We start from the raw sequence: 57,671 nt of genomic DNA on the forward strand, positions 1-57,671 counted from the left end.
CCAGACCAGCTCGACGTGGAACCCGTGCCGCCAACACACCACCGACGTGATCGTGGCGACCTGGACGAAATCGACCTGCGGCCCCTGCCCGGTCCGGGACCTGTGCACGAAAGGCCAACAGCGCCACATCACCCTCCGGGACCGTGCCCTCCACGAAGCCACCATCACCGCGAGGGCCGAACAGACGACCGACGAGTGGAAACGCCGCTACGCCGCCCGGTCCGGGATCGAGGGCACCATCCGCCAGACCACCCACGTCACGGGCATCCGGACCGCCCGCTACCGCGGCCTGCCCAAGACCAGCCTTGAACACAACATCGCCGCAGCCGCGATCAACATGATCCGGCTCGATGCCTACTGGACCGGCAAGCCCCTCGACCGGACCCGCGCCACCCACCTCACCCGGCTCGACCTCACCCACGCAGCCTGAATAAACCAGCAGGGTCGTTTCAGCAGCCAAAATCCTTACTTCTTGCTCGGCAGCGGCAGCGGCAGCGGCAGCGGCAGCGGCGGCGGCAGCGGTAGCGGCGGCGGTAGCGGTAGCGGCGGCGGTAGCGGCGGTGGCGGTGGTGATGGCGGCGGTGGAAGCTCGGAGCTCTGGATTCGGCGACGGACCCAGGCTGCCACCGCCGGACCGGCGGGAGACCCGGAAATGATTGATACGAATTAGTGGCTGGGTGACGCGCCGATTGTCCTGTGCTCGCCCGGGCAACGCTCACGTTAGTGTTTCGACACAGCAGGGATCGCCCGAGCGCCCTGAATCCGTCCCCTCCCGTCCAAGGCGGACTATGCACAACTTTCTGGCAGTCGTTGTTTCTTATGGTGGATCGCCGCAGCTGCACTGTCTGCTGACGGCACTGGCCGGTGTCGCGGGATGCCGGGTAACCCTGGTGGAGAACCGGGGCGGAACGGAGCACGAGGGCCTGCCGGCCGGCGTCGAAGTATACGACGGGCACGGGAATGTCGGATATGGCACGGCTGTGAACATCGCCGTGCGGGGATCGCTGGCAGCGGACGGATCGCTCCGGCCGACGGGCGACCCCGCCCCCGAGCGACCCGAGTGGATTCTTGTCGTCAACAGCGATGTGACCGTTCCGGCCCGGACCTGCGAGCAGTTGCCCGAGCTGCTTGCATCGGTACCGGCGGGGACGGATGCCCTGGGATTTCCGCTGCGTGCCGAGAACGGGGGACCCGGCCGGGGGACGGCAGTCCTGCCGAACGCCCGAACGAACGCGTACGTCGCGGTGCGAGGTGAGGCCGCGGCCGTGGCCCGCTGGCCCGATCTCCGCTACCCGGTGGGTGCGTTCTTCGCGATCCGTACCAGTGCCTTCCTGCGGCTGGGAGGATTTGATCCGTCCTACTGGATGTACTACGAGGAGACGGATCTTTTCGCCCGGCTGCACGCGGCGGGGGGCAGGGTCGGCTGGGCCGACGACCGATGCCAGGTGGCCCATGTGGGCGGCGGGACCGTCGGCCGGGCCGGTTTGTTGTATGCCGAACTGGGCCGTTCCGCCGCGATCTACGCTCGCCGGCACCGTGCGACGCTGGGGCGCGGCTGGCTTGCCGTGCACGTCGGGCAGCTTGTCGTGCTCGCCCTGCGCAAGCTCGCCGCCGGCCGGACGCACGACGCGCGTCGCGCCATGCGGATCCTCGGCGGCCTCGCCGTCGGCATCGCCCAACCAGGCCGGGAGCCCGCCACCACGTCCCGGTGGCGCGCGGTGCCGTCGGCGCGACGTCGCGAGCTGGGTCGTATCGACCCCGAGACGTTGGGGGCGGGTGCCGCGGTGTGGCTTCCCCGGCCCCGGTCGGCCGTCTCGCCCACGTCGTGGGTGACAGCCGACCGCTGAGCCCGGTCACCAGCGTCCGGTCACCAGCCGCGGGCGCGCCATTCGGCCAGGTGCGGGCGCTCGACACCGAGCGTCGTGTCCTTTCCGTGGCCTGGATAGATCCACGTCGTGTCCGGGAGTGGGCGGAAGATCTTGGCTTCCAGGTCGCCCATCAACGTGCTGAAGGCCTTCGCGTCGCCGAAGGTGTTCCCGGGGCCGCCGGGGAACAGGCAGTCACCGGTGAACAGGTGCGGGGCACCGTCGCCCTGGTCGTAGAGCAGCGCGACCGAGCCGGGCGTGTGCCCGACCAGGTGCACGACCCGCAGGGTGACCTCACCGACCCGCACCTCGTCGCCGTCCTGGACCGGGTCGGTCGTCGGAACGGGGATCTCGGGCGCGTCCAGCGGATGCGCGATGGTCCGGGCGCCGGTGGCGGCCACGACGTCCACCAGCGCCTGGACGTGGTCACCGTGGCGGTGGGTCGTCACCACGGTGCTCAGCCCGGTGTCCCCGATGAGGCGCAGCAGGGTGCCCGTCTCGTTCGCCGCGTCGATGAGGAGCTGCTCGCCGGTGGCGGCGCAGCGCAGCAGGTAACAGTTGTTGTCGAAGGGGCCGACGGCCACCTTGGTGATCGTGAGGTCCGGCAGTTCCCGCACGTCGGCGGGCCCGCCGACGATGACGTCGCCCGTGTAGCCGGCGCCGATGTTCATACGGTTCTCCTCGATCTTCTCCGTGGCCCCGGGCCGGCAGACCATGGCCGGGGACCGTCGCGGCCGCGACGGGATGGGCCGGGAATGACTCGCGGGTTCCCTTCATTCTCATCGGTGTGTCTGCTGGCTGTCTCCGTCCGGGGGGCGGTCGGGCGTGGCCCGTCGGTCCGGCGTCGGTGGGCTTGTGGCCTGGTTGTCGCCGTCCGTCCGGGGCGGCAGTGCTGTTGCGAGCAACTTCGGCGGGGCGTGTAGCGTCGTCGGTGTTCGAACGCGCGTTTGGTCGCGATCGGTAGCCGGCCAGGTTCGGGCAACCCCGACCGGCGGCACCGGCGGCACCGCCGGCGCCAGCGCGACCAGCACCGACAGCGTCACCAGCACCGACAGCGCAACCACCGACAGCGAAGTCCAGCAACCGACCGAGGACGACGAGGGACCTGACGATGGCCGACCGTCTTGTCGTGCGCGGAGCACGCGAGCACAACCTTCGTGATGTCGATCTCGACCTGCCCAGAGATGCTCTGGTGGTCTTCACCGGCCTGTCCGGCTCGGGCAAGTCCAGCCTCGCCTTCGACACGATCTTCGCGGAGGGTCAGCGCCGGTACGTCGAGTCCCTGTCCGCCTACGCGCGCCAGTTTCTCGGCCAGATGGACAAGCCCGATGTCGACTTCATCGAGGGGCTGTCGCCGGCGGTGTCCATCGACCAGAAGTCGACGTCGCGCAACCCGCGATCGACGGTTGGCACGATCACCGAGGTATACGACTACCTGCGGCTGCTGTACGCACGAGTCGGCCATCCCCACTGCCCCCGGTGCGGTCGCCCGATCGCGCGCCAGACCCCGCAGCAGATCGTCGACCGGCTGCTGGAACTGCCCGAGGGCACCCGCTTCCAGGTGCTCGCGCCGGTCGTGCGCGGGCGCAAGGGCGAGTACGCGGATCTTTTCGCCGAGCTGCAGAGCTCCGGGTTCGCCCGGGTGCGCGTCGACGGCACCGTCGTGCCGCTGACCGAGCGTCCCAAGCTGGAGAAGCAGCGCAAGCACACGATCGAGGTCGTGGTCGACCGGCTCGCGGCGAAGGAGTCGGCCAAGCGCCGCCTCACCGACTCGATCGAGACGGCCCTGCGGCTGGGCAACGGTCTGGTGCTGCTCGACTTCGTCGACCGGGATCCGGCCGACCCCGACCGCGAGCGGATGTACTCCGAGCACCTCGCCTGCATGTACGACGACCTGTCGTTCGAGGAGATGGAGCCGAGGTCCTTCTCGTTCAACTCGCCGTTCGGTGCCTGCCAGGAGTGCTCCGGGCTGGGCACGCGCAAGGAGGTGGACCCCGAGCTGATCGTGCCCGACCCGACGCTCTCGCTGGCCGAGGGCGCCATCCAGCCGTGGTCCGGCGGGCACAGCAAGGAGTACTTCCAGCGGTTGCTGACGGCGCTGGCCGAGGACCTGAGCTTCCGGATGGACACGCCCTGGGAGGGGCTGCCGGAGCGGGCCCGCAAGGCCATCCTGCACGGCAGCGGCGAGACCGAGATCCACGTCGGCTACACGAACCGCTACGGGCGCAAGCGCTCCTACTACACCTCGTTCGAGGGCGTGCTGGCATTCCTGCGGCGCCGACACGCCGACGCGGAGTCCGACAGCAGCCGTGAGCGCTACGAGGGCTACATGCGTGACGTGCCCTGCACGGCCTGCCGAGGCTCCCGGCTCAAGCCGGAGTCACTGGCGGTCACCCTCGCCGGGCGCTCCATCGCCGAGGTGTCCGCCATGTCGATCCAGGAATGCGCGGAGTTCCTGCGGCACGTCGAGCTCAGCGAGCGGGAACAGGCCATCGCCGGGCAGGTTCTCAAGGAGATCGACGCCCGGCTGGTCTTTCTCCTGGATGTCGGCCTCGACTACCTCTCCCTGAACCGCGCCGCGGGCACACTCGCGGGCGGCGAGGCGCAGCGCATCCGGCTGGCGACCCAGATCGGCTCCGGGCTGGTGGGTGTGCTCTACGTGCTCGACGAGCCGTCCATCGGCCTGCACCAGCGGGACAACCGCCGCCTGATCCAGACCCTCATCCGGCTGCGGGATCTGGGCAACACCCTGATCGTGGTGGAGCACGACGAGGACACCATCCGCGCCGCCGACTGGGTGGTCGACATCGGCCCGGGCGCGGGGGAGCACGGTGGTCGGGTGGTCGTCTCCGGATCGGTCGACGACCTGTTGAGCAGTGCGGAGTCGGCGACCGGGGCGTATCTCTCCGGCCGGCGGGAGATTCCCGTCCCGGCAGTCCGCCGGGCGCCGACCAAGGGCCGTGCGCTGACCGTGCACGCCGCGCGTGAGCACAACCTGCGTGACGTGACGGTGTCCTTCCCGCTCGGCTGTTTCGTGGCGGTCACCGGGGTGTCAGGGTCGGGCAAGTCGACGCTGGTCAACGACATTCTCGCCTGCGTGCTCGCCAACCACCTCAACGGCGCCCGCGAGGTACCGGGCCGGCACCGCACGGTGAGCGGGCTCGACCACCTCGACAAGGCGGTGCGGGTCGACCAGTCACCGATCGGCCGGACTCCGCGTTCCAACCCGGCGACCTACACCGGCGTGTTCGACCACATCCGCCGGCTGTTCGCGGAGACGACCGAGGCGAAGGTCCGCGGCTACCTGCCCGGCCGGTTCTCGTTCAACGTCAAGGGCGGCCGCTGTGAGGCCTGCTCCGGTGACGGCACGATCAAGATCGAGATGAACTTCCTTCCGGATGTCTACGTGCCCTGCGAGGTCTGCGGGGGCGCCCGGTACAACCGCGAGACCCTCGAGGTGCACTACAAGGGGAAGAACATCTCCGAGGTTCTCGACATGCCGATCGAGGAGGGCGCGGAGTTCTTCGCCGCCGTCCCGGCGATCGCGCGCCACCTGCGCACGCTCAACGACGTCGGGCTGGGGTACGTCCGGCTCGGCCAGCCCGCGCCCACCCTCTCCGGTGGCGAGGCGCAGCGGGTGAAGCTGGCGGCCGAGCTGCAGCGCCGTTCGACCGGCCGCACCGTCTACGTGCTGGACGAGCCGACCACCGGCCTGCACTTCGAGGACATCCGCAAGCTGCTGGGTGTCCTCGGGAGGCTGGTCGACGCGGGCAACACGGTGATCGTTATCGAACACAACCTGGACGTCATCAAGACCGCCGACTGGATCATCGACATGGGGCCGGAGGGCGGCACCGGCGGTGGTCGGGTCGTCGCCGAGGGCACCCCCGAGGCGATCGCCGCCGTGTCCGCGAGCCACACGGGCGCATTCCTGCGCGAGATCCTGGGTGGCCGTGGCGCGACCGCAGGCGCGGCCCCGGTGGCCGACGGTCAGGTGGTGGCAGAGCAGGTGGTGGCAGCGCAGGAGGCGGGTGCTGCCGCCCCTGATGGGGCGGGCCCGGCGGCGAAGGGTGCCGCCGTCAGGAGTGCGAGGGCCTCCAAGGGCCGTGACCGGTTGGCCGGTACCGCGTCGGTGACCAGCTGAGAGCCTGGCGGGCTGGCAACGGCGGGCGGCGGGGGCCGGCTGCCCCGGGGCCGCCTGGAACGGCTGGCTCGCCGCTGTCAGCTCTGGAAAAGGTCGTCGAGGACGGCGTCCAGGGCGACCTCGGGGTGTTCCTCGCCGGCGGGCACGACCCGCTCCGTGCGGTCCAGGAAGCGGCGGACCGGTGCGGCGTCGAGGACGACCACCGACCGCCGATCGCCGTCAGCCAGTTCCAGGCGGATCCCGCCCCGGGTCGGCTCGGGGGTGATCCGAACATCGCCGTCGCCGACCGGAGCCGGGCCGTCGAGGCCGGCCCGCAGCGCGTCCCGTGGGGTTACCCAGTGGCCCTGCGGGAGCGCGGGATGGTCCGGCCGGGAGACGAGTACCAGGGCGACGGCCAGTGGGTCACAGCTCCGCCAGGTGACCTGGAGAACGGTGATTCTTCCGCGCCCGGGTGCGTCGTCGACGACGAACTCCGTCGTGACGTCATCCACCTGCACCCGTCGGCCCCCTTGGTCCCAGTCCGCCGGCTCCGTCGTGTCGAACGGCTGCGTGTCGCCCGTCTGCTGCGTCTGCGCCGATCGGCCGCTGTGACGACCGTCCGCTGTGTTTACAACAGTGTCCCCTGCAGAGTCGACCGTCTTCGGTCGCATGGCACCTGCAGTGTGACCTGCGGTGCCGACTGGTCAACAGCAGTGTCGGCCAGTCGAGGATCAACGGCTGTGACGGTCAGTCAGCGGCCGTGTCGACCAGCCACGGCCGCCTGTCGGCTGCCGCGCCGGTTGGCGTCGAGCCGCCGACCGTCCTACAGCATACGGCGATGCGGCCTCAGCCGAGGCCTGATGGGAGATCATCCGCCTGGCAACTCGTGGACGCGGGCCGGGGGAGTGGCTTTTCGCGGGCCGTTGACCGGCGTCCAGGGGCGTGCTCGCGGGCCTGTCGGCCGCGGCTCGACGCGGGGAGCTTCGGGGGTCCTCGACGACATGGAAGCTGAGCGTGATGAAATGGATACGTGCAGGCACCGTTCAGGTCGGAGGATGACGGCCGTAGGCTCGGTTCATGGCTGATCCGGCGACCTACCGGCCCCCGCCGCGCTCGATCCCCGAGACCCCGGGCGTGTACCGCTTCCGTGACGAGCATGGCCGGGTCATCTACGTGGGCAAGGCCAAGAACCTGCGTGCCCGGCTCGCCAACTACTTCGCCGACGTCCATACCCTGCACCCGCGTACCCAGCACATGGTCACCACGGCGAGCTCCGTGGAGTGGACCATCGTGTCCACCGAGGTCGAGGCGCTTCAGCTCGAGTACACCTGGATCAAGGAGTTCGATCCGCGTTTCAACGTCCGCTACCGCGACGACAAGAGCTACCCGAGTCTCGCCGTGACGTTGTACGAGGAGTTTCCGCGGCTGCAGGTGATGCGTGGGCCCAAGCGCCGTGGTGTGCGGTACTTCGGCCCCTACGCGCACGCGTGGGCCATCAGGGAGACGCTGGATCTGCTGCTGCGTGTCTTCCCGGCCCGGACCTGCAGCTCGGGTGTCTTCAAACGAGCGGGCCAGGTGGGGCGTCCCTGCCTGCTCGGGTACATCGACCGGTGCTCCGCGCCGTGCGTGGGCCGGGTCGACGCGGCCACCCACCGGGAGATCGTCGAGGACTTCTGCGACTTCATGTCGGGGCAGACGGGCCGCTACCTGCGCCGGCTCGAACGCGAGATGCAGGCCGCCGCCGACGCCCAGGAATACGAACGCGCCGCCCGGCTGCGGGACGATATCGGCGCGCTGCGCCGCGCGGTCGAGAAGCAGGCTGTCGTGCTGCCCGACGGGACCGACGCCGACGTGATCGCCTTCGCGCAGGACGAGCTCGAGGCCGCGGTCCAGATCTTCTACGTGCGGGCCGGTCGGGTCCGTGGCCAGCGTGGCTGGGTCGTAGACAAGCTCGACGACGTCACCACGGGGGACCTCGTCGAGAAGTTCCTGACCCAGGAGTACCTGGACGGGGCCGGTGGGTCGGCGGCCGGTTCCAGCGGCACGGGTTCCAGCGGCACGGGTTCCAGCGACACGGGTGCCGGTGGCACAGGTGCCGACACCGGGTACGCCGGGGAGATTCCACGCGAGATCCTCGTCCCCGAGCTGCCGCCGGACGCCGAGGCCGTCACCGAGCTGCTCAGTCAGGCCCGCGGCTCGCGGGTCGACCTGCGCGTGCCGCGCCGGGGCGACAAGCGCAACCTGATGGAGACCGTGGAACGCAACGCCAAACAGGCGTTCACGCTCCACCGGACGAAGCGCGCCGGTGATCTCACCGCCCGCAGCCGCGCCCTGGCCGATCTGCAGGAGGCTCTGGAGCTGCCCGACGCCCCGCTGCGCATCGAGTGTTTCGACGTGTCGAACATGCAGGGCACGAATGTCGTCGCGAGCATGGTCGTGTTCGAGGACGGGCTGCCGCGCAAGTCGGAGTACCGGCGGTTCGCGATCCGTGGCGTCGACGGGCAGGACGACGTCGCCAGCATGCACGAGACCATTCACCGCAGGTTCTCGCGTTACCTGGCCGAGCGCGCGCGGACGGGAGAGCTCGCGGGTTACCCGGGTGCCGAAGTCGCTGACGGTGGGGAGGCCGAAGCGGCCGGAATGGCTGCAATGGCCGAGGACGTGGGGGGGCCGTCCCTCCGGGATCCGGAGACCGGACGGCCCCGCCGGTTCGCCTACCCCCCGAACCTCGTGGTGGTCGACGGCGGTCCTCCGCAGGTCGCGGCCGCCGCGCGGGCCCTCGACGAGCTCGATGTCGAGTCCGGTCCGGGTGGCGTGGCCCTGTGCGGGCTGGCGAAACGCCTGGAGGAGATCTGGCTGCCGGACCAGGACGAGCCGGTCATCCTGCCGCGCACCAGCGAGGCGCTCTACCTGTTGCAGCGCGTGCGCGACGAGGCCCACCGCTTCGCGATCACCTATCACCGGCAGAAGCGGTCGGCCTCGATGGTCGTCTCGGCGCTGGACGGGGTGCCGGGCCTGGGCGATACCCGGCGCAAGGCCCTGCTACGACAGTTCGGCTCGGTGGCGAAGGTCCGCGCCGCGACGGCCGAGGAGATCGCCCAGGTACCGGGCATCGGGCCGCGGACGGCCGAGGCGATCGTGGCCGCGCTGGCCCGATCGGCTCCCGGAGAGGCCCAGGCGCCCCCGCCCGCCGTCAACCCGCTCACCGGCGAGATCATAGGGACCGGGACCACAGGTACCGAGACCACAGGGGCGATGTCCGATCCGGTGGCGGCGCCGAGCCCGGTCGACGATTCGGCCGGGCACGCCGAGCCCGCCGCCGCGCAGGGCACTATCCGGGGGGTGGCTGGATGACCACCGCAACTCTTGACCTCGCGATCATCACCGGGTTGTCCGGTGCTGGTCGCAGCACGGCGGCGAAGTGCCTGGAGGACCTGGGCTGGTTCGTCGTCGACAATCTGCCGCCGGCGCTGCTGTCGACCATGGCTGAGCTGGGCCATCGTTCCGGCGGGGCGGTGAGCCGGATCGCGGTGGTCGTCGACGTCCGGGGCCGGGCGTTCTTCTCCGACCTGCGGGCCGCGGTCGAGGCGTTGGACTCGCGGGGCATGCATCCGCGGATGTTGTTCCTGGAGGCCTCCGACGACGCGCTGGTCCGCCGGTTCGACCACGTCCGGCGCCCGCATCCGCTGCAGGGCGACGAGCGGGTCGTCGACGGGATCAGTCGGGAACGGGCCCTGCTCGCCGAGCTGCGCGGCGAAGCCGACCTCGTGCTGGACACGACCGACCTCAACGTGCACGAGCTGCGAGCGAAGATCGATGTGGCGTTCGGCCAGCCACGCGCCAATCGGCTGAACGCGACTGTGGTCTCCTTCGGCTACAAGTACGGTCTTCCGCTCGACGCCGACTTCGTCGCCGACTGCCGTTTCCTCCCGAACCCGCACTGGGTCGAGGCACTGCGCCCCTACACGGGGCGTGATCCGCAGGTGCGCGACTACGTGCTCGCCCAGCCGGGCGCGGAGGAGTTCGTCGACCAGTACACGGCGCTGTTGCACCTGGTCGGCGAGGGCTACGTGCGGGAGGGGAAGCGCTACCTCACGCTGGCGGTGGGCTGCACCGGTGGCAAGCACCGCAGCGTCGCCGTGGCCGAGCAGCTGGGGGCACGGCTCGCTGCCGACGGCATCGGGGTGCGGGTGGTGCACCGGGATCTGGGCCGCGAGTGACCGGCGACGCTCTCGCGATCACCGCGTTCGGTGGCGGGCATGGACTGGCGGCGTCGTTGTCGGCGTTGCGGCGGATCACCGCACACCTGACCGCTGTCGTCACCGTGGGTGATGACGGTGGGTCGTCCGGCCGGCTGCGGGCCGAGCTCGGTGCGTTGCCCATGGGCGATCTGCGGATGGCGCTGGCCGCTCTCGCCGGCACCGACGGCTGGTCCACCACGTGGGCCGACCTCTTCCAGTACCGCTTCGGGGGCGACGGGCCGCTCGCCGGCCACGCCGTCGGGAACCTCGTCCTGACCGCGCTGGCCGAGCATGCGGGTTCGCCGGTCGCCGCGCTTGACCTGGCTGCGTCCCTGCTCGGTGTCGACGGCCGGGTCCTGCCACTGTCCTGCGACGGCATCGACATTGTCGCGGACGTGACGGGCCTCGACGCCGGCTCGGGCGCCACCGCCGGCGCCGGCACGGATCGGCCGGTGGAGTCGGGGGAAGCGGTGGAGGTTCGCGGTCAGGCCGCGGTCGCCACGACTCCGGGCCGGGTCGAGGGCGTGCGGCTGGTGCCCGCGGCGCCCGCGGCGTGCGGCGCCGCGCTGGCCGCCGCCGAGGCCGCGGACTGGATCGTCCTGGGGCCCGGTTCGCTCTACACGAGTGTGCTTCCGCACCTGCTCGTGCCGGACATGCGCGCGGCGATCACGGGTTCCCGAGCCCGCCGCGTCATGGTCCTCAATCTCGTGGCGCAGCCCGGTGAGACCGCCGGGTACACGCCCGAGGCACATCTGCACGCGCTGGCCACCCATGTCCCCGGTCTTCGCCTGGACGTCGTGATCGCGGATCCCGCCGCGGTCGATGATCCGGAACCGCTGGCCCGTGCGGCCGCGGATCTGGGCGGCAGGCTTCACCTTTCGCCCGTGCGGGCCGCCGACGAGCCGGCCCTGCACGATCCCGAGCGTCTCGCGGCCGCGTTCCGTGCCGTGTTCGCACCCGGCAGCCAGGCCGAAGTGGGCCGGGCGGCGGTGCCGGTGCCCCCACGTCCCGTGGACGAGCGGTCCTGGCGGGACCAGGGTTCGGCGTGCGTCGACCCCTCGGGCGTCGGGTGCTCAACGACCGGTGGCCGAGGCCATCGGATCCCCTCCGGTGAATGCAAGGAGTGATCGGTGTGGCGGCGATGACGGCCACCGTCAAGGACGAACTGAGCAGGCTGCGAGTGGCCAAGCCCTGCTGCCGGCGGGCTGAGATGGCGGCGCTGCTGCGGTTCGCCGGCGGCCTGCACATCGTCGGCGGGCGCATCGTGGTGGAGGCCGAGCTGGACACCGGCTCCACCGCGCGTCGACTGCGGCGTGAGATCGCCGAGGTCTTCGGCTTCCCGTCGTCAGTCGCCGTGCTCGCCGCCGGTGGACTACGGCGGTCGGTGCGCTACATCGTCCGCGTGGAGCGCGACGGTGAGCAGCTCGCCCGCTCGACCGGCCTGCTGGACCAGCGCGGCCGCCCGGTGCGTGGCCTGCCGCCGCAGGTGGTCACCGGGTCTGCCTGCGACGCGGCGGCGGCCTGGCGAGGTGCGTTCCTCGCGCATGGCTCGCTCACCGAGCCGGGGCGGTCATGCTCGATGGAGGTCACCGCGCCCGGCCCGGAAGCGGCGCTGGCGCTGGTCGGCGCGGCCCGGCGGATGGGCGTGCAGGCCAAGAGCCGGGATGTGCGCGGAGTTGACCGGGTGGTGGTCCGCGACGGCGACGCGATCGGCGCGCTGCTGACCAAGATCGGTGCGCATGACAGCCTGATGGCCTGGGAGGAGCGGCGGATGCGCCGCGAGGTCCGGGCGACGGCGAACCGGCTCGCGAACTTCGATGACGCCAACCTGCGCCGGTCCGCACGGGCCGCGGTGGCGGCCGGCGCCCGGGTGCAGGCGGCGATGCGCATTCTCGGTGACGACGCGCCGGAGCACCTGCTCGCCGCCGGACGGTTGCGACTCGAACACGCACAGGCGTCACTGGAGGAGCTCGGTGCGCTCGCCGACCCACCGCTGACCAAGGACGCCGTAGCCGGGCGAATCCGTCGACTGCTGGCGCTGGCGGACAAACGGGCCAACGCTCTCGGTATCCCGAACACCGAGGCCAGTGTCTCTCCGGAACTCTTTGAGAACGCCTGAGCACGCAATCAGGCGCCTGGGCGAGGTGCGTCGAGTGCGCGGACACGCGCCGTGTTCGCCGAGGCCCATGGGATAGGGTGTTTGTCGAAAGGCGCTGCATTCAACCAATTGCTGAGGGTGCTGGGTCCCCCGATGTGAGGAGACCGACATGTATCGGTTCGGATTCCCGCCGATGATGTCCGGACTCGCTAGGCTCCTGGCACACGACGGCACACGAGCATAGGGAGTCCTGGACGTGGCTACGCGGGTGGGTGTCAACGGCTTCGGGCGAATCGGTCGTAACTTCTGGCGGGCCCTTGCGGCAAGCCGGCGGAGCGATCTGGAGATCGTCGCCGTCAACGACCTGACGGACAACAAGACCCTCGCGCACCTGCTGAAGTACGACACGACCCTCGGCACGCTCGCCGAGCCGGTCTCCGTCGCCGACGACGGCATCCGGGTCGGCGACACCACGATCAAGGTGCTCGCCGAGCGGGACCCGGCGGCGCTGCCGTGGGGTGACCTGGGCGTCGACATCGTGATCGAGTCGACGGGCCGCTTCACGACCGCGGAGACCGCCGGCAAGCACCGGGAGGCCGGCGCCAAGAAGGTCATCATCTCCGCCCCCGCCAAGGGCGAGGACCTGACGGTCGTCATGGGCGTGAACGACGATGTGTACGACCCGGCGAACCACCACATCCTCTCGAATGCCTCCTGCACGACGAACTGTGTCGCGCCATTGGCGAAGGTGCTCGACGAGGCGTTCGGTATCGAACGTGGTCTGATGACCACCATCCACGCATACACGAATGACCAGGTCATCCTTGACTTCCCGCATTCCGATCTGCGTCGTGCGCGTGCGGCCGCGCAGAACATCATTCCCACCACCACCGGGGCGGCGAAGGCGACCGCGCTTGTTCTTCCGCATCTGAAGGGCAAGCTCGACGGTCTCGCCATGCGTGTTCCGGTACTTGACGGTTCGGTGACCGACCTTGTCGTGAATCTCGCCCGCGAGGCGTCGAAGGACGAGATCAACGCCGCCTACAAGGCCGCGTCCGAAGGACCGCTGAAGGGTTACCTCGTCTACACCGAGGACCCGATCGTGTCCTCCGACATCGTGGGCACCCCGGCTTCCTGCACCTTCGACTCGCAGCTGACGATGTCCTTCGGCAGCCAGGTCAAGGTCGTCGGCTGGTACGACAACGAGTGGGGCTACTCCAACCGTCTCGTCGACCTGACCGGGCTCGTCGCCGGCCGGCTCTGACAACACCAGGTCATCCGAGACAACACCAGGTCATCCGACCAACCTGACCACCTGACCTTCGCCTACACCGGAGTAGCCAGCGTGAGGACGATCGACGACCTGCAGGTCACCGGTCACCGTGTACTTGTCCGTAGCGATCTCAACGTCCCTCTGGACCACTCGGGGGCCACGCCCCGCATCACCGACGACGGTCGGGTGCGGGCCAGCGTGCCGACAATCCAGGCGCTGCTCGACCGGCAGGCGAAAGTGGTGGTCTGCTCGCACCTCGGCCGCCCCAAGGGTGAGCCGGAGGCGAAGTACTCGCTAGCGCCGGTCGCCGAGCGGCTGGCCGAGCTGCTGGGAGTCCCGGTCTCCTTCGCCGGGGACGGCGGCGGCGACATCGCCGGTGACCGGGCCCGCGAGGTGGTCGGGCAGCTGGGCGAGGGGCAGGTGGCCCTGCTGGAGAACCTCCGCTTCCATCCGGGGGAGACCAGCAAGGACGCCGCCACCCGGGCCGCGTTCGCGGATGAGCTGTCGGCGCTCGCCGAGTTCTACGTGGGTGACGCGTTCGGCGCCGTGCACCGGGCACACGCGAGCGTGTCCGAGGTGCCCAAGCGGCTGCCGCACGCGGCGGGCCGGCTGGTGCTGACCGAGCTGGACGTGCTGCGCAGGCTCACCGCGGCTCCGGAGCGGCCCTACTCGGTGGTGCTCGGCGGCTCGAAGGTGTCGGACAAGCTCGGCGTCATCCGGGCCCTGCTACCGAAGGTCGACTCGCTCCTGGTCGGCGGCGGGATGTGCTTCACCTTCCTGGCCGCGCTCGGGTATCCGGTCGGCGCGTCGCTCCTGGAGAGCGAGATGATCGATACCTGCAAGGGGCTGCTGGCCGAGGCCGGCGACCGGCTCGTGCTCCCCACGGACATCGTGGTCGCGGACCGCTTCGCGGCGGACGCCGAGACCGCGGTCGTCGCCGCGGACGCGATTCCGGACGGCTGGCTGGGCCTCGACATCGGGCCGGCCTCGACCGCGGCGTTCGCCGACGTCGTCGGCGGTGCGGCCACGATCTTCTGGAACGGCCCGATGGGGGTCTTCGAGTTCGCGCCGTTCGCCGCGGGAACCCGGGGTGTCGCCGAGGCGGTCGCCGCCGGCGGCGGCTTCTCCGTCGTGGGCGGCGGGGACTCGGCTGCCGCCGTCCGCGCGCTCGGCATCCCGGACAGCGACTTCAGCCACATCTCCACCGGCGGTGGCGCCAGCCTGGAGTACCTGGAGGGCAAGACCCTTCCCGGGCTCGCCGCGCTCGACGTCTGAGCCCCGCCCGGGGCACGGGCGCCGTTCGAGGCATCACCATCCGAAGCATCATCACTGAGCCTTTTCCATCGTCGACACCGACCTGCGGCTGCAGCACTTGACAAACGTGAGATGGAAAAGGCTCACCGACGAAGGGAAGCAGGGACGTGGCGAAGGGGGCACCCGCCCGCGGATCGGCCGGTTCCGGTCGGCGGACGTTGGTCGCCGGCAACTGGAAGATGAACCTCAACCATCTCGAGGCCATCGCGCTGGTTCAGAAGGTCGCCTTCGACCTGAAGCCGGCCGAGCTGGAGAAGGTCGAGGTCGTGTTCCTGCCGCCGTTCACCGACCTGCGCAGCGTCCAGACCCTGGTCGACGGCGACAAGCTCGCCGTCGGCTACGGGGGTCAGGACCTGTCGCCGCACGGCTCCGGGGCCTACACCGGTGACATCAGCGGAACCATGCTGGCGAGGCTTGGCTGCTCGTATGTCGTCGTCGGGCACTCCGAGCGGCGCACCTACCATCACGAGGACGACGCGCTGGTCGCCTCCAAGGTCCTCGCGGCCTACAAGCACGGCATCACACCGATCCTCTGCGTCGGCGAGCACGAGGACGTCCGCGCGGCGGGCAACCACGTCGAGCATGTGCTGACCCAGCTGGAGGGTTCGCTCGCCGGCGTCAGCGCCGAGCAGGCCGCGACACTCGTCGTCGCCTACGAGCCGGTGTGGGCGATCGGAACCGGTCGGACCGCCTCGGCCCAGGACGCCCAGGACATGTGTTCGGCGGTTCGTGGCCAGCTCTCGAAGCTGTTCGGGGATTCCGTCGCGGGCGGAATCCGGGTTCTCTACGGGGGCTCGGTAAAGGCCGCGAACGCCGCCGAACTGTTCACCATGCCCGACATCGACGGTGGTCTCGTCGGCGGCGCGAGCCTTGTCGCAGAGGAGTTCGTGGGGATCGTCCGCGCTTCGCCGGCGGCCTGAGGCACCTGCGCGGGCACCGGGGCGGCGTGATGTACGTTGGCACGATCGTCGAGCCTGATCGGGTACGACGTTCGGGCCCTAACGACAGCGGGAGCTGGTCCAGATGACGGTCGGCCTGTCGATCGCACTCATCGTCACGAGCGTGCTGCTCATCTTGCTGGTGCTGCTGCACCGGGCCAAGGGCGGTGGTCTTTCGACCCTCTTCGGCGGAGGGGTGTCGTCGTCGCTGGGCGGCTCCTCGGTCGTCGAGAAGAACCTCGACCGCCTCACCATCGCGGTGGCCCTGTTGTGGGCCACCTGCATCATCGGCCTCGGTCTGCTGTTGAAGAGCTGAATTTTGAGCAGCAGATCCCGGTGGTCGGGCACCCTTCGTGCGCTGGTCGCCCTCCTCGCGGCCGCGATGTTCGCGGCCGCGGGGTGCAGCGGTGAGCCCGATCCGGCACCGGGCCCGATGGCGGCGAGCCCGTCCAGCGCGCCGACGACCGCCGCGCCCGTCGAGAAACCCGGCGGCACCCTGCGCCTGCTCACCGGGCAGATGCCCAGCGGCGATCCAGGCTGGGCCGACGAGCCGGGGGAGCGGGCGTTCGCCCGGCTCGTGACCCGGCAGCTCTACAGCTACCCCTCGGACCCGGATGTCACCGGTTCGACGATTCCGCGGCCGGATCTCGCGGTCGGCGCCCCCGTGGTGTCCGAGGACCGCCTGGCCTACACGGTGCGCCTGCGTTCGGCGGCCCGCTGGAACACGCCGAGCCAGCGCCGGATCACCGCGACCGACGTGGCGCGGGGCTTCAAGCGGCTGTGCTCACCCCCGACACCCTCGCCGCTGCGCGGTTACTACGCCGCGACCATCCGCGGCTTCGCCGAGTTCTGCACCCAGCTCGCCGCCGCACCGGTAGCCGACGCGCCGGCCCTGATCGAGAGCGGGTCGATCCCCGGTGTCGAGGTCGTCGGCGACGACACGATCGTGTTTCACCTGCTCAAGGCGTCCAACGACTTCGTCGACCTGCTGGCGTTGCCGGCCAGCTCCCCGGTTCCCCTGGAGGCGTTGGCCTATCCGGCGGACTCCCCGGAGTACCTCGACAACCTGATCTCCGCCGGCCCGTACCGCTTCGTGCCCGCGCCCGACGGCAGCTACCTGCTTTCCCGTAACCCGTCCTGGAGCGGCTCGTCCGACGGCATCAGGCGGGCGCTGCCCGACCACATCACCGTCACGGACGGCCTCACGCCGGAGACCATCGCCGCCCGCATCGAGGCCGGAGAAGGCGACATGGCCCTCGACGGGGAGGTTCCCGCGGACGTGCTGAGTGACCTGACCGGCGACGGGGGCGACCGGCTGGCGGTCTCCTCGACCGGGCCGGTGACCGCGCTCGTCGTCGGGTTGAACGGGCCGTCCGCGGCCGCGCTGCGCGAGCAGCAGGTGCGCGCCGCACTGGCGTACTGCGTCGACCGGGCGGCGGTCGTCGACGCGCTCGGCGGGCCGACGCTCGCCGGTGAGACGTCCCAGCTGCTGCAGGCGCCGATGACCGGCTACGAGCAGTACGACCCCTACGCGGCGGGGGAGGACACCGGCGACCCCGTGCGCTGCGGCGAGGGCCTGGCGAACAACCCCGGCGGGAAGGTGACCGCGCTGTCGCTGCTGACGACGGACAGTGCCACCGACGCCGCCGTCGCCCAGGCCCTGCGGACCGCGTTCGCTCGCGCCGGCATCCGGCTGGACGTGCGGATCCGCAACGCGGAGCAGTACCAGCAGGCGGTGAGCAACCCGCAGGCCCAGTTCTGGGACCTGGCGCTGACCACCATCGACCCGGACTGGTTCGGCGATGCCGGGCGCACCGTCTACCAGCCGCTGCTGGACGAGACCTGGGCCGGCGCACGCCCAGCGGACGGCGGCTACCGGCTTGGGGACCTGCAGACACGCCTGGACGGCGCCCTCGCGACCCTGGGGAAGGACCAGGCGGCGGCGGACTGGTCGGCATTGGAACGCGCGGTTGTCAGCGACGCCGCGGTCGTGCCGCTCGCGGTCAGGTACTCGGCCCGCCTCCACAGCGCGGCCGTCGTGACCTTCACGATCGTCCCGTCGCTGGGAACCGCCGACCCCACCGCGGTCGCACTGGCACCCTGAGTGGCACCGGGCTTCCCGGAGTGCACCGAGGTCCTCACAGCGAGCAGGAACACACCCGGGTGAGGGCCCCAACGGGCCCTCCTGAACCGGTAGAAGCCCCGGTGGGGGTGGTCGGTGTAACCCGTGGTGGGCCTGGCGTCCTACACTCCGAAAAGACGTCCTCGGCGAGCCTTTCGGTAGGCGCCGGCACGTCAACGGTGGCGGTGCGGGCGTGGGTGGTCCGACCGCGGGGGGCCGACCGCCGAGCTACCACCCATGGGACGAGACGAAGGAGCACGCGGGCCGTGGCAGGTGGCAACGCCATCCGGGGGAGCCGGGTCGGGGCAGGGCCAATGGGGGAGGCCGAGCGGGGCGACACCGCGCCGCGGCAACGGATCTCCTTCTGGTGCGCCAACGAGCACGAGACGAAGCCGGCTTTCGCCGCCGACGCTTCCATACCGGACACCTGGGACTGTCCGAGCTGTGGCTTTCCCGCCGGCAGGGACCGTGACAACACGCCCGCGCCGCCGAAGACCGAGCCGTACAAGACGCACCTCGCCTACGTGCGGGAGCGTCGCAACGAGAAGGACGGTGAAGCGATCCTCGCGGAGGCCCTGGCGAAGCTGCGGGGCGCGCCGGTCACCTGAACCTGAGCATCACCGCGGAACCGTCAGCTGTGCGAGTTGGAGGCCGGCCACGTTGAGGCCGGCCACGTTGAGAGCGATCGCACGGTGGCCGATCGCACCGAGGCCGATCGCACCGAGGCCGGCCGGGTTGTGACCGGCCACGAGGAGGTCGGCCGCAGTGCGGCCGGCCGCATGGTGGCCGGCCGGGTTCAGGCCGGTCACGTTGTGGCCGGCCGGTACCGCCTGCTGGAAACAATCGGCGCCGGCTCCATGGGCGTCGTGTGGCGTGCCTCGGACCTGCTGCTGCGGGTCGAGGTGGCGGCCAAGGCCATCTGGGTCGGTGGACGTCCGAGCGCGGCCGGTCCGGTCGACCCGGACCGGGCCCGGGTCGCCGCCGCGGTACGGGAGGCCCGCAACGCCGCCCGGCTGCGGGGTAACCCGCACGTCGTCTCCGTGACCGACGTCCTCGAGGACGTCGGCATCCCGTGGATCATCATGGAGCTGATCGCCGCCACGTCACTGGACGCGGCGGTTCGGTCGGCCGGCCCGCTGCCGAACACCCGGGTCGCGCAGGTGGGCCTGGCAGTGCTGGACGCCCTGATGGCCGGGCAGCGCATCGGGCTGCTGCACCGGGACGTCAAACCGGCGAACATCCTGCTGGCCGACGACGGCCGTGTCCTGCTCACCGACTTCGGTATCGCGACCCACGTCGAGGACACGACCTCCCCGGGTTCCGATGGCAGCGCGGGTACCCCCGCCTACCTGGCGCCGGAGCGCATCACGCAGCGTCCGGCCTCCGTGGCCGCGGACCTGTTCTCACTCGGTGCCACGCTTTACTTCGCCGTCGACGGGGAGCCGCCGTTCGCGCGGGAGACCGTCGTGATGACCCTCGGCGCGGTGATGCACGTGGATCCACCGCCGCTGGCGCGGGCGGACACCCTGTGGCCGGTCATCGGTGGTCTGCTCATCAAGAACCCGGAGAACCGCCTGGGGGCGGAAGCGGCCCGTGCCCTGCTCCTGCGGGCACTGCGCCTGTCCGCCCCCGCGACGACTGGCGCCGCTCGGAGTCCCCTGCCCTTTCCGGTCTCTCCAGCCGTTCCGGCTCCGCCAGCCGTTCCGGCTCCGCCAGCGGTTCCGGCTCCGCCAGCGGTTCCGGCTCCGCCAGCGGTTCCGGCTCCGCCAGCGGTTCCGGCCATGCCAGCCGTGCCGGTCTCTCCAACCGTTCTTGCCCCGCCAACCGCTCCGAGTCCCCCGCCCGCGGCTGATCCGGGCCGTGCGGCGACTTCCCCGCTCCCGCGGGACTCGGCGCCCGTGCCATCGGTACAGGGCTTGGATCAGGTTGACCGGATGGATCAGGTGGAACGGGCGAGCCCGATTCGGCGAGCGGCCTGGATGGGCCGGGCGTTACGGAGCCGTCCGTGGCTTGCCGGGGGGATCGCGGGTCTGGCGGTCATCGGGCTCGTCACCGTCGCACTGTGGATCATGATGGGTGGTGCCGCTCCGCGCGGTGCTGGTTCGGCCGTACCCGCCGGAATGGTCGGTTCCTGGAGCGGTTGGGTGGTCCAGGGGCCGATCGGGTTCGGAGTCGAGATCGCGCTCACCGACGGCGCGGTAGACGACACCGTCGGCCGCAGCTTGTATCCGACCGAGGGGTGCAGCGCGGACCTGCGCCTGCTGGAGGCCGGTCCGAACACCATCACGGTTCAGGAGCGGCTCGACGAGAAGGGGTCTCTGTGCCAGGGCGCCGACCGGCTGGTCCTGACGCTACGTCCCGATGGCCGGCTGAGGTACATGTTCCCGGCGACGTCGATCAACTCGATGGGCAGCGCCGATCTCACCCGGACCTGAGCTGACGGCCTGAGCTGCCGTGGCCTGAGCCGATCGGCGTGGTGCGTTCGCCGATTCACCCGCGCCGGGTGAGCGCTGGGCGCGGCGTGGCGCGGCGAAGCGGGTATGAGTCGGTCCTGCTGGTAGCTGACGGTGAGAGGAGGCAAGGTGGATTCCGACTTCCCGCTCCTCAGCGTGTTCCTCTACATGCTGTGGTTCTTCTGTTTCGTGTTGTGGATCTTTCTGCTCTTTACTGTGGTGACGGACGTCTTCCGCAGCCAGGACCTGTCCGGTTGGGGGAAGGCAGGCTGGACCGCGGCGATTCTGATCCTGCCGCTGATCGGCGTGCTGGCCTATCTGATTGTTCGGGGCCACAGCATGCACGAGCGGCAGAACCGCGACGCCGCGGCCGCGGCCGACCTCTGGCGTGCCCAGGTCCGCGCGGCGGCCGGGCGGCCCAGCACCGCTGACGAGCTCAGCAGGCTGGCCGACCTGCGTGACCACGGGGTCATCAGCAGCAACGAGTTCGAACGGGAGAAGACGAAGATCCTGGCCTGAACCCGCCGGCCGCCCCACGGGCCGGGCTCCGTCAGCGGACCCCGGCCTGTGAGGTGTGAAGGCGGGACGCGGCCGCCCGGTCGACGAGCCACAGGGTGGCCTCACGCCCGACAGCCCCGGCGGCGGGCCATTTCACCGGATCCGCGCCGGGGCGCAGCGCGGTCGCGACCGCCTCCGCCTTCTCCTCGCCCGCGACGACCACCCACACCTGACGCGCTGACCGCAGCGTCGGCGGGGTCAGCGTCACCCGGGTCGGTGGCGGCTTCGGGCAGTCCCGCACCGCGGCCACCGGTTCGGTCGCCACGGACGCGGGGGAGTCGGGGAAGATCGAGGCGACGTGCGTCTCCGGCCCGAGCCCGAGCAACAGCACGTCGAAGACAGGCACCGGCGAACCGGGCTCCGCTCGGGCGGCCAGCTCGGCCGCGTACGCCACGGCCGCGGTCTCGGGCTCCTCGACCCCGGCTGGCCGGATCGACGCCAGCCGGGCCGCGTTGCCGGCCCCCTCGGCGGGGCGCTGTCCGAAGCGGACTCGACGTCGCCGGCCGCCCGCGCCGGAGTGAAGGGCGCCATCGGGAAGACCCGGCTCGGGTCCAGCGGGATGTGTTCCAGCAACGCCTCCCAGGCCTGCCGGTCGTTGCGGTCGGGGGAGTCCGCCGGCACGAACCGGTCGTCCCCCACCAGACGTCCACGCGGGACCAGTCGACCGCATCCAGCGCCGGGCTTCCCCGCAGCGCTCGCAGCAGCGCGATGCCGATGCCGCCGCCGGTGAGGACGACCGACGCCACCGAGCGCTCGGCCTGTGCATCGACCAGTGCGGTGACGAGCCGGGCCGCCGCCGCGCGGACGAGCACGCCGGCATCGGCGTGGACGACCACTCTGGCCGGGGCGGAGGCCGCCGCGGCCAGAGTGGTCGTCACGGTCAGGCTGGTCGCTGTGGTCGCTGTGGTCGCTGTGGTCGGGCTGGTCGGGGTGGCTGGCACGGGTTCGACCTCCGGGCCGGGTCTCCCCGCGGTCACGACGCCGCGGGCGGGGTTGTCGGGTTCGGGGCCGGAGCCGCGGGTGTGACCGGAGCCGCGGGTGTGACCGGAGCCGCGGGTGTGGCCGGGGGTGCGGCCGCCGGCGTGGTGGTGATGGCCGCCATGGCGGCAGCGGGCTGCTCCAGCGCGGGGTCGCGCCAGATGTGGTCGCGATGCCGCGGCCGGCGGTTCAGGTGGGGAACGCCGCTCCAGGCCGAGAGCGCCTCCGCGTAGACGTAGTCGTCGTCGAGGCGGCGCAGTTCCTCGGCGAGCAGGTCACCGAGGCCTCGTTCCGGCAGCGGGAGGACCCTGGTGGGGTAGCCCGTGCGGGTGATGCCGGCGGAGCGGCTGTCCGTTCGGGCCAGGGTGACCTCACCGTCGCCGACGGCGACCTGCACGCTCTGGATCCCCTTGCGGCCAGGTGCGTCCGTGATCGTGACCGGGACCCGCAGCTTGGCCTGCAGCCACCCGGCGAACAGGCGTGCGCTGGGATTGTTGGGCTCGCTCACCACCGTCGCCGGACCGGCGGGTTCGGTGACCTGGTCGAAGGCGGCGGCCAGCAGGGTGCGCCAGCCCGAGATGCGGGTCCAGGCGAGGTCCGTGTCACCGGGGACGAAGTCCTCGGCCCGCTGCAGCAGCGCGGCGAGCGGGTCGGGCGCCGCGTAGGTGCCGGTGACCCGGCGGTCGGCGAAGACCCCGAGCGGGTCGTGGGCGATCTTCTCGGGCGGCGCGTCGTACCACCAGGTGACCACAGGTGCGTCCGGAGCGAGCAGCGGCAGGACGACCGACTCGGAGTGCAGCGCCAGGCGACCCGACATCCGCATCACGACCGCCTCGCCGGGCCCCAGCCGCCCACCGATCGACACCTCGGCATCAAGACGCGGATGCGGAGCGTCGATCTGGCGGCGCACCACGATCAGCAGCCGGCAGGGGTGCGCCGCCGACGCAGCCATCGCCGCGCTTTCGGCCTGACTGACATGCTGTTCGTCGACGACCACGACGAGTGTCAGCGCCAGGCCGAACGCGAGCGCGCCCGCGGCCCGCCGCTCGGCGGAAAGAGCCTTGACCACCGCTGATCCGGTGGTGTCCCACAGCGTGGTCATTCGAGGGTCCCCTCGACGTGGCGGTCACAGGTCATGGCCGGCGCCACCTTCGGCCGTCACGGCTGAGCATGTCGTCGGCGGCCGCCGGTCCCCAGGTGCCCGCCCGGTAGGCGTGCGGGGTGGTGCTCTGCCAGAAGTCCTCCAGCGGGTCGATGATCCGCCAGGACTCCTCGACCTCGGCGTTGTTCGGGAACAGCGTCGCGTCGCCGAGCAGGACGTCCAGGATCAGGCGCTCGTAGGCCTCGGGCAGCGCCTCGGTGAACGCCTCCCCGAACAGGAAGTCCATGGCGACGTCCCGGACCTCCATCGACGATCCGGGCACCTTGGACCCGAAGCGCAGCGTGACGCCCTCGTCCGGCTGCACCCGGATCACCAGCTGGTTGTTGCCCAGCTCGGTCGTGTCGGTCGCATCGAAGGGCAGGTGCGGGGCCTTGGTGAAGGTGATCGCGATCTCGGTGACCCGCCGCGGCAGGCGCTTGCCCGTCCGCAGGTAGAAGGGCACCCCGGCCCAGCGCCGGGTCTGCACGCCGAGCCTGACGGCGACGAAGGTCTCGGTGGCCGACGCCGCGGGGATGTCGGCCTCCTCCAGGTAGCCGCGTACCCGCTCGCCGGCGAGCCAGCCCTGCGAGTACTGCCCGCGCACGGCGTAGGTCGCGAAGTCCTCGGGCAGCGACACGGCGCGCAGGACCTTCAGCTTCTCGGTCCGGATCGCCTCGGCGCCGAGGCTGACCGGCTCCTCCATGGCGGTGAGCGCGAGCAGCTGCAGGAGGTGGTTCTGCAGGACGTCCCGGGCCGCGCCGGTCTCGTCGTAGAAGCCGGCACGGGTGCCGATGCCGACGTCCTCGGCCATCGTGATCTGCACCGAGTCGACGAAGTGCGAGTTCCAGATCGGCTCGAACAGCATGTTCGCGAAACGCAGCGCGAAAAGGTTCTGAACCGTCTCCTTGCCGAGGTAGTGGTCGATGCGGAAGACGTCGTCCGGGGTGAAGACGTCGTCTACGAGCGAGTTGAGCTGGCGCGCGGTCTCCAGATCGTTGCCGAAGGGCTTTTCGATCACCACACGGCGCCAGCCGCCCGCGGCCTCGTTGGAGGCCAGGCCCGTCCGCTGCATCTGCTTGAGGACCACCGGGAACGCCGGCGGTGGAATAGACAGGTAGAAGGCCGCGTTCCCGGGCACGCCGTGGCTGGACTCCAGATCGGCGAGCAGCTTCACGAGGCCGTCGAACGCGGCGTCGTCGGAGAACGAACCCGACCGGAAACGCACCGAGCTCGCCAGCCTTTCCCAGGTGTCCTCCCGGAACGGCGTGCGGGCACCGCGTTCCGCGGCCTCCCGGGCGAACGCGGCGAAATCCTCGTCGCTCCAGTCCCGGCGGGCGAAACCGACCAGAACGAATCCCGGGGGCAGGAGCCCCCGGTTCGCCAGGTCGTAGACGGCCGGGATGAGTTTCTTGCGGGCCAGGTCACCGGTCGCGCCGAAGACCACCAGAGCACTGTTGTCCGGCAGCCGTGGCAGCCTCCGATCCCGTGGATCCCGCAGTGGGTTGCCACTAGCGGTGGACGCCACCCGTTCCCCCTTCACAGTTCGTGGTGCTCGCGAGGTCCGCCTGACCGATCCTGCCGCCCGCGCGCTGGATCCGCCTGGGCTGGCGGCCCGTTGGCGGCTTCCGGGGCGGGGCGTCGGAGTGCGGCGTCAGGACGCGGCGGACCCGAGCTGATCGCGGATCGTGTCGAGCAGCTGGTTCCAGGAGTCCTCGAACTTGCGGACGCCGTCGACCTCCAGCACGTCGACGACGTCGGCCATGTCCACCCCCAGATCGGCCAGCTGGGACATGACTGAGTGCGCCTCCTCGTAGTGCGGCGTGATCGTGTCGCCGGGGACGACCCCGTGATCGGCGAACGCTTCCAGTGTCGCCTCCGGCATCGTGTTCACCGTGCCGGGCGCGATCAGTTCCGCCACGTAAAGGGTGTCCGGCAACGACGGGTCCTTCGTCGACGTCGATGCCCACAGCGGCCGCTGCGGCTTCGCGCCGGCCGCGGCCAGCCGCTCCCACCGGGCGGTGCCGAACACCTTCTGATGCAGCTCGTAGGCGAGCCGGGCGTTGGCGATCGCGGCCTTGGACCGCAGTGCGTCCGCCTGGGGCGTGCCGATCTTTCCCAGTCGACGGTCCACCTCGCCGTCGACCCGGCTCACGAAGAAGGACGCCACCGAGGCCAGGTCCGAGATGTCACGACCAGCGGCCAGGGCCTGCTCCAGGCCGGTCATGAACGCATCCATGACCGCCTCGTACCGCTCCAGCGCGAAGATCAGCGTCACGTTGACGCTGATGCCCTCGGCCAGGGTCGCGGTGATGGCCGGCAGGCCGGCCAGGGTCGCCGGGATCTTGATGAACAGGTTGGGCCGGTCGACCAGCCACCACAGGGCACGCGCCTCGGCGACGGTGCGCTCGGTCTCGTGGGAGAGCCGCGGGTCGACCTCGAGGGAGACCCGGCCGTCCACCCCGCCGCTCGCGTCGTACGCGGGGCGCAGGATGTCACAGGCGGCCCGGATGTCGTGCGCGGTGATCGCCCGGACCGCCTCGCCCACGTCGACCCCGCGGACGGCCAGGTCGCGCAGCTGCGCGTCATAGGTCTCGCCGCCACCGATCGCCTTCTGGAAGATCGTCGGGTTGCTGGTCACCCCGACGACGCTGCGGGTGCGGGCGAGCTCGGCCAGGTTGCCGGTTCGGATCCGCTCCCGGCTGATGTCGTCCAGCCAGACCGCGACACCCGCGGCCGACAGGTCGGACAGTGGCTTGCTCATCGGACGTCCTCCTCTGCGCGGCCGTGTCGTCGCGCCGCAGTGGTCCGTGGTTGCGGTGGTTCGAGGCGATGGGTAGCCGAGGTGCTGGGGTAGCCAAGGTGCTGCGGAGCCGAGGTGCTGGGGGAGCCGAGATTGCTGGGCATGCCGAGATGCTTGCGGGAGCTCCGGGTGCTGCGGGAGCCTGAGGTGCTGCGGAGCCGAGGTGCCGGGTCGTCGGGTGCACGCGGGACGGGAGTCCTGCCCCACAATGATCGCATCTCGGCGGACGGCCTCCCGCCGCCGTGACACGCGCGGACACTGTGAGGCGACGGACGTACGGTGCCCCTGGCCGAGTTCGTCACTGCCTTCGTGCCGCCTTCCTTACTGCTTACGGCGACCGTGCCGGATGTCCCTGTCCTCCGCCCTACCCTGTCGCGTGATCCTCACCCCAGTGTCCGTGCCCTGCCGGCAGGGAGGGAACGTGCCGAAGAACACTGGACTCGCTACCCGGGCCGGCCGGCGACCGACGTCACGCGCATATCGTCGCGCAGCGTGGCGGGTCTGACAGTCCGGACGCACCGCCAGCCCGAAGCCCCCGACGGACGTCGCCCACAGGCGGGTTCGGAGCACTGTCGGGACGCAGCCCACGCGCACTCCCCGCCTCGCGGCGGCTAGACTCCGACACGTCGTAGAACCCACCCCACGCCCTACTCCGGGCACCGTCCCGCGCGGTTCGCTGGATGACCGCGCCGATCGCGAGGTCGTTCTGTCTCCCGAGGCCGTTGTTCGCCACCGGCAGGGCCTGCGCCGCCGTCCGGTGACGTCGAGCGGTGGCCGTTCGGCCACGGCGGGATCCGCGCTGCGCGGCTCCGTGCCGGGCGCGGTCCAGCCGACGAGCTCCGCTGTGACCTCTGCCGTCGTCCCGACGCCCGCCGTGGCCGGTCTGCCCGCTGCCGGCGCCATGGGCGCTGTCGGCGCGGTGTCACCCGTCCCGGCGGGGCCCTCCGACCTTGATCTCGCCGGCCCCCGAAGCCGTTGGGCCCGGGCCGCCGGCCGGACCCGCTCGTACATCGCGCTGATGAAGCTGCGGGTCGTCGAGCTTCTCCTGGTCTCCACCGTTCCGGTCATGCTCCTCGCCGAGCGCGGCATGCCGTCCTGGTGGCTGATCGTGGTGACGCTCGTCGCCGGCACCCTGTCGGCGGGCAGTGCCAACACCATCAACTGCTACGTCGACCGTGACATCGACCAGCTCATGGGCCGCACCAAGCGCCGTCCGCTGGTCCGCGAGACGGTCGAGCCGGCGCAGGCGCTCAGGTTCGGCATCGTGCTGGGCATCGTCTCCACCCTGATGTTCGGCCTGCTGGTCAACTGGATCTCCGCCGCACTGTCCGTGGGCGCGATCGCGTTCTACGTCTTCGTCTACACGCTGGGCCTCAAGCGGCGCTCGCCGTCGAACATCGTGATCGGCGGCGCGGCCGGGTGCTTTCCGGTACTGATCGGCTGGTCCGCGGTGACCGGAACCGTCGGCTGGGCCGCGGTGCTGCTCTTCGCGGTCATCTTCTTCTGGACACCGCCGCACTTCTGGGCGCTGGCCATCCGCTACAAGGACGACTACGCCGCGGCCGGGGTGCCGATGCTCCCGGTGGTGGCCACAACGGAGGTCGTCACCCGCCGCATCCTGCTCTACTCGTACGTGATGGTCGCGGTCTCGCTCGCCGTCGGCCCGGTCGCCGACATCGGGCTGGTGTACACGGTGCCGGCCGCGTTGCTCGGGGCCTGGTTCGTCGCGGAGGCACACCGGATGGTCGCCCGCGCCCACCGCGGTGAGGACATCCGGCCGATGCGCCTGTTCCACATGTCGATCTCGTACCTCACGCTGCTCTTCGCCGCCCTGGCCGCGGCAGCGCTGGTCTGACGGCCCTGCGCCGGACGGCCGTGGCCTGCCGGGCCACGGCCGTCCGGTCGCGACGGCGGGCCGCGGTGGTGAGGCTCGCGTTTCACCAACGCGGCGGGCCCCCTGATCCCGACGGGACGAGTCCGAAGATCTGAGGATTTCGGTCGCTGGAACGACGACGATCCTCGACTCTTCGAGTGGCGGCTTCGAGTCGTGGTCGAGGCTGGCGTTTGCCGCCGGGCAAGACCTGAGCCTTTGGTCGCCGGAACGACCAAAGGCCTCCACTCTTCGAGCGGTGGCTTTGAGCTGCCGCCGGTTCGCCGGCCAACCCGGTTCGCCCCGTTATCGATCTTGGCTGCATTCTCCACCGTGTCGCTGGATGCGATCCGCCGACGGGCTGGATCTGGCCGGCTGCCAGCCAGCTCCTGCGGGCTGCCAACCGGCCCCCTGACCGGGTCTTGTCTTCGGCGCCGTCCTGGTGGCGCTCGCCCGCCTGAGTGGCCGGCGGGCTTCGGTTGTCGGAACGGTCGAGGTGGCCAAATCAGTCGACGGAATTTCGGTGGCGGCCTCCCCTGCGCGGCCAAGAATGACACGTAGGCGCATCCGTGCAGGTCAGAGCGTCGGCTATGGGTATTGAAAACGGCTCGCGACGATGCTGGACGCACGGCCCGCCGGAGCGCATCCGCAGCTGGTAGCCGTGTTGCAGGTCACACCGCGCGCCGTTTCGTGCGGCTTGCGGGGAACACTGTGCGCATTCCCCGAATTCACGGCGGCCTTTCCGGTCGTCGCTGGATTCGCCGGTGGCCAGGCCGCCGTGCCAGGGTGATCGGCGGACGGAAGGATTTCCAATGGGCGGTACCGCGGCCGCGAACGTGAAAGCGACTTCGCCTTCGGCAATCGAGGACGTGATCGACACGGATCGCTATCCGGTGTGCTCGTGGCCCGACGGGGCCGCGGGTGAGCTTGTCGGGGACGTCCGCCGGCAGCTCGCGGATACCGGGTGCTGCGTGCTGCCGGATTTCGTCCGACCCAGCCTGCACGCCCGGCTGCGCGACGAGTGCGCGACGCTCGCGCCGTCGGCGCACTACGACGCCGAGACCGTCAACGTGTACAACATCGACGCCGACGCGGAGCTGCCGCCGGGGCATCCCGGCCGGGTCGGAATGCTGCGCGGCAACGCCTTCGTGGCTCGCGACCGGATCCCCTCCGACCACGTCATCCACCGGCTCTACGTCAGCACCGCGTTCCAGTCGTTCGTCGCGGCCTGCTTCGGGCTACCGGCCGTGCACGAGCTCGCCGACCCGCTTTCGGGCCTGTGCCTGAACGTCGTCGTGCCTGGTCAGGAACACCCCTGGCACTTCGACACGAACGAGTTCACCGTCAGCCTGCTCACCCAGGGCGCGGACGCCGGTGGTGTGTTCGAGTACTGCCCGGGAATCCGATCCGCCGAGGCGGAGAACTTCGACGACGTGTCCGCCGTTCTCGCCGGCGGAACCGAAGGGGAGCGTTTCGTCCACCGGCTGGACCTGCGGCCCGGTGATCTCCAGCTCTTCCTCGGGCGCTACTCGCTGCACCGGGTGAGCCGGGTCGGCGGCGCCACCCAGCGGCACAGCGCGATCTTCGCCTACAGCGAGCGACCCGGGGTGGTGGGCAGCGTGTCGCGCACGCGGCAGCTGTTCGGCCGGGTCCTGCCGGAGCACCTGGCGGCGGCACGCCGCGCCGTGCGGGTGGACGGACTGCTCGACTGAGTTCTCCGCGCGGTCGGTCCGCGCATTCACCTCGCATCTCGGCCAGGTACCCGGCGGATCATCCAGCTTTCGCCGAGCGGATGGATCCGCTGAGCGGAAGGAGAGGAGCGCCAGCCATGGAATTCGACGCGACTGGAAAGGTCTCGCTCGAACACATCTACACGCAGCCGGATCCGCGGGCCTATTTCCGTACGCTGCGGGTGCTGGATTATCACATTCCGCAGCTTGCCAAGCCGTACTTCTCGAAGGTCGCCGACGAGTGCCGGGAGACTCGCCCCGGCCGGCCCCTGCGGGTGCTCGACGTCGGCTGCTCCTACGGGATCAACGCGGCGCTGCTGAAGCTCGACGTCTCCATGGACGAGCTGTACGACCGGTACGACGGAACCGACGTCGGGCGGTCCCGGGCGGAGCTGGTCGCCCGCGACCGGGCGCTGGCCCGCGACCGCGGCGGGCTGCACGACGTCGAGGTGATCGGCCTCGACACGTCCCAGCCGGCGCTCGCCTACGCGTACGAGGCAGGCTTTCTCGACGGTGCCGTGCACGCCGACCTGGAGACCCGGGACCTGACCGAGCCTGAGCGTGCCCTGCTCGCCGACGTCGATCTGGTCGTCTCCACCGGCTGCCTCGGCTATGTCACCGATCGCACGCTCGCCCGGATCGTCGCGGCTGTCCGTGACGGCGGCCGGCGCCCGTTGCCGTGGATGGCGCATTTCGCGCTGCGGATGTTCCCGTTCGACCCGATCGCCGAGCTCCTCGCCGGGTACGGGTACCAGACGGAGGCGGTGGGCCGGCTGTTCGAGCAGCGACGGTTCGTCTCCCCGCGGGAGCAGGAGCAGGTGCTGGCGACGCTCGCCGGGGTCGGGGTGGACCCGGCTGGCCTGGAGGCTGATGGCTGGCTGTACGCCCGCCTGTTCGTCTCACGTCCACCCGAACCGGACCCGGGCGTGGCCACGCTGTGAGAGCGTTTCGGGGATTACTCCCGGTATCTGATTGTTTCGCAACAGCCTGACCTGCCTGGCGCGACCAGAACCGCGACCGGACACCGCGCAAGCGAGCCACCGCACGACCAGAGCCACCACGCAACCAGAGACACCACGCAACCAGAGACACCATGCAACCGAGATGAGGATGACGCTGCGCATGACCGTCCAGACGAGCCAGGGACCGGCCGCGAACAGCGCCGCCACAGCGGCCGCCGCCGCTGCCGCTGGCACCTTCGACCATGAGGACGACCTGCCGCGCGTTCCGCTGCCCACCCTGGAGGACAGCTGCGCGCGGTTTCTCCAGTGGTGCGCCCCGCTGCTGTCCCCTGAGCAGCTCGCCGCGACCGAGGCCGAGGTGGCACGCTTCCGCGCGCCGGACGGCCCGGGCCCCCGGCTGCACGCCGAGCTCGCCCGCTACGACGTGAGCGACGGCGTGCACAGCTGGCTGGACGAGTTCTGGCCGGCCCGCTACCTCGGTCGCCGCGACCGGATCGCACTCAACGCCAACTTCATCTTCCTGTTCCGCACTGCCGCCGAGGCCGAGACCGGGGCCGCCACCGAGGTCGCCGGCGACGGCGACGGCTCGACCCCCTCCACCGCCGCGGGGCCGCAGCTGGGACGTGCCGCCGGCCTGATCGCGGCCGCGCTGGACTACAAGGTGCGCCTGGACGCGGAGCGGATCCCGCCGTTGCTGCGCCGCGGCCAGCCGCAGTCGATGGTGCAGAACCGGTACCTCTTCTCCACCACCCGCATCCCCGGCCTGGTGCAGGACACCGTCCGGGTGCCCTACAGCGCCGAGTGGCCGGGGCCGTCCGACGCCCGCCACATCCTGGTCTTCCACGGCGGCCGCATGTTCCGGCTCGACGTCCTCGGCCCGGACGGGTCGCCGCACACGCTCGACGAGCTGACCGCCGGCCTCGCCGCGGTGCGGGCGGCCGCCCCGGCGCCGGCGCCGGACGAGACCGCCGTCGGCCATCTGACGACCAAGGCCCGGGCCGACTGGGCGGAAAGCCGCGCCGCGCTGCTCGCGCTCGACCCGGCGAACCAGGCCGCGCTCGACGAGGTCGAGACGGCGCTGTTCTGCGTGTGCCTCGAGGCCGTGGCCCCGTCCGATGAGCTCGCCGCCTGCGATCAGCTGCTTCATGGCAGCGCCGCCGGCCGCTGGTATGACAAGGCCGTGTCGCTGATCGTTTTCCCCGACGGCCAGGCCGGCATCAACGTCGAGCACTGCGGGCTCGACGGCACCACCATCCTGAGTTTCGTCGACGAGCTGCTCGCCGCGCCCGCCGCCGAGCTGTCGGCCCGCTCCGGGGCCCGCCCGCAGGGGCAGCCGGCGGTGCGTCCGGTCGAGTTCGTGCTCGACGACGCGCTGCGCGCGGACATCCGGGCGGCGGCGGAGTCGTTCGCCGCGTTCGGCGCCGGCACCGACTCGGTGACGCTGTCGTTCCCCGACCACGGCGCGAGTCGGGCCAAGGCTTTGCGGATCTCCCCGGACGCGTTCGTGCAGATGGCCTACCAGCTCGCCCACCACCGGGCGAAGGGGTTCGCCGGAGCGACCTACGAGTCGATCGCGACCAGGCAGTGGCGGTACGGACGCACCGAGGCGATGCGCGTTGTCACGCCGGAGGTCCTGACCTTCGTCACGACGATGAACGACCCGGCGGCCGACGCGGACGCCCGCCGCGCCGCGCTGCGCGACGCGGCGGCCGCGCATGTGCGCCGCGCCGGCGAGTGCCAGCGCGGCGAGGCGCCCGAGCAGCATCTGTGGGAGCTGGCGTTCATCCAGCGCCGGGCCGGTGCCGAGCTGGGCGTGCCCGAGCCGTCGCCGCTGTACGAGACGCCCGGCTGGCTGGTGACGCGGGACGACTACCTGAGCACCAGCTCCGCGCCGTCGGAGAGCATCCGGTACTTCGGTTTCGGCTCGACCAGCGGCCACTGCATCGGCGTTGCCTATGTGCTGCTGCCCGACACGCTGAACATCTACCTGAGCACGCCGCGGCCGGCCGCCGCCGGGATGCACGCGTTCGCCGATCGGCTCCGCGAGGCCCTGCGCGAGCTCGACGAGCTGCTCGCCGGTGACCCCGCGGCAACCGGTTGATCCGGGGCGACGTGATCCGTGCCGACAGCGACTCTCCCAGTCGCTGTAGGGCCCCAGCCGCTGTCGCCCCAGTCGCTGTCGCCCCAGTCGCTGTCGGCCTAGTCGCTGTCGGCGCGGGGGTGCTCGGCGAGCAGGGCGGTGAGGGCGTCGAACAGCGGCGGGGGAGCGGCGACGACCAGGTCCTCGCCCGGCGCGCGCCCGTCGAGCCCACCGACCCGCAGGCCCGCCTCGGACGCGACCAGCGCCCCCGCGGCGTGGTCCCAGGGATGCAGGCCACGTTCGTAGTAGGCGTCGACGGTGCCGGCCGCGGCGGCGCAGAGGTCCAGCGCTGCCGCGCCCATCCGGCGGATGTCGCGCACCCTGGGCACCACCCGGGTCAGCACCGCGACCTGCGCGGTGCGGCGCTGTTCGGTGTAGCCGAAACCGGTCGCGACCAGCGCGCCGCGCAGGTCCGTCACCGGGGAGCCGGTGAGCTTCTCGGGATCGGCCTCCCCGGGCGTGCCCGCCGTGCCCGCGCCCAGGCCCGAACCCGCGCTGGTGCGAGCGGTGGCGGCGGCGGTGGTCCAGCGCAGGGCTCCGCCACCGCGGACGGCGGTGTAGGTGAGCCCGAGCGCCGGGGCGTGCACCACGCCCGCCACCACCTCGCCCGCGACCTCGGCGGCGATCGACACCGCCCAGTTGGGCAGCCGATAGAGGAAGTTCACCGTCCCGTCGAGGGGGTCCACGATCCAGCGGACGCCGCTCGTGCCGGGCGTGTCCGAGCCTTCCTCACCGAGCAGCCCGTCCTGCGGGCGCGCCTCGCGCAGCCGGCGGGCGACGAGGGCCTCGGACGCCCGGTCCAGCGCGGTCACGATGTCGGTCGGGGAGGACTTCGTCGCCTCGGCCTCGACAGTTCCTTCTCGGCCGGCCAGCAGCAGCGCGCCGGCCTCACGGGCGACGTCCAGGCCTAGGCCGAGCAGCTCGGCCGCGGCCGGCGGTGTGGTGATGTCGGGGGATGAGTCCACGGGCCCCATCCTGTCAAGGCGTCGGCCCGCCGCGGGGTCCGCCCGTGTCCGCCGCCCACCGTGCCGCCGCCGCCGTCGGGAGGGCGATCGTGCGCCCCGTAGGATTGGGCGCGTGGTGGCAACGGACAGTACAGAACGGCCGACCCGTGCGGTCCCCGCGAAGCCGACCCTGGATGGGCTCGAAGCGCGCTGGGCGCAGGAGTGGCAGGAGCGCGGAACCTATTCGTTCGATCGATCGGTTCCCCGGGAGCGCGTCTACTCGGTGGACACCCCGCCACCGACCGTAAGCGGCTCCCTGCACGTCGGCCACGTGTTCTCGTACACCCACACCGACCTGATCGCGCGCTTCCAGCGGATGCGCGGCCGTGAGGTCTTCTACCCGATGGGGTTCGACGACAACGGCCTGCCGACCGAGCGGCGGGTGCAGAACTACTACGGCGTGCGCTGCGACCCGTCGCTGCCGTACGACCCCGACTTCGCCCCGCCGGCCAAGCCCGGCAAGGACCAGGTCCCGATCTCGCGGCGCAACTTCGTCGAGCTGTGCGAGAAGCTCACGATCGAGGACGAGAAGGGCTTCGAGGAGCTCTGGCGCCGGCTCGGCGTGTCGGTGGACTGGTCGTACACCTACGCGACGATCGACGCCCGGTCGCGGGCCGTCGCGCAGCGCGCGTTCCTGCGCAACCTGGCCCGCGGCGAGGCCTACCTGGCCGAGGCCCCGACGCTGTGGGACGTCACCTTCCGCACCGCGGTCGCGCAGGCGGAGCTGGAGGACAGAGAGCGTCCCGGCGCGTACCACACCATCGCGTTCCCACGGCCCGGCGGTGAGCCGGTGGTGATCGAGACGACCCGTCCGGAGCTGCTGCCGGCCTGCGTGGCGCTGGTTGCCCATCCCGAGGACGAGCGCTACCAGCCGCTGTTCGGGCAGACGGTCCGCACGCCGCTGTTCGACGTCGAGGTGCCGGTGGTGGCACACCGGCTGGCGGATCCGGAGAAGGGCTCCGGTATCGCCATGATCTGTACTTTCGGTGACCTGACCGACGTCACCTGGTGGCGGGAGCTGCGGCTGCCCGCGCGCGCGGTGATCGGCCGCGACGGGCGGCTCATCGCCGAGGCACCGGATGCGATCACCTCGCCTGCGGGCCGCGAGTACTACGCCCAGGTCGCCGGCAAGACGATCGCCTCGGGCCGGGTGGCCATCGTCGAGGCGCTGCGGGAGTCCGGTGCCCTGCTCGGTGAGCCGCGGGCGATCAGCCACCCGGTCAAGTTCTACGAGAAGGGCGACCGGCCGCTGGAGATCGTCTCCACCCGCCAGTGGTACATCCGCAACGGCGGCCGGGACGATCAGCTGCGTGAGCAGCTGCGGGCGCGCGGCGGCGAGCTGCGCTGGCACCCGGACTACATGCGGGTGCGGTACGAGAACTGGGTCGACGGGCTCAACGGTGACTGGCTGATCAGCCGGCAGCGTTTCTTCGGTGTGCCCTTCCCGGTCTGGTACCCGTTGGACGAGGCGGGCGACCCGCGCTACGACGAGCCGATCGTGGCGGCCGAGTCCGCGCTGCCGGTGGACCCGTCCAGCGACGTCCCGCCCGGGTACACCGCCGAGCAGCGTGGGGTGCCGGGTGGCTTCATGGCCGACCCCGACGTCATGGACACCTGGGCCACGTCGTCGCTGACCCCGCTCATCGCCAGCGGCTGGGAGAGCGACGACGCCCTGTTCAACCAGGTGTTCCCGATGAACCTGCGGCCGCAGGCACACGAGATCATCCGAACCTGGCTGTTCTCGACCGTGCTGCGCAGCCACGCCGAGTTCGGCGCGCTGCCGTGGTCGGACGCCGCGATCTCAGGCTGGATCCTCGACCCGGACCGCAAGAAGATGTCGAAGTCCAAGGGCAACGTCGTCACCCCGATGGGCCTGCTGGAACAGCACGGTTCGGATGCCGTCCGGTACTGGGCGGCGTCGGGTCGGCCCGGCACGGACACGGCCTTCGACGTGGGCCAGATGAAGACCGGCCGACGCCTCGCCATCAAGATTCTCAACGCGAGCCGGTTCGTCCTGGGGCTGGCCGAGGCCGGGGAGGCCGATGGCGCGGCTGGTTCGGGCGAGCTGCCCGCCCCGCGGGAGATGAGCGGCGCGGGTGTGGCCGCCGGCGGCACTCCCGGCGTGGAGGCGATCACCGAGGCGCTGGACCGGGCGCTGCTCGCCGAGCTGGCGAAGGTCGTCGCGACGGCGACCGAGTCCTTCGACGGCTACGACTACACCCGGGCCCTCGAGGTCACCGAGACGTTCTTCTGGCGTTTCTGTGACGACTACGTCGAGCTGGTGAAGGGCCGGGCCTACGGCGCGCACGGGCCGGCCGGCGCCGCCTCCGCGCAGGCCACGCTTTCGCTCGCGCTGGCGACGCTGCTCACACTGTTCGCGCCCTTCCTGCCGTTCGTCACCGAAGAGGTGTGGTCCTGGTGGCAGGAGGGTTCGGTGCACCGGGCCCGGTGGCCCGAGGCGGAGCGGATCCGCGCGGCGGCCGCTGACGGCCGTCCCGAGCTGCTGGACGCCGTCGGTGCGGCGCTGTCCGCGGTGCGCCGGGCCAAGTCCGAGGCGAAGGTTTCGATGAAGGCCGAGGTCGCGACCGCCCGGGTCGGCGGCCCAGCGCAGACCGTCGCACTGGTCGAGCAGGCGGCCGCGGACCTGCGCAGCGCCGGCGGCATCTGGGAGCTCACCCTGGACGCGACCGACGGTGAGCTGACCGTCGACGTCGTCCTGGTACCGACCAGCTGATGGCGGCGCGACCGCCGGCCGGCTGACGCCAGCAGGCCGGCGGTCTCCTGGGCGGTCGTGTCGCTGGGCGGCGATGTTTCCTGGGCGGTGGCGTTTCCTGAGTGGCAGTGGTCGCGGGCCGGGGGCGGGTGCCGGGGCCATCGGGCAGGATGGAAGCGTGGCCATCTACGCTTTGGGGGATCTCGTCCCCTCCATCGACCCGTCCGCCTACGTCCACCCCGACGCCACGATCATCGGGAATGTCTCGATCGGGCCGGAGTCGACCGTGTGGCCGGGTGTCGTGATGCGTGGCGACCATGGCCGGATCATCGTCGGGGCACGGACGTCCATCCAGGACGGCACGGTCATCCACACGACCGCCCTGCACCCCACGACCGTCGGCGACGACTGCGTGATCGGGCACATCGTGCATCTCGAGGGCTGTGTGATCGAGGACGGCTCGCTGGTCGGCTCGGGCTCGATCGTTCTGCACGACGCACGGGTCCGCAAGGGTGCGCTGGTCGGTGCGGGCGCGGTGGTCGGCAACCGGGTCGAGGTCCCGGAGGGGGCCATGGCGCTCGGCGTCCCGGCGAAGATCCGGGAGGGCGCCGCCTCCCAGGAGATGATCCGGATGGCGGCCGAGTCCTACGTCGAGAACGGGCGGCGCTTCCGCAAGGAGCTGCGCCGCATCGACTGACGCCGCGGCCGCGGTACCGGATCTCGCCGGGGGCGCTGCACGTCGCCGGGGCACAATCCGAAGCGCTGAGGATCGTGGTCGTCGCAACGCCCACGATCCTCAGGTCCTGCTCGGTATCAGCGGTACTGAGGCGTACCACCAGGCCACATTCGGGGCACCAGACCACATCGAGGCACCGAGCCCGCGCAGGGTAGGCCGGGTGCCCCGACGAGTACCGCTTCGGGACGAGTGCCGCCCCGGGTCAGACGTCCGTCTTCGGGCTTGTCGACGCCGGGCGCATGCCGGGTGGCAACGAGCCCGTCGCCCGGACCCAGCCACGTGCCGCCGTCCGCTCGGCGGCCAGCCGGCCAAGCCCCACAGCGAGCCCGGACACCGCCGCCCAGACGATCGCCTCGGACCAGGCGGTCTCCGGGTCGGCCGGGTTCTTCGGCGGGTCGGCTTTGCGCACCCTGCGGTACGCGACGCTGACCCCTCGGCTCGCCGCGGTGCCGGCGAGTGCGGTCGCCGCCCCGCCAACGACCTTCCATCCCATCTTCGACGCCGGTCCGGCCACCCCACACCTCTCGTCAGTCCGCCCCGGGACGCGGTCTCCGGGGCGCGTTGCCTGTCCGTCCTGGTAGTTCAAGCACTGCGTGTTCCGAGCACTGCGTGTTCCAGGCACTGCGTGTTCCGAGTGCTGCCCGAGCACTACCCGCCAGGGCGCGAATACCCCGCTCGGCCGGCTCCCGACCCCCGCTCGTGCCACTCGCGCACGCCTCGCTGTGGTGTCTGAAGTGTCGTGGCCCCGGGCCACCGGCCAGGCGCCGACTGCTGCCAGACGGCGAGTCGTTAGTGTCGCGGACAGCCCACCCGGGTGAGAACAATCCAGGAGAATGATGACCGCGACCACCCCAATGCCGCCGACCGCCCCACGCTCGGGTGAGTGGCCGACCGGCGAGCCGCCTCCCTCGTCGCCAGCGTCCCTGGAGGTGCTGGTGCACAGGCTGGATCCGGGCCTGCCGCTCCCCACCTACGCCCAGCCGTCCGATGCCGGTGCCGACCTGGCGACCACGCAGGACGTCACGCTGGCGCCGGGAGAGCGGGCCATCGTCGGGACGGGGCTGTCGATCGCGCTGCCTGCGGGTTATGCGGCCTTCGTGCATCCCCGTAGCGGACTTGCCGCGCGTCATGGACTCACTGTGGTCAACGCCCCCGGTACTGTCGACGCCGGTTACCGTGGAGAAATCAAGGTGAATCTCATAAACACCGATCGGAGTGAGTCGATCACTCTGCGTAGGGGTGATCGGGTGGCCCAGCTGGTGATCCAACGAGTGGAGCACGCGGTCTTCCGGGAGGTCGCCTACCTGCCCGAATCCGTGCGCGGCACGGGCGGCTTCGGGTCGACCGGCGGGTTCGGCCACTCCTCCGACGGTGGACCGCGAAGGGAGGACCATGGTGTTCGGTCGCGGTCGTAAGGCTTCGGTCGAGGCCTCGGCGGATGCGGATGCGGCCCGCGGCACCAGCCAGGACGTCGATCGGGTCGGGCCCTTCGACGCCGCTGACGCGCCGCAGGACGACGTCCACCGCCTGGATCTCGGCGCGTTGCGGATACCGACGCTGCGCGGCGTGCAGATGCAGTTCCAGGTGGAGGAGGCGACCGGCCGGCCGGTGACGATCATCATCACGGACGGGCGCAGCGCGATGGAGGTGGCGGTGTTCGCCGCCCCCAAGACGACGCCCCTGTGGGACGAGGTCCGCGCGGAGATCCTGGAGACGCTGCAGGCGGTCGGTGGCGCGGAGGGGGAGGGCCCCTTCGGTCCGGAGCTGCGGATGCGCCTGCCTACGAACCGGCCCGGTGAGACCATCCCCGGGCGCATGATCGGTATCGACGGTCCCCGCTGGTTCCTCCGTGCGGTGGTGACCGGCCCCGCCGGGCAGGATCTCAGTGCGGGTCCCCTGCTGGACGAGACTCTCCGGCGAACTGTGGTGGTACGGGGCGACGAGGCCATGCCGGTCCGTGACCCGCTGCCGCTGCGGTTGCCGAAGGAGGTCGCGGAATCCGACGGCGAGCCCCAGGAGACGAAGCAGGGCGCGACTGCCCGGCCCGAGATGCCGGGCCCCGGCGTGCGGATCAGCGAGACACGCTGATCCGAGGTGCGCTGATCAGCGAGCCTCTTCCCGCTCACGGTCCGCGGTCTGACAGGCCGCGGGTCCGAGTCGACGGTGGAAAGGGCTCAGCGGTGTGGCCGAGCGCGGAACAGTCCGGTAACGGCGCTGGAACGCTCGGCCATCCACCGGTGGCGCTCCGCGAGTTGTCCCATCCTGGGCGGGATCAGTGGTGGCGGGGGTCCGTCCACCGCATAATCCCGGTTCAGGGCGCTGACGCATGGCCACCGGGTGGGACCTTCCTCACCCGTTGGCCCGGTGACGTCCCGAGGTTCGGATTCCGTCGCCCGGCTACGGGAACGGTCGATGATCGGAGGAGCCGTGGGCGAAGGGCGCGGCTGGTTGGGACGGCGGTTCCACCGGCTGACAGCGGACAATCAGGAGTTGGAGGATGAGGATCTGCGGCGGGCCTCGGTTGCCGCGGGAGCGGAGCCGGTGCTGGCCTGCCGGGATCGGGAGGAGGCCTGCGTCGCCGGGTCGATACGCTCGGTCACCGTTCGGGCGCGTTCCGGGGGCCAAGTCTGGAGGTCGACCTCTATGATGGATCCGGAACCGTGACCCTCGTGTTTCTCGGCCGCAAACATATCGCGGGCATCGAGGCCGGCCGGTCGGTCAAGGCATCCGGTCGAGTGGTCGTCCGCGACGAGCGGACCACGATCTTCAATCCGCGATACGAGTTGCTGCCGGTCTCGTCGACCAGCGCCTGAGCGGCGCCCGGAGGACAGGACGTCTTCACCTATGCCACCAGCTCTCCCGTCGGATCCCTCTCAGCCGCGCCCGGAGCCGGAGCAGGCTGACCTCGGTGTGGCGGCGAGGGGCCCGCTCGCGGGCTCCACGGAGCTGACGGGCGGTCCGATCGCCCGGGTCGCCCGTGCGGGGGACCGGAGCCGGGCCAGGGGCGGCGACAGGGCCAGGGGCGGCGACAGGGACGACGCTGCCGACGGCGCGGAGCCGGTTCTGAGCCTCGCCGACGCCATCGGTGGGCCGCGCGGGATCATCGACAGCGCGATTCCGACGGTTGCCTTCGTGACGGTCAACGCCGAGAGCGGGCTGACCGCGGGGATCATCGTCGCCATCGCGGCCGCCGTGGGGCTGGTCGTCCTGCGCCTGGTTCGGCACGAGCCGCTTCAGCAGGCGTTCTCCGGGCTCTTCGCGGTCGGGTTCGCCGCCTTCATCGCCTCCCGGACAGGGCACGCGGAGGGGTTCTTCCTCCCCTCGATCTTCAAGAACGCCGTCTGCTCCGTCGCCGGGGGTGTCTCCGTGCTGGTGGGCCGGCCCATCGGCGGGTATGTGATGGCCGGGTTCGACAAGCGTTACGCGGACTGGCGGGAGAATCCGGCCGTCCGCCGAGCGGCGGTGTGGGCCACCCTGGTCTGGATCGCCGTGTTCGGGGTGCGGTTCGTCGTACAGGGCCTGCTGTACCTCGCCGGCGAGACGGGGTGGCTCGCGGCGGCGAACATCGCGCTGGGGCTGCCGCTGTTCGGAGTCGCCGTGCTGGCGACCTTCGCGATCGTGCGGCGGCTCGTGCCGGCGAACGAGATCCCTGCGGGGGACGGGGTTCCCGTGGCGGACGAGCCGGCCACCGCCTCTCGACCGGACTGAACCGCCAGGCAGCCCACCGCGAGACCTGGCCGGCGAGTTCAGAGCCAGCCCGGGCTCAGACCGCCGGCCAGAACACAGGCGAGTTCAGAGCAGGCCGGCGGCGTCCCGGGTGCGTTCCCCGGCCGGAACCGCGCCGAGCAGCTCGGCGAGGCTCTCCTCGGCCTCACTGGTAGTCGCGACGGCCAGCACCTCGTCACCCGGCTCCAGTGCGCAGTCCGCGGACGGAACGATGGCGTGCCCGTCGCGCAGGATGACGACCAGCGCCGAGTCGGGCGGAAGGTCGACGTCGCCGACGCGCCGGCCGACGACCGGGGCTGTCGCGGTCAGGGTGAGCTCGACCAGCGACGCGTCGCCCTGGCGGAACTTCATCAGTCGCACCAGGTCACCGACACTCACCGCCTCCTCCACCAGCGCGGTGAGCATGCGGGGGGCGGAGACGGCGACATCCACCCCCCACGAGTCGGTGAACAGCCACTCGTTCTTGGGATGGTTGACCCGCGCCACGACGCGTGGAACGCCGAACTCGGTCTTCGCGAGCAGCGACACCACCAGGTTGACCTTGTCGTCGCCGGTGGCGGCGACCATCACGGCGCAGTCGTCCAGACCGGCGCCGTCGAGCGAGGACAGCTCACAGGCGTCGGCGAGCAGCCACTGTGCCGCCGGCAGCGCGTCCCGGCGGATCTTGACGGGATCCCGCTCGATGATCAGTACCTCGGTGCCGTTCTCCAACAGCTCAGCGGCGATCGAGCGACCGACCTTGCCTGCGCCGGCGATCGCGATCCGGCGCGCGCCGCGTGCCTTCGTGATGGTCTGCCCGTCCGCTTCCAGCGTCATCGCGCAGTCTCCCGTCCCTTGTCGCTCAGTCGTGCCCGGGGCCGGCGTGGATGATGGCGTCGGCCTCGACCGCCCGCGCCTTCACCACCGCGATGTGCAGGACGTCCCCGTCCTGGACCACGGTGCGCGCGTCGGGGAGCAGGCCGTCACCGAACCGGGTCACGCAGACGACCCGCACCTCGGCCCGCGCCTCCAGGTCGGCCAGCCGCTTCCCCACCCAGCCCCGGGCCGGGGTGACCGCGGTGACCATCACCGACCCGGACGTGTCCGTCCACTCGGGGGCGACGGCGTCCGGAACGAGGCGACCGAGGATCTGGTCCCTGGTCCAGCGGACCGTGGCGACGGTGGGGATCCCCAGCCGCTCGTACACCTCGGCGCGCCGGGGATCATAGATCCGGGCGACGACACGTTCGACGCCGAACATCTCCCGGGCGACCCGGGCGGAGATGATGTTCGAGTTGTCGCCGCTGGACACGGCGGCGAACGCGGCCGCCTCCGCGATGCCGGCTTCGATCAGGGTGTCCCGGTCGAAGCCGACGCCGGTCACCCGCCGGCCGCCGAAGCCGGGGGACAGCCGGTTGAAGGCAGCCGGGTTCTGGTCGATGACGGCCACCGAATGGCCGAGCCGCTCGACAGCACCGGCGAGGGACGAGCCGACCCGGCCGCAACCGAGGATCACGACGTGCACGGGAAGTGAGCGTAGTCCGGTCGGGGTTGTCCGGTCGATGCCCAGGCCGTGGCCGTTCCGGGCGCCTGGCCTCGCGACGGCCCGCGGACGGAGGAATGCGTGTTCCGCGTAGTGCCCCACGTCACACCGTTGAAGGCGCTGTGACGACGGTCGGTAGCATCGCCGCGTGGCGCTCACAGACCGACTGAAGCGCGGATTCGTCGGTCGTCCCATCGGTAGTGATCGGCTCGGGGAAACCTTGCTGCCGAAGCGGGTCGCGCTTCCCGTCTTCGCCAGCGACGCGCTCTCCTCCGTCTCGTACGCGTCGGAGGAGATCCTTCTCGTCCTCGCGCTCGGCGGGATCACGCTGCTGCACTACACACCGTGGATCGCGGCCGCGGTCGTGATCCTCATGTTGACGGTGGTGGCCTCCTACCGGCAGAACGTGCACGCCTACCCCAGCGGCGGCGGCGACTACGAGGTGGCGTCGGTCAACCTGGGGCCGCGGGCCGGTCTGATGGTCGGCAGCGCACTGCTCGTCGACTACGTCCTGACCGTCGCCGTGTCGGTGTCGGCCGGTGTCGCGAACCTGACATCCGCCGCGACCGGGCTCGCCGAGCACAAGGTGCTGCTGGCCTCACTCCTGGTCGTGCTGCTGACGCTGGTCAACCTGCGCGGCGTGCGGGAGTCCGGCACGGCCTTCGCGGTTCCGTCCTACGCCTTCATCGTCGGCGTGCTGGTCATGATCGTCACCGGGCTGGTCAAGACCGCCCTCGGTGACGCTCCGCGTGCCGAGAGCGCCGAGTACCACATCCATCCGGAACAGAGCTTCACGGGCCTGTTCCTGATCTTCCTCATCCTGCGCGCGTTCGCCTCGGGCTGCACGGCGCTGACCGGGGTCGAGGCGATCAGCAACGGTGTGCCGGCCTTCCGGCGGCCCAAGAGCCGCAACGCCGCGACGACCCTGTTCCTGATGGGCGCCATCGCCGTGACGATGTTCGCGGGCGTGACGGCGCTCGCGCTCATCTCGGACGTGCACGTCGCCGAGAACCCCGCCGACCTCATCGGCAGCAACGGCGAGGAGCAGCGGACGGTCATCGCCCAGATCGCGGCCGCCGTGTTCGGCGACGGCTCGCCGGGTTTCGTCTACGTCGCGGCGGTCACCACGCTGATCCTCATCCTGGCGGCGAACACGGCGTTCAACGGCTTCCCGGTCCTCGGCTCGATCCTCGCCCGGGACGGATACCTGCCGCGCCAGCTGCACACCAGAGGCGACAGGCTCGCCTACTCCAACGGGATCATCCTGCTGGCCGGGTTCGCGATCCTGCTCATCGTCGTGTTCGACGCGCAGGTCACCGCGCTGATCCAGCTGTACATCCTGGGCGTGTTCATCTCCTTCACCCTGAGCCAGACCGGAATGGTCCGGCACTGGGCACGTCTGCTGCGTGGCTCGGCGGACGCGGACGCGACCGCGACCGCGACCGGGGCTGGTGCCGCGGCCGGTGCTTCGGCCGGCTCCGGTGACAGCGGGGAGAAGCTGGACGACCAGCTGACCGGGCGGGTGCCGCTGGAGGCCCGCATGCGTGGCCGGGTCCGGCGCTACCAGGTCGTGAGCTTCCTGGGCGCCTGCATGACCGGTGCCGTGCTCATCCTGGTGCTCCTCACGAAGTTCACCCGCGGTGCCTGGATCGTCTGCATCGCCATCCCGGTGATCTATCTCTGCATGCAGGGCATCCAGCGGCACTACGACCGGGTCGCCAGCGAGCTGACCCCCGAGCCGGGCCCGCCGACGCTGCCGTCCCGTGTGCACGGCGTCGTACTGGTGAGCAAGATGCACGCGCCGACCCTGCGGGCGCTGGCCTACGCGAAGGCCACCCGCCCCCACACGCTGGTCGCGACGACCGTCGCTGTGGACCCGGCCGAGACGGAACGGTTGCGGCAGGCCTGGGAGGAACGCGACATCAAGATCGACCTTGTCGTTCTCGCGTCGCCTTACCGTGAGGTCACCAGGCCGGTCCTGGAGTACGTGGCGCGCATCCGCCGGGAGAGCCCACGGGACGTCGTCGCCGTGTTCGTCCCGGAGTACGTCGTCGGACGCTGGTGGGAGCACCTGCTGCACAACCAGAGCGCGCTGCGCCTCAAGGCCCGGCTGTTGTTCCAGCCCGGCGTCATGATGACCAGCGTTCCCTGGCAGCTTGAGTCCAGCTCACATGCTCAGACGAGGCGTGACCACGCCGGGGCCGGTGCGGTCCGGCGCGGTCGGGTGCTGCCTTCGGAGCAGGTGCGGCCAGGCAACGGGAGCGGGACGTGACCGGGCGTCCGCCGCGCCGTGGCGGCCCGAACCGCCGTCGGACGGACCAGGGCGCCGCGCCGGTACGGGCCGACCGGGCGGCCCCGCGAGACCAGACGCCGTCGCGGGGGCAGGCGCCGCCGCGAGACCAGGCAGCGTCGCGAGACCAGACGCCGTCGCGAGACCAGACGCCGCCGCGCCGCCAGGCACGCCCGCGGGCCCAGACACCCCCACAGCTTCCGGCGCCCCCGGACGAGCTGGTCGAGCTGGAGATCGGACCGGTGGCGCACCACGGCCTGTGCGTCGCGCGGGCTGACGGGCGGGTCGTGTTCGTCCGGCACGCTCTGCCGGGCGAGCGGGTCCTGGCGCGGATCACCGACGTCTCCCACGACCGCTACTGGCGGGCGGACGCGACGGAGATCCTGGTCGCCTCCCCGGACCGGGTCGAGCCGCCCTGCCCGCACGCCCGCCCCGGCCAGTGCGGGGGGTGCGACTGGCAGCACGCGACACTGGACGCGCAACGTCGCCTCAAGGCCACGGTGGTCGAGGATTCGCTGCGCCGCATCGCGGGCCTGGAACGCGCCGTGCGGGTCGAGCCACTGCCGGCGAAGGCGGACGACGGTCTCGGCTGGCGGACCAGGATGCGTTTCGCGCGTACTCCCGACGGCGGGGTGGGGCTGCGCGCGCACCGCTCCCACCAGGTGGTCGCGACCCCGGACTGCCGAATCGCGCACCCGTCGCTCGCCCAGGTGATCGCCGACCCCGTGTTCCTCCAGGGCCCGGCCGCGCCGGAACGGACCGGGCAGGCCGTCGACCTCGTCGCGACGAAGCTGACCGCGTCTGGGACGACGTCCGACGCGGTGGCCTTCTCCACCGGTTCCGGCAGCTGGCAGCTGGTACGGCTGCGTCCCGAGGACGGCCTGGAGCCTGTCGCGCCCGAGGCCGGCGCGGCGGAGGAACCCGTCGAGGTGGCGGGACCTGCCGGTGTGGCGGAAGCCGTCGAGGTGGTCGAGACGGTCGAGGGGCGTTCGTTCCGTCTTGAGCCGGGAGTCTTCTGGCAGGTCCACCCGGCGGCGGCCGCGACGCTGGTCGACGCCGTGCGGGCGGCGGCCGCGGCGGCGCCCGGTGAGACGGCCCTCGACCTCTACAGCGGTGCCGGGCTGTTCGCGGCGTTCCTCGCAGAGGCGGTCGGGCCGACCGGTCGGGTCATCGCGATGGAGTCCGACGAGGCCGCGGTGCGTTCCGCGGCCCGGAGCCTCGCGGATCTGCCCTGGGTGTCGCTGCGTTCGCTGCGGGTGACGCCCGCGACCGTGCGCGGTCTGATCGGCGGGTCCGACCGGCAGGGCGGCGGTGTCGACGTCGCCGTGCTCGACCCGCCGCGTACCGGCGCCGGCCGTGAGGTCATGGCGGCGCTCCTCGCGCATCGGCCGCGCCGGGTGGTGTACGTGGCGTGCGACCCCGCGGCACTCGCGCGAGATGTCGCGGCTGCCGCGGAGGAGGGCTACCGGCTTACCGCGCTGAGGGCTTTCGACCTTTTTCCCATGACCTCACATGTGGAGTGCGTGGCGACGTTGGAGCCGGCGTAACCGGAACCAACTACAGCCGTTTGTGACGGAATTTCCGGAACGCGGCTTTCTGGCGGCGCCCGATGGCCGGTGGCCCGGGCGGCTTTCGGCTCCGAGGTCCTCAGTCCTCCGGCCGTCAGTCCTGATTGCCCGCCGCGGCGGTCTTCCCGACGGTGCCCGAGGGTGTCACCGATGGTGCCCCTGTCGGCTTCGGCGGTACCGCTCATGGCCTTCGGAGGCCCGGTCCGTGGTCTTCGACCGTCCTGCCCGCGGTCATCGACCGACCTGCCTGTGATCTTCGGCCGTGCCTCTCGGGCGTCTCGGGCGGACTCCGTCGGAGGTCGCGATGCCGGGCAGGTGACGGCAGGAGCCGATCGGCCGGTCCACCCGGCCCGCATCGGGGCCGCGCGGACCGGCCGGAGCGACCGTCTCCGGCGGCGGTTGCTGACACTGGGTAGTCGCGGAAGTCACGATCAGGGGTACTCGTAACGGCCGTCGTGATGTCACGAGAATGTCACGAAAAGATGACGCGGGTATGGAAGACTGACCGAAGAACCCATGAGCCCGAGAAAGAACCCCGCCGGGCGGCTCGTTCCGCCGCCGCCGTGCTGGGCCGAGGCGATCGGTCTGTCACCGCCGCCAACGCGTCACGCCTGGTTCATGCTGTCTCTTCCGCGGTTACCCGTCGCACATTCCCGACAGCGGGAGGCGGATTCTACCGCGACCGGGCAGAATACCTGACGCTCTTCGGGCAGCTCACATGTCGGGAGCCCGTCTGCGGAGCCCACGGCCTGCTGCGTAGACTTTGCCGGACCCGGACCGATCCCCTTTCGGGGGAGGGAGAGCACGCCGTGTCGCTTCTGTCGACGATCGACAGCCCGCAGGACGTCAAGCGCCTCGACCACGAGGAACTGGCGGCGCTCGCGGCCGAGATCCGTGATTTCCTCATCCATGCGGTTGCCCGTACTGGCGGCCACCTCGGGCCGAATCTGGGCGCTGTCGAACTGACTCTCGCAATTCACAGGGTTTTTGACTCACCATTTGACCGAGTCCTGTGGGACACCGGACATCAGTCATATGTCCACAAGATTCTCACCGGTCGTCGGGATGCTTTCGACCGCCTTCGCCAGCGCGGCGGGCTGTCGGGCTACCCGTGCCAGGCGGAGTCCGAGCACGACATCATCGAGAACTCGCACGCCTCCACCGCCCTGTCCTACGCGGACGGGCTGTCGCGCGCCTACGCACTGCGGGGGGAGAACCGGGCCGTCGTCGCGGTCGTCGGTGACGGCGCGCTGACCGGCGGCATGTGCTGGGAGGCGCTGAACAACATCGCCGCCTCCGACCGGCAGGTCGTCATCGTCGTCAACGACAACGGCCGGTCCTACTCGCCGACCATCGGCGGGCTGGCCGACCACCTGGCCTCGCTGCGCCTGGCGCCCGAGTACGAGCAGGTCCTCGACGTCGTCAAGCAGGTGCTGGGCCGTACCCCGCTGGTCGGGGCGCCGCTGTTCGACGCCCTGCACGGCATCAAGCGGGGCATCAAGGACGTCGTGACCCCGCAGGGCATGTTCGAGGACCTCGGCCTCAAGTACGTCGGCCCGATCGACGGCCACGACGTGGTCGCGATGGAGTCGGCGCTGCGCCGGGCCAAGGACTTCGGCGGCCCCGTGATCGTCCACGCGATCACCCGCAAGGGCTTCGGCTACCCGGCGGCCGAGCAGGACGAGGCCGACAACTTCCACGCGGTCGGCGTCATCGACCCGGCCACCGGCAAGCCGGTCGGGGCGGCCAAGGGCACCACCTGGACGTCGGTCTTCTCCGACGAGATCGTCCGTATCGGTGCGGAGCGCCCGGATGTCGTCACGATGACGGCCGCCATGCTCCAGCCGGTCGGCCTGAAGGCGTTCGCGAAGGCGTTCCCGGACCGGGTCTTCGACGTCGGCATCGCCGAGCAGCACGCGGTCACCTCCGCGGCGGGCCTGGCGATGGGCGGCCTCAAGCCGGTCGTCTGCATCTACGCGACCTTCCTGAACCGGGCCTTCGACCAGGTCCTGATGGACGTGGCGATGCACCGCCAGCCGGTGACCTTCGTGCTCGACCGGGCCGGCATCACCGGTGAGGACGGCGCGTCGCACAACGGCATGTGGGACATGTCCTTCCTGCAGGTCGTGCCCGGCCTGGCGATCGCCGCGCCGCGTGACGAGGCCACCCTGCGCGCCGAGCTCGACGAGGCGATCTCCAACGTCGACGGGCCGACGGTCGTCCGCTACCCCAAGGGCAAGATCGCTCCGGAGACCCCGGCGATCGACCAGGTCGGCGGGGTGGACGTCCTGTACCGGGCGCCGGCGGTGGCGCGCCACCGGGAGGTCCTGCTGGTCTCCGTCGGGGCGATGGCCACGACCTGCCTCGACGTCGCCGCCCGTGTCGCGAGCCAGGGCATCGGCATCACCGTCGTCGACCCGCGGTGGGTCAAGCCGCTGGACCCGGCGCTGGTCGACCTGGCCCGTGAGCACGACCTCGTCGTCACCGTCGAGGACAACGGCCGAGTCGGCGGCGTCGGCGCGTCCGTCGCGCAGCTGCTGCGTGACGCCGACGTCGACGTCCCGCTGCGGGAGTTCGGTGTAGCCCAGCGCTTCCTCGACCACGGCAAGCGTGACGAGGTCCTCGCCGAGGTCGGTCTGGCCCCGCAGGACCTCGCCCGCAAGGTGATCGAGGCCGTCGCCCGGCGCCAGAACGCGCTGGTGGACGCCGAGGTCGGCGCGTCCGGCGCGGACGAGTCCAACCAGACGCCCGCCGCCGGCCAGGCCTGATCGCCATCCGGCAGGCATAACGCACTGCGGCAGGCATAGCGCACTGCGGCAGGCATAGCGCACTGCGGCAGGCATAGCGCACTGCGGCAGGCATAGCGCACTGCGGCAACCGGGCCACGTCTTGCTCACGTGGCCCGGTTGCCGCGCCTGCGGCCCGGCCGGCGCCTCGCTCGCGGCACGGCTGGCCTTTCTGACCCGGCTGACGTCTTCTGCCACCGTGATGGGCGGCCACGACGGCGGTGCGCCGACCCCATAGTCTGACCAGGTGAGTCATGTCGACGGGGCGGGCCCGCGAGGGAAGAAGCAGGCCGCGCAGCCTCGCCGCCGGGGCGCCCGTTGGTGGGCGGTGCGGGGCGCTCTGCTGCTCGCGGCGGTGCTGCTGGTCGTCGCGCTGGTGGGGCAGTGGAACGACGTCCGCGACTCGGTCGGCCAGCTGACGGCGGCCGGCCTGGCCGGGTCCGCCTTCGCGACGGTGCTCGCGGTCGGCGCGACGGTGCTGTCCTGGCGGTCGGTGCTCGGTGGGCTCGGCGCGTCGTTGCCGCTGCGCGCGACCATTCGCATCTTCTGCGTCGGTCAGATCGGTAAGTACATCCCGGGCAGTGTGTGGCCCGTCCTCGCGCAGATGGAGCTCTCCCGCGACTACGGGGTCTCCCGGCCGAAGTCGGCGTCGGCGAGCCTGGTGGTGCTGGCCCTGGCGGTGCCGTGCGGGGGAGTGACCGCGGCGGCGACCCTCCCGGTCGTCTCCCGCTCGGCGCTCGCGGACTACTGGTGGGCGCTGGCGGTGGTGCCGCTGTTCGCGGTGGTTCTGCACCCGCCCGTGCTTTCGAGGCTGCTCGACCTCGCGTTCCGTCTGCTGCGCCGTCCACCGCTGGCCGAGCCGCTCACCGCACGGCCCATCCTGGCCGGTGCCGGCTGGCTGATCGCAGGCTTCGTCTGGTACGGAGTCGGGACCTGGCTGCTGGTGCGCGACCTCGACCCGGCCGTCGGCGGGGCCCGGCTGGTGGCGCTGTGCATCGGCGCGTACGCACTGGCCTGGACCGCCGGTTTCCTGGTGCTGGTGCTGCCGGCGGGGCCGGGGTGCGCGAGGCGGTCCTGGTGCTGGCACTGGCCCCGGCGCTGGCCAGCGGCCCGGCCACCCTCATCGCGGTCGTCGCCCGGCTGCTGGCCACGATCGCGGACGTCATCTGGGCACTCGTCGGGGTCGCGCTGCGGCCCCGCGGCACGTCGACGGCGGGCCGCCACACCGACGCCCACGCCGGTGCCGGCATCAGCACGGATCTCGCCGAGGCGGTCGAGCCCGGCTCCGCCCGCCTCAGCGCGCGGCAGACGGGCGGAACCGGGCCGGGGAGCCCGGGAGCCGCGGCCGTCTCCGGGACGGCACCTGGCGGCCGCTGAGGGCCACCAGAAGCCACCGAGGAGCACCGCCGGTGCCCGCCCCCGCGCAGGCGGTTCCTCGGTGGCCGGAGACGGGTCCGAGACGGGACGGGTCCGAGACGGGACGAGTCCGAGGCTGGCCGGGCCCGGGGCGGGACGGGTCAGGAGATGGTGGCGGTTCCGGGCGGGCTGAACCGCCGGCCGGTCACCCGCTCGCTGATGCCGGTGCGGTCCAGGTAGGGCGTGATGCCGCCGAGGTGGAACGGCCAGCCGGCGCCGAGGATCATGCACAGGTCGACGTCCGCCGGCTCGGCGACGACCTTCTCGTCCAGCAGCAGTCGGATCTCCTGCGCGAGCGCGGACAGCGCCGCGTCCCGGACCTGCTCCGGGCTCATCGCCCCACCGGCGTCGGAACCGGTGCTTTCGTGGACGATTGCGGCGGCCTTCGGGTCGACGATCTGCCGGCCCTGCGGGTCCGTCGTGTAGAAGCCGCCGAGCCCCGCGGCGACCAGCCGGGCCAGGCCCGCCGGTGAGCGGAACCGGTCCGGTATCGCCGTGTGCAGCGTCTCGGCCACGTGCAGGGCGACCGGCGGCCCGACCAGCGACAGCAGGACGAGCGGCGACATCGGCAGGCCGAGCGGGTCCAGGGCGGTGTCGGCCGTGTCGATCGCGGTGCCGGACTCCGTGGCGGCGAGCACCTCGCCCATGAAGCGGGTGAGCAGCCGGTTCACCACGAAGGCGGGCGCGTCCGCCACCAGCACGGCGTTCTTCTTCAGCTTCTTGGCGACGTCGAGGGTGGTCGCGATCGTCGCGTCGTCGCTGCGCGGCGTGCGGACGACCTCGACCAGCGGCAGCACCGCCACCGGGTTGAAGAAGTGCAGCCCGGCGACCCGCTCGGGATGGGTCAGCTCGGCCGCCATCTCGGTCACCGACAGCGCCGAGGTGTTGGTGAGCAGCAACGTCTCCGGCTTGACGTAGGTCTCCAGCTCGGCGAGCACCGACTTCTTGATCGCCATGTCCTCGAAGACGGCCTCGATGATGAGATCGGCGTCCGCGAAGGCGTCCTTGGTGAGCGAGCCGGTGACGTTGGCCTTGAGCCGGTTGGCCCGGTCCGCGGAGATCCGCTTGCGCTGCAGCAGGTTGTCGAACTCCTGGTGGACCCGGGCGACACCGGCGTCCAGGCGGGCCTGGTCGAGGTCGGTGAGTACCACCGGTACCTCCAGGCGCTGGGCGAACAGCGCGGCGAGCTGGCTGGCCATCAGGCCGGCACCCACCACACCGACCTTCGTCACCGGCCGCGCCAACGAGCGGTCCGGCCCGCCCACGGGCCGCTTGGCCCGCTTGTTCACCAGGTCGAACGCGTAGAGGCCGGCGACCAGCTCCTCGCTGGCCCCGAGGTCGGCGAGCGCCGCGTCCTCCGCCGCGTACCCGGTGTCACGGTCCGCGGTCTCTGCCAGCGCCAGCAGCTCGAGCGCCCGGTAGGCGGCCGGTGCCGCTCCGTGCAGCCGGGCGTCGGCCAGGGTGCGGCCACGTTCCACCGCCGCCGTCCAGGCCGGGCCACGCTCGACGGTCGGGCGGCCCGCGGTGGGATCCACCTCGCCGCGCAGGACGCGGCCCACCCAGCGCAGCGCCTCCTCCAGGAAGTCGGCCGGCTCGAGCAGGATGTCCCCGATGCCGAGCTTGAAGGCCTGCGCGGCGCGCAGCGTCCGGTTCTGGCTCAGCGCGTTGTCGATCATCACGGTGACGGCGTTGTCCGCGCCGACGAGGTTCGGCAGGAGCTGGGTGCCGCCCCAGGCCGGCACCAGGCCGAGGAACACCTCGGGCAGCGCGAGCGCGGCGATGTCGGTGGACAGCGCCCGGTAGTCACAGTGCAGGGCCAGCTCGAGGCCGCCGCCGAGCGCGGCGCCGTTGACGAGGGCGAAGGTCGGCACCTTGCGGTCGCCGAGACGTCCTTCGCCGACCCGCCGCAGGGCGGTGTGGCCGAGCTCGCCGAGCGCGGTGAGCTTGGGCCGTACCTCCGCCGGGTCGGTCAGCGACGACCGGTACGACAGGTCGGCCCCGACGCAGAAGATGAACGGCTTGCCGGTCACCGCCACCGCTGCGACCGGCGGGTCGTGCGCCTCGATCTCGTCGACCGCGGCGATCAGGGAACGCAGTCCCGCCGGGCCGAAGGTGCTCGGGCGGGTGTGGTCCAGCCCGTTGTCGAGGGTGATGAGCGCGACGGGTCCGTCCACGCCGGGAAGCCGCGCGTACCGGACATGGGCGTGCGTGACGACCTCGTCCGGATGCTCAAGAGTCACCGCGGCGCTGCTCATGCTCCGTCTCCCATTCGGGCGAAGATTTCGGGGTTCGAGGTGCGGGGGTCGGGGTTCGGGGTGCGGGGTTCGGGGTGCGGGGTGCGGGGTGTGAGTCACCGGTCAGGCGGCCTGGTGGTGCGGGTTCTCCCAGATCGTCGTCGCGCCCATGCCGATGCCCACGCACATCGCGGTCAGGCCGTAGCGGACCTCGGGGTGCTCCTCGAACTGTCGGGCGAGCTGGGTCATCAGGCGCACGCCGCTGGAGGCGAGCGGATGCCCCAGCGCGATCGCGCCGCCGTACGGGTTGACGCGCGGGTCGTCGTCGTCGATGCCGAAGTGGTCGAGGAACGCGAGCACCTGCACGGCGAACGCCTCGTTCAGCTCGAACAGCCCGATGTCGTCGATGGTCAGGCCGGTGCGGGCGAGCGCCTTCTCCGTGGACGGGATCGGGCCGATGCCCATCACCTCGGGGGAGACACCCGCGAAGCCGAAGCCGACCATGGTCATCTTGCGGCTCAGGCCCAGCTCGGCGGCGACGTCGGCCGCCGCCAGCAGGCATCCGGTCGCGCCGTCGTTGATGCCGGCGGCGTTGCCCGCGGTGACCCGGCCGTGCGGCCGGAACGGCGTCTTGAGCCCGGCGAGGCCCTGCAGCGTGGTGCCGGGGCGCGGCGGCTCGTCCGCGGTGACCAGCTCCCACCCGTTCTCGACGTGCCGCGCGGCGACCGGGACGAGGTCGGGCTGGATCTGGTTGTTCGCGTAGGCCTTGGCCACCTTCTCCTGCGAGGCGACGGCGTAGGCGTCGGCCCGCGCCCGGGTGATGCCCGGGTAGCGGTCGTGCACGTTCTCCGCCGTCATCCCCATGACCAGCGCGGACGGGTCGACGAGCTTCTCGGAGACGAACCGGGGGTTGGGGTCGACCCCCTCACCCATGGGATGGCGCCCCATGTGCTCGACGCCGCCGGCGATCGCGACGTCGTAGGCACCGACCGCGATGGCGGACGCGGTCGTGGTCACCGCCGTCACCGCACCCGCGCACATCCGGTCGATCGCATAGCCCGGGACGGATTTCGGCAGGCCGGCGAGAATGCCGGCGGTCCGCCCGATCGTCAGGCCCTGGTCGCCGATCTGGGTGGTGGCCGCGATCGCCACCTCGTCGACCCGCTCCGGCGGCAGGCCGGGATTGCGGCGGATGAGCTCCCGGATGACCTTGACCACCAGGTCGTCCGCCCGGGTCTCGCTGTAGACGCCCTTCGCCTTGCCGAACGGCGTCCGCACGCCGTCGACGAACACCACATCACGCACCGAACCCCGCGCGCTTACGAACACACCGGCCTCCTCGACGCCCTTGTCCGTCGACGGCGCGTGTCCGACCCGCCGCCACCGGTGTCGGGCCGGATGCCTGAAGGTGTGTGCCGGCCGCGACGGGCACCAGCCTACGACAGGAGTTACCCGTGGGTAGGTAAGAGGTGTCACGATCGAGGGCGGATCGGTATTCGTATTTTCGATGTAAAATCCGGCGCCCTCGGTGAACGCTGAGTCGCCGCCGGGCCCTGGTGGTACGTCTCAGTAGTTCCTTCTCCGCGCCTGGTCACGGTGCGTGATGTGGGTGCCTGCCAACCGGATCTCGGGGGCGCTTTCCGGCTGCGGACGGGATGGCGGTCGAGATGGCGGGTGTGATCGGCCTCGGTGTCGTGGTGTCGCTGCTTCGGGCGGCCGCCGGGATTGCCGCTGCTGCCGAGCAAGGATGAAGGATTCTGGTCGCGGGAGAGCCTGGCGCAGAATCGCGAGCCTCGTGTTGGCGTTGCTGGCGGGCAAGAGTTGAGGATTTTGGCTGTGAGAACGACCAAAATCCTTACTTTTTGTCGAACGTCAGGTGGCTCTGCGTCACTTTTGTGCCTCTTGCGGTGAATTGCTGGCGCGGTGCGGCGGTACGGGATCCCGGGCGGGTGGCCGGGCGTTGGGTGGCCGGGCGGTGGAGGTCAGGAAGCGGAGGGCTCGTCGCTCGCCGCGGGCTGGGTCGGTGAGCGGCGAGGGCGCGTCGCCCGCCGCGGGGTGGCCCGGCGAGGAGCGCCGCCGGCGTCGGTCTCGGGACGTCCCCCTGCTCGGCCTTCCGCCGCCCCGCCCGTGGCAGCAGAGGCGCCCGGGGCCGTGCTGTCCGCTGTCGTGCCGTTCGCGGCTGGCTCGGCCGGCTCGGCCTTCGGCGCCGACGGCGCGGTGCCCGTCGCCGGAGGGTCGACCAGCGCGGTCGCCACGGCGGTCGCCGTGAGCTCCACCTGCCAGGAACGTGCCCCGCCCGCGACCAGCGCGGCCGTCACCGACGCGGTGTCGCGCGACGCCGGCGGCGTCCAGGTGACGCGGCGGGCGAGTGCCGGCTCCAGCAGGTTCTCCACCGGCATGCCCTGCGCGGTGGCGATGGTGTTCAGGGCGGCCCGCACCCGGGCCAGCCGGGCGGCGGCCACCGGATCACGTTCGGCCCAGCGGTTCTGGGGCGGAAGCCCGTCTCCGCCCGGACCGGCCGTGCTCGGCAGCTGGCTTTCCGGTAGCTCCGCCGCCGACCGCAGCGCCTCCATCCAGGTCTGTGCCGAGCGACGGATCTTCGGCCCGGAGAAGACCGGCAGCCGGGTCAGCGCGGCGATGTCCGCGGGCGCCTTGAGAACGGCGTCCATGATCGCGCCGTCGGGCAGCACCCGCCCCGGCGCGAGGTCACGGGTCCGGGCGACCTTGTCGCGGGCCTGCCACATCGCGCGGACCGCCGCGAGCTGGCGCCGGGTGCGCGCGCGGTGGATCCCGCTGGTGCGACGCCACGGCTCGGCGCGTGGTTCCCGCGGGGGAGCGGCGGCGATCGCCGCGAACTCCTGCCGGGCAAAGTCGATCTTGTCGCGTTCGACGAGCTCCGCCTCCAGCCGGTCGCGGAGCTCCACGAGCAACTCCACGTCCAGCGCGGCATAGCGCAGCCACGGCTCGGGCAGCGGCCGGGTGGACCAGTCCGCCGCGGAGTGCCCCTTCTCCAGCGCGAAGCCGAGCACCCGCTCGACCATGGCGCCGAGCCCGACCCGCTCGTAGCCCAGCAGCCGCCCGGCGAGCTCGGTGTCGAACAGGCTGGTCGGGTGCAGGCCCAGCTCGGCGAGGCAGGGCAGGTCCTGGCTGGCCGCGTGCAGCACCCACTCGGTCGGGCCCACCACCTCCTGCAGGCTGGTGAGGTCGGGCAGGGCCACCGGGTCGATGAGGATGGTGCCGGCGCCCTGGCGGCGGATCTGAACGAGATAGGCGCGCTGGCTGTAGCGGTAGCCCGAGGCGCGCTCGGCGTCGAAGGCGATCGGGCCGGTACCGGCGGCCAGGCGCTCCGTCGCGCGCGCGAGATCCCGCGGATCGTCGAGGACGGGCGGGACGCCGTCGGCCGGCTCCAGCAGGGGGATCGGGACGGGTGCAGACGGCTCGGCGGCAGCCTCGGCTGCCGCACCCTCACTGACCAGGTGCGTTGAGTCGGGAACCGTCGACGTCACGATCGGCGATGGTACGTGTGAATGAGCGGGCTGGCAGCCCAGTCGGCCGAGCATTCCGACTAATTATACGCTTAGTGTTCGACTTTGGCGTTGAGGTAGTCATCCTGGATGCGTTCTGTTGACATAGCGGGTGCGCTGTGTTCCTGCACGGAGGTGCCCGGCGGCTCAGGCCCGGCGCGCAGGTAGCGGAACGACCCCGGAGAGGCGTGGTGGAAGGCCTGCCATCGCGGCCAGCAGATCGGCGAACGAGTGCAGGTGCGCCGCGACGTCCGCATGGTCCAACCCGCCCGCCGGTTCGGCCCCCCGGCCGGGCCAGCCTGACCGGGCTCGGCCGCGTCCGTGCCGGCCCAGGTGGGTGACCACGAGCAGCGCAGCTCCACGTCGAAGTTGTCGCCATCGGTGGCCAGCACCCCGAAACGACGCGACGACGTGGTTGTCACCGTCCCGCCGAGGGCGTGGGTCTCGGCACCGTGCGACTGGAGCGACTCCCGCAGCCAGGACCAGGCGACACCCGGCAGCAGCGGATCGTCGGCCACCTCCGGGTCGACCGAGGCCCTCGCGTAGCAGACGACTCGGGCCAGCCCTTCCCAGGCATCCTGGCCATCAGGGTCGAACAACAGCACGAATCGCCCGGACGCCGCCTCGTCATCGTTGGTGAGACCACCGGCGAGCGCGAACGCGAACGGCGCGATGCGAGTCGGCGCGGGGATCTCCCGAATGGTGACGTCGGGCCGGAGCTCGTCCAGCGAGCTTCGCAGCGCGTCGGTGGCTGCGACGAAGAGGGCGGGCGCGGTGAGCTGCAGCCGTGTTCCCCCCATGGCCGCAACGTTAGGTGCTGCACCGTGATCACGCTGGTCGGACGTCGGAGAGTGACGCTTGGAACCGTCCGTGCGGGTCTGGCCGGTTCGGGCGGGACGCAGCGGGGGGCGGAACGAGTCCGCGGGCTCGGTGGTGCCCGGCTCCGTGCTGTGCAGACTCACGCCGGGCTCCTGCCGGTGCTGCTCTCGAAGCGCCGGTCACGCCCGCAGTCCGCGCAGTCGCGGATGTGATCGTCCGGGCTCACCAGGACCTGGTCCACTCGCGTCACTCCCCGGGCACGCCGTTGGCCGGCCGGAAGTGGGCGACGCGGGACATCACGGACCGTGTGGGCATCGCGGACCGTTGTCGCACATTCCGACTGGACTGACGGTGCCACGGGTGGTGCGGTTCTCCGCGCATTCCCACCGGCGTGTCGCGTGCGGGCGGCTGTGCGCGGTGCGGGGCCGAAGCCCCATCCGCGAGAGTGCGGGTGATTCAGGCGGTTGCGCCGGACGGACCCGGTCCGGCCGCGGTGGAGGCGTCGAGCGGACGCAGCCAGTGGCGTTCCACGAAGATGGGCGCGACGGGCACCACGGACGCACCGAGGGCGAGCAGGGTGCGCCCGATCTTCCACTGTCGCAGCACCGACACGTACAGCACCAACAGGCAGTACGCGATGAACAGGGTGCCGTGCGTCGGCCCGAGGATCCGGACCCCGATCGGCTCGTCCGCGCCGTACTTGATCGCGGTCGCCACCAGCAGCAGC

General features: G+C 71.5%; 41 protein-coding genes and 3 pseudogenes (1 of these 44 running past the window's edge). 29 read left to right on the top strand and 15 right to left on the bottom strand.

Annotation, left to right across the window (positions count from 1 at the left end):
• Window positions 1-430, top strand: a 430-nt coding sequence (locus FREUN1FDRAFT_RS05510) for a transposase (RefSeq protein WP_006538979.1), incomplete at its 5' end; no start/stop codon positions are given.
• A 358-nt stretch (window positions 431-788) separates the two neighbouring features.
• Entirely contained in the window at window positions 789-1,847 is a 1,059-nt protein-coding gene (locus FREUN1FDRAFT_RS05515) for a glycosyltransferase family 2 protein (protein WP_006538980.1), read from the top strand.
• Between the two features lie 20 nt (window positions 1,848-1,867).
• Here FREUN1FDRAFT_RS05515 and FREUN1FDRAFT_RS05520 read toward each other — a convergent pair whose 3' ends face one another.
• Window positions 1,868-2,536: an MBL fold metallo-hydrolase gene (locus FREUN1FDRAFT_RS05520; RefSeq protein ID WP_006538981.1), complete on the bottom strand. Its 669-nt coding sequence runs from the start codon at window positions 2,534-2,536 to the stop codon at window positions 1,868-1,870.
• Between the two features lie 440 nt (window positions 2,537-2,976).
• Between FREUN1FDRAFT_RS05520 and uvrA the strand changes: the two genes are divergently transcribed.
• Complete coding sequence (gene uvrA, locus FREUN1FDRAFT_RS05525; RefSeq protein WP_006538982.1) at window positions 2,977-6,009, top strand: excinuclease ABC subunit UvrA; 3,033 nt, start codon at window positions 2,977-2,979, stop codon at window positions 6,007-6,009.
• A 77-nt stretch (window positions 6,010-6,086) separates the two neighbouring features.
• Here the strand turns inward: uvrA and FREUN1FDRAFT_RS05530 are convergent, their stop codons facing one another.
• Entirely contained in the window at window positions 6,087-6,506 is a 420-nt protein-coding gene (locus tag FREUN1FDRAFT_RS05530) for an SsgA family sporulation/cell division regulator (protein WP_006538983.1), read from the bottom strand.
• Window positions 6,507-7,065: 559 nt separating this feature from the next.
• Between FREUN1FDRAFT_RS05530 and uvrC the strand changes: the two genes are divergently transcribed.
• The 12 genes from uvrC (at window position 7,066) to FREUN1FDRAFT_RS05595 (ending at window position 20,946) form a co-directional block, all read left to right on the top strand.
• Complete coding sequence (gene uvrC / locus FREUN1FDRAFT_RS05535) at window positions 7,066-9,342, top strand: excinuclease ABC subunit UvrC (protein WP_006538984.1); 2,277 nt, start codon at window positions 7,066-7,068, stop codon at window positions 9,340-9,342.
• Window positions 9,339-10,208 carry an RNase adapter RapZ gene (rapZ, locus tag FREUN1FDRAFT_RS05540; RefSeq protein WP_006538985.1) on the top strand — a complete coding sequence of 290 codons (870 nt, stop codon included), beginning with the start codon at window positions 9,339-9,341 and terminating at the stop codon, window positions 10,206-10,208. Before uvrC ends, rapZ begins: the two co-directional genes overlap by 4 nt.
• Window positions 10,205-11,356 (top strand): uridine diphosphate-N-acetylglucosamine-binding protein YvcK, encoded by a 1,152-nt coding sequence (gene yvcK, locus FREUN1FDRAFT_RS05545; protein WP_006538986.1) that lies wholly within the window; start codon window positions 10,205-10,207, stop codon window positions 11,354-11,356. Before rapZ ends, yvcK begins: the two co-directional genes overlap by 4 nt.
• Window positions 11,344-12,348, top strand: a complete 1,005-nt coding sequence (gene whiA, locus FREUN1FDRAFT_RS05550) for a DNA-binding protein WhiA (RefSeq protein WP_198144248.1) — start codon at window positions 11,344-11,346, stop codon at window positions 12,346-12,348. The genes yvcK and whiA overlap by 13 nt, the downstream gene beginning before the upstream one ends.
• 235 nt (window positions 12,349-12,583) lie before the next feature.
• The gene (gene gap, locus FREUN1FDRAFT_RS05555; protein WP_006538988.1) at window positions 12,584-13,591 is read left to right on the top strand and encodes a type I glyceraldehyde-3-phosphate dehydrogenase; all 1,008 of its coding nucleotides are present in this window, start codon (window positions 12,584-12,586) and stop codon (window positions 13,589-13,591) included.
• 81 nt (window positions 13,592-13,672) lie between these two features.
• A complete protein-coding gene (pgk, locus tag FREUN1FDRAFT_RS05560) occupies window positions 13,673-14,875 on the top strand; it encodes a phosphoglycerate kinase (RefSeq protein ID WP_006538989.1) in 1,203 nt (400 codons plus the stop codon).
• A 146-nt stretch (window positions 14,876-15,021) separates the two neighbouring features.
• Complete coding sequence (gene tpiA, locus FREUN1FDRAFT_RS05565) at window positions 15,022-15,834, top strand: triose-phosphate isomerase (RefSeq protein WP_006538990.1); 813 nt, start codon at window positions 15,022-15,024, stop codon at window positions 15,832-15,834.
• A 103-nt stretch (window positions 15,835-15,937) separates the two neighbouring features.
• Window positions 15,938-16,168 (top strand): preprotein translocase subunit SecG, encoded by a 231-nt coding sequence (gene secG / locus FREUN1FDRAFT_RS05570; protein ID WP_006538991.1) that lies wholly within the window; start codon window positions 15,938-15,940, stop codon window positions 16,166-16,168.
• Window positions 16,169-16,234: 66 nt separating this feature from the next.
• Window positions 16,235-17,956, top strand: a complete 1,722-nt coding sequence (locus tag FREUN1FDRAFT_RS05575) for an ABC transporter substrate-binding protein (RefSeq protein ID WP_083828573.1) — start codon at window positions 16,235-16,237, stop codon at window positions 17,954-17,956.
• 284 nt (window positions 17,957-18,240) lie between these two features.
• On the top strand, window positions 18,241-18,582 hold the full coding sequence (locus FREUN1FDRAFT_RS05580) for an RNA polymerase-binding protein RbpA (protein WP_006538993.1): 342 nt from the start codon (window positions 18,241-18,243) through the stop codon (window positions 18,580-18,582).
• An 84-nt stretch (window positions 18,583-18,666) separates the two neighbouring features.
• A complete protein-coding gene (locus FREUN1FDRAFT_RS05590; RefSeq protein ID WP_006538994.1) occupies window positions 18,667-20,409 on the top strand; it encodes a serine/threonine-protein kinase in 1,743 nt (580 codons plus the stop codon).
• Between the two features lie 147 nt (window positions 20,410-20,556).
• Complete coding sequence (locus tag FREUN1FDRAFT_RS05595; protein ID WP_006538995.1) at window positions 20,557-20,946, top strand: SHOCT domain-containing protein; 390 nt, start codon at window positions 20,557-20,559, stop codon at window positions 20,944-20,946.
• A gap of 31 nt (window positions 20,947-20,977) precedes the next feature.
• On the opposite strand, the pseudogene pgl reads toward FREUN1FDRAFT_RS05595, so the two are convergent.
• The 4 genes and pseudogenes from pgl to tal all read right to left on the bottom strand — a co-directional run bounded on the left by pgl (window position 20,978) and on the right by tal (window position 25,865).
• Window positions 20,978-21,851: pseudogene (pgl, locus tag FREUN1FDRAFT_RS47630) on the bottom strand (6-phosphogluconolactonase).
• A 107-nt stretch (window positions 21,852-21,958) separates the two neighbouring features.
• Window positions 21,959-23,065, bottom strand: coding sequence for a glucose-6-phosphate dehydrogenase assembly protein OpcA (locus FREUN1FDRAFT_RS05605; RefSeq protein WP_006538998.1), 1,107 nt, complete (start codon window positions 23,063-23,065; stop codon window positions 21,959-21,961).
• Window positions 23,066-23,096: 31 nt separating this feature from the next.
• Window positions 23,097-24,629: a glucose-6-phosphate dehydrogenase gene (zwf, locus tag FREUN1FDRAFT_RS05610; protein ID WP_006538999.1), complete on the bottom strand. Its 1,533-nt coding sequence runs from the start codon at window positions 24,627-24,629 to the stop codon at window positions 23,097-23,099.
• A gap of 126 nt (window positions 24,630-24,755) precedes the next feature.
• On the bottom strand, window positions 24,756-25,865 hold the full coding sequence (tal, locus tag FREUN1FDRAFT_RS05615; protein WP_006539000.1) for a transaldolase: 1,110 nt from the start codon (window positions 25,863-25,865) through the stop codon (window positions 24,756-24,758).
• An 883-nt stretch (window positions 25,866-26,748) separates the two neighbouring features.
• Between tal and FREUN1FDRAFT_RS05620 the strand changes: the two genes are divergently transcribed.
• From FREUN1FDRAFT_RS05620 to FREUN1FDRAFT_RS05635, 4 genes are all read left to right on the top strand, one after another.
• Window positions 26,749-27,759 (top strand): heme o synthase, encoded by a 1,011-nt coding sequence (locus tag FREUN1FDRAFT_RS05620; protein WP_006539001.1) that lies wholly within the window; start codon window positions 26,749-26,751, stop codon window positions 27,757-27,759.
• 827 nt (window positions 27,760-28,586) lie between these two features.
• Complete coding sequence (locus FREUN1FDRAFT_RS05625; protein ID WP_006539002.1) at window positions 28,587-29,486, top strand: hypothetical protein; 900 nt, start codon at window positions 28,587-28,589, stop codon at window positions 29,484-29,486.
• 116 nt (window positions 29,487-29,602) lie between these two features.
• Window positions 29,603-30,445, top strand: coding sequence for a class I SAM-dependent methyltransferase (locus FREUN1FDRAFT_RS05630; RefSeq protein WP_006539003.1), 843 nt, complete (start codon window positions 29,603-29,605; stop codon window positions 30,443-30,445).
• A 181-nt stretch (window positions 30,446-30,626) separates the two neighbouring features.
• A complete protein-coding gene (locus tag FREUN1FDRAFT_RS05635; protein WP_157474363.1) occupies window positions 30,627-32,567 on the top strand; it encodes a choline/carnitine O-acyltransferase in 1,941 nt (646 codons plus the stop codon).
• Between the two features lie 98 nt (window positions 32,568-32,665).
• Here FREUN1FDRAFT_RS05635 and FREUN1FDRAFT_RS05640 read toward each other — a convergent pair whose 3' ends face one another.
• Window positions 32,666-33,580: an inositol monophosphatase family protein gene (locus FREUN1FDRAFT_RS05640; protein WP_050795754.1), complete on the bottom strand. Its 915-nt coding sequence runs from the start codon at window positions 33,578-33,580 to the stop codon at window positions 32,666-32,668.
• A gap of 103 nt (window positions 33,581-33,683) precedes the next feature.
• Between FREUN1FDRAFT_RS05640 and valS the strand changes: the two genes are divergently transcribed.
• Entirely contained in the window at window positions 33,684-36,344 is a 2,661-nt protein-coding gene (gene valS / locus FREUN1FDRAFT_RS05645) for a valine--tRNA ligase (protein WP_006539006.1), read from the top strand.
• 157 nt (window positions 36,345-36,501) lie between these two features.
• The gene (locus tag FREUN1FDRAFT_RS05650; RefSeq protein ID WP_006539007.1) at window positions 36,502-37,020 is read left to right on the top strand and encodes a gamma carbonic anhydrase family protein; all 519 of its coding nucleotides are present in this window, start codon (window positions 36,502-36,504) and stop codon (window positions 37,018-37,020) included.
• Between the two features lie 241 nt (window positions 37,021-37,261).
• Here FREUN1FDRAFT_RS05650 and FREUN1FDRAFT_RS05655 read toward each other — a convergent pair whose 3' ends face one another.
• Window positions 37,262-37,573: a DUF4235 domain-containing protein gene (locus FREUN1FDRAFT_RS05655; protein ID WP_006539008.1), complete on the bottom strand. Its 312-nt coding sequence runs from the start codon at window positions 37,571-37,573 to the stop codon at window positions 37,262-37,264.
• A gap of 322 nt (window positions 37,574-37,895) precedes the next feature.
• Between FREUN1FDRAFT_RS05655 and dut the strand changes: the two genes are divergently transcribed.
• From dut to FREUN1FDRAFT_RS05675, 4 genes and pseudogenes are all read left to right on the top strand, one after another.
• Entirely contained in the window at window positions 37,896-38,474 is a 579-nt protein-coding gene (gene dut / locus FREUN1FDRAFT_RS05660) for a dUTP diphosphatase (protein ID WP_006539009.1), read from the top strand.
• Complete coding sequence (locus FREUN1FDRAFT_RS05665) at window positions 38,455-39,147, top strand: DUF3710 domain-containing protein (RefSeq protein WP_006539010.1); 693 nt, start codon at window positions 38,455-38,457, stop codon at window positions 39,145-39,147. The genes dut and FREUN1FDRAFT_RS05665 overlap by 20 nt, the downstream gene beginning before the upstream one ends.
• A 324-nt stretch (window positions 39,148-39,471) precedes the next feature.
• Window positions 39,472-39,872, top strand: a pseudogene (locus FREUN1FDRAFT_RS47920) (OB-fold nucleic acid binding domain-containing protein).
• A gap of 31 nt (window positions 39,873-39,903) precedes the next feature.
• Window positions 39,904-40,767 carry a DUF3159 domain-containing protein gene (locus FREUN1FDRAFT_RS05675; protein WP_006539013.1) on the top strand — a complete coding sequence of 288 codons (864 nt, stop codon included), beginning with the start codon at window positions 39,904-39,906 and terminating at the stop codon, window positions 40,765-40,767.
• 84 nt (window positions 40,768-40,851) lie between these two features.
• Here FREUN1FDRAFT_RS05675 and FREUN1FDRAFT_RS05680 read toward each other — a convergent pair whose 3' ends face one another.
• Both FREUN1FDRAFT_RS05680 and FREUN1FDRAFT_RS05685 read right to left on the bottom strand, forming a co-directional pair.
• On the bottom strand, window positions 40,852-41,601 hold the full coding sequence (locus FREUN1FDRAFT_RS05680; RefSeq protein ID WP_006539014.1) for a TrkA family potassium uptake protein: 750 nt from the start codon (window positions 41,599-41,601) through the stop codon (window positions 40,852-40,854).
• Between the two features lie 25 nt (window positions 41,602-41,626).
• On the bottom strand, window positions 41,627-42,289 hold the full coding sequence (locus FREUN1FDRAFT_RS05685; protein ID WP_035950237.1) for a TrkA family potassium uptake protein: 663 nt from the start codon (window positions 42,287-42,289) through the stop codon (window positions 41,627-41,629).
• Between the two features lie 166 nt (window positions 42,290-42,455).
• On the opposite strand from FREUN1FDRAFT_RS05685, the gene FREUN1FDRAFT_RS05690 reads away from it, so the two are divergent.
• The 4 genes and pseudogenes from FREUN1FDRAFT_RS05690 (at window position 42,456) to FREUN1FDRAFT_RS05705 (ending at window position 50,328) form a co-directional block, all read left to right on the top strand.
• Window positions 42,456-44,579 carry an APC family permease gene (locus tag FREUN1FDRAFT_RS05690; RefSeq protein WP_006539016.1) on the top strand — a complete coding sequence of 708 codons (2,124 nt, stop codon included), beginning with the start codon at window positions 42,456-42,458 and terminating at the stop codon, window positions 44,577-44,579.
• Complete coding sequence (locus FREUN1FDRAFT_RS05695; protein WP_369809771.1) at window positions 44,576-46,144, top strand: class I SAM-dependent RNA methyltransferase; 1,569 nt, start codon at window positions 44,576-44,578, stop codon at window positions 46,142-46,144. The genes FREUN1FDRAFT_RS05690 and FREUN1FDRAFT_RS05695 overlap by 4 nt, the downstream gene beginning before the upstream one ends.
• Window positions 46,145-46,974: 830 nt before the next feature.
• The gene (gene dxs / locus FREUN1FDRAFT_RS05700) at window positions 46,975-48,933 is read left to right on the top strand and encodes a 1-deoxy-D-xylulose-5-phosphate synthase (RefSeq protein ID WP_006539018.1); all 1,959 of its coding nucleotides are present in this window, start codon (window positions 46,975-46,977) and stop codon (window positions 48,931-48,933) included.
• A 265-nt stretch (window positions 48,934-49,198) separates the two neighbouring features.
• Window positions 49,199-50,328, top strand: a pseudogene (locus FREUN1FDRAFT_RS05705) (lysylphosphatidylglycerol synthase domain-containing protein).
• Between the two features lie 140 nt (window positions 50,329-50,468).
• On the opposite strand, the gene FREUN1FDRAFT_RS05710 reads toward FREUN1FDRAFT_RS05705, so the two are convergent.
• From FREUN1FDRAFT_RS05710 to FREUN1FDRAFT_RS05730, 5 genes are all read right to left on the bottom strand, one after another.
• Window positions 50,469-52,622: a 3-hydroxyacyl-CoA dehydrogenase NAD-binding domain-containing protein gene (locus FREUN1FDRAFT_RS05710; protein WP_006539020.1), complete on the bottom strand. Its 2,154-nt coding sequence runs from the start codon at window positions 52,620-52,622 to the stop codon at window positions 50,469-50,471.
• A 102-nt stretch (window positions 52,623-52,724) separates the two neighbouring features.
• Window positions 52,725-53,930 (bottom strand): thiolase family protein, encoded by a 1,206-nt coding sequence (locus tag FREUN1FDRAFT_RS05715; protein WP_006539021.1) that lies wholly within the window; start codon window positions 53,928-53,930, stop codon window positions 52,725-52,727.
• A 653-nt stretch (window positions 53,931-54,583) separates the two neighbouring features.
• A complete protein-coding gene (locus FREUN1FDRAFT_RS05720; RefSeq protein ID WP_006539022.1) occupies window positions 54,584-56,161 on the bottom strand; it encodes a ribonuclease D in 1,578 nt (525 codons plus the stop codon).
• A 17-nt stretch (window positions 56,162-56,178) separates the two neighbouring features.
• Entirely contained in the window at window positions 56,179-57,087 is a 909-nt protein-coding gene (locus FREUN1FDRAFT_RS05725; protein ID WP_006539023.1) for a DUF3000 domain-containing protein, read from the bottom strand.
• A gap of 313 nt (window positions 57,088-57,400) precedes the next feature.
• Window positions 57,401-57,671: the 3' portion of a DUF3817 domain-containing protein gene (locus tag FREUN1FDRAFT_RS05730; RefSeq protein WP_006539025.1), read on the bottom strand. 83 nt of this gene lie beyond the right edge of the window; the window shows 271 of its 354 coding nt (coding positions 84-354); the start codon falls outside the window, past its right edge; it ends in the stop codon at window positions 57,401-57,403.

Origin of the sequence: Parafrankia sp. EUN1f (genome assembly GCF_000177675.1) — a bacterium.
GTDB lineage: Bacteria > Actinomycetota > Actinomycetes > Frankiales > Frankiaceae > Parafrankia.

Coding starts and splice junctions, on each gene's coding strand:
- FREUN1FDRAFT_RS05515 (WP_006538980.1), top strand. CDS start 789: ATGCACAACTTTCTGGCAGTCGTTGTTTCTTATGGTGGATCGCCGCAG.
- FREUN1FDRAFT_RS05520 (WP_006538981.1), bottom strand. CDS start 2,536: ATGAACATCGGCGCCGGCTACACGGGCGACGTCATCGTCGGCGGGCCC.
- uvrA (WP_006538982.1), top strand. CDS start 2,977: ATGGCCGACCGTCTTGTCGTGCGCGGAGCACGCGAGCACAACCTTCGT.
- uvrC (WP_006538984.1), top strand. CDS start 7,066: ATGGCTGATCCGGCGACCTACCGGCCCCCGCCGCGCTCGATCCCCGAG.
- rapZ (WP_006538985.1), top strand. CDS start 9,339: ATGACCACCGCAACTCTTGACCTCGCGATCATCACCGGGTTGTCCGGT.
- whiA (WP_198144248.1), top strand. CDS start 11,344: ATGCAAGGAGTGATCGGTGTGGCGGCGATGACGGCCACCGTCAAGGAC.
- secG (WP_006538991.1), top strand. CDS start 15,938: ATGACGGTCGGCCTGTCGATCGCACTCATCGTCACGAGCGTGCTGCTC.
- FREUN1FDRAFT_RS05575 (WP_083828573.1), top strand. CDS start 16,235: ATGTTCGCGGCCGCGGGGTGCAGCGGTGAGCCCGATCCGGCACCGGGC.
- FREUN1FDRAFT_RS05605 (WP_006538998.1), bottom strand. CDS start 23,065: ATGACCACGCTGTGGGACACCACCGGATCAGCGGTGGTCAAGGCTCTT.
- tal (WP_006539000.1), bottom strand. CDS start 25,865: ATGAGCAAGCCACTGTCCGACCTGTCGGCCGCGGGTGTCGCGGTCTGG.
- FREUN1FDRAFT_RS05625 (WP_006539002.1), top strand. CDS start 28,587: ATGGGCGGTACCGCGGCCGCGAACGTGAAAGCGACTTCGCCTTCGGCA.
- FREUN1FDRAFT_RS05630 (WP_006539003.1), top strand. CDS start 29,603: ATGGAATTCGACGCGACTGGAAAGGTCTCGCTCGAACACATCTACACG.
- FREUN1FDRAFT_RS05635 (WP_157474363.1), top strand. CDS start 30,627: ATGACCGTCCAGACGAGCCAGGGACCGGCCGCGAACAGCGCCGCCACA.
- FREUN1FDRAFT_RS05640 (WP_050795754.1), bottom strand. CDS start 33,580: ATGGGGCCCGTGGACTCATCCCCCGACATCACCACACCGCCGGCCGCG.
- dut (WP_006539009.1), top strand. CDS start 37,896: ATGACCGCGACCACCCCAATGCCGCCGACCGCCCCACGCTCGGGTGAG.
- FREUN1FDRAFT_RS05675 (WP_006539013.1), top strand. CDS start 39,904: ATGCCACCAGCTCTCCCGTCGGATCCCTCTCAGCCGCGCCCGGAGCCG.
- FREUN1FDRAFT_RS05680 (WP_006539014.1), bottom strand. CDS start 41,601: ATGACGCTGGAAGCGGACGGGCAGACCATCACGAAGGCACGCGGCGCG.
- FREUN1FDRAFT_RS05710 (WP_006539020.1), bottom strand. CDS start 52,622: ATGAGCAGCGCCGCGGTGACTCTTGAGCATCCGGACGAGGTCGTCACG.
- FREUN1FDRAFT_RS05720 (WP_006539022.1), bottom strand. CDS start 56,161: ATGCTCGGCCGACTGGGCTGCCAGCCCGCTCATTCACACGTACCATCG.